This is a genomic window from Blautia sp. HCP3S3_C12 (genome assembly GCF_052064155.1).
In the GTDB taxonomy this organism is placed as follows: Bacteria; Bacillota; Clostridia; order Lachnospirales; family Lachnospiraceae; genus Blautia_A.
On record NZ_JBQHWC010000013.1, the window covers coordinates 57,672 to 104,340 of the forward strand.

The following is a 46,669-nucleotide window of genomic DNA, read 5'->3' on the forward strand; positions in this document are numbered from 1 at the left end:
TCTCTGGCTCCCTCAGGAGTACTCTTTCCAAGCATAGGAGTTTCAATTTCCATGAATCCCTCTTTTGCAAAAAACTGTCTGGTAAGCATCATTACTTTGCTCTTCAGCATAATATTTTTCTGAATATCAGGTCTTCTCAAATCCAGATAACGATATTTCAGTCTGATCTCATCTTTTGTCTTGCAGTTCTCTTCAATTGGAAATGGCGGAACTTCTGCTTCTGACAATATACGAAGAGAGTTTACACGAAGCTCAATCTCACCTGTTGCCAGATTTTTATTAACAGCACCGCCTCTTTCTTCTACAACACCGGTAACTGCAATTACAAATTCGCTACGAAGTTTTCCTGCTTTTGCAAATCCATCTGCATCAATGCTGCCATTCTCAAAAATCAACTGCATGATTCCTGAACGGTCTCTTAAATCCACAAAAATAATGCCGCCTTTATCACGGGCTTTCTGAACCCATCCCATAAGAACGATTTCTTTGCCCTTCATTTCTTTTGTCACTTCTGCACATCGGCATGTTCTGTGCAGTCCCTGCATACTTTCTGCCATGGTTTTTCCTCTTTTCCTGATTTTATAATTTATAAATAATTGTTCAGTAGGCTTACATTTTATCTCTGAAAAATTCTACAAATTCTGTATATCCTTCAGCATTCATCTGATCCTTCTGGAATTTTTTGTTTTTCTTCATAATCGAAATATTAACCTGTGTTCCGGCATTTCTTTCTTCTCTGGCCTGTTCCAGAATCTTCAGAAGCTTATCTGCAGGCATATTTTTCTCGATAAGATATGCTTTCTTTCCATTTTTTGTAGGAATCTGGTAATCTCTCTCCAGAAGCAGCATAACGATTCTCTCAAATCCGATAGAAAATCCACAGGCAGAAGTATTGTTGCCTGTAAATTTACCGATCATCTCATCATAACGTCCGCCGCCGCCAACGCTACCGCCAAACTCATCCATGGAAATTTCAAAAATCGGACCTGTATAATAAGACATTCCACGAACCAGTGTGGGATCAAATGCCATTTTAAAGTCTGCTGATTTTACAGATTCCACTGTAGTGATAATTGTTTCCAGATCCTCTGCAACCTTTGGATCCAGTACATCCTTTAATTTATCTTTGCAAAAACGCACGCCCTGAATATCTGAAGTAATTTCCTGGAACATGCCCAGATAAGTATCAATACAATCCTTTGCAAACCCTTCTTTTTCCAGTTCCTCTGCCACACCTTCCAGACCGATCTTGTCCATTTTGTCCAGAATGATAAATACTGTGTCAAAGCTCTCCTGTGGGAATCCACTGTACTGTGCCATTGCTTTCAGGATCTTTCTGTCATTGATACGAATTGTAAAATTATGAAAATCCAGTTTTCCCAGCAGCGTAGTGGTTGCAAGTACCAGTTCAATTTCTGCCAGATAAGTAGGCTCTCCCAGAATATCAATATCACACTGCATAAACTGACGGAAACGTCCTCTCTGAGGTCTGTCCGCCCTCCATACATTTCCCATCTGAAGTGCCTTAAAAGGAGCAGGAAGCTCATTGGCATTATTGGAATAATATCTGGAAAGCGGAACAGTTAAATCATAACGAAGACCTGAATCCACCAGATCCGCCTCTGATTCTGCCTTATCCAGCTTCAGCTTTTCTCCACGTTTTAATATCTTGAAAATAAGCTTTTCATTCTCGCCACCCTGTTTACTGCAAAGATTCTCAATATGCTCTACACATGGGGTCTCAATTGCAGAAAATCCAAATGTTCCATAAGTCTCACGAATCATGTTCATCACATAATTCCTGATTTCCATCTCTCTTGGTAAAATATCCTTCATACCGGTTACCGGTTTCTTCTTTAATGCCATTTTTTCCTCCTCTTATCCTGTCAGGCTTTCTCTTTATGAACAACTCTCTGGAATGCCAGAAAAACCTGCATATCAAAATTTTTCACTTCATCAATCATCAGTTCCATCACAGTCCCCATATCAAACCCTTTTCTGTAAGGCCTGTCAGAGGTCAAAGCTGCATATACATCACACACTCTGAGGATTCGGGCTCCTATAGGAATTTCCTTCCCAGCTTTATTGGAAGGGTAACCGCTGCCATCATAATTCTCATGATGATACAGGATACTTTGCAGAACAAAGTCCGAATACCCCTGTCCCTTTAGTTCCTCATATCCCAGTGTGGAATGCATCCGTACATATTTCAGTTCCTCAATAACCAGCGGATCGCTTTCCTGTCCATTAATGTACCCTGTAAGTTTCAGTTTGCCAATATCATGAAGCATTCCGGCAATGGCAAGCTGATAACACTGGTCATGGGGCAATCCCAATTCTTCTGCCACTGCATAAGCCAGATTGCTAACTACTACTCCATGATGCAGTTCTTCAGAAAGATCAAATTCAAGAATACGCTTTTCTGATCCAGATGTCGTCTTCAGTGCTGCATTCAAAACCTTACCTCCAAATACTTAAAGCCATTTATCAACTGCTGTCCGTTTTCTTTGGATCATCTCATCAATACGGGAAATATAATTGGAAACATCCTTTACATTTTCCACTCGTTCAATTCTTTTTCCATGATCAAAAACCAACTTTGAGGATCCTCCTGCTCCAAGAGCAATGATCGGCTGTTTTTCCTCCATAATCAGTATATTGTAAATTCCGGCTTTGTCAACCTTTGCATAGCCAACATTTTCGAAATTTCCCTTCATATTTTTCTGTCTGTACAGATAATATGGTCCCATTCCCATCTCGTATGCAGTTTTCATGGTCAGATCCATGATCTCCTGATTATTCTCAAAGGACATTTCCTGATATTTTTCTTTGAAAATATTCAGGCGGGCAGCACGTTTTACAGCCAGCGAATGAACCGTCATACTATCCGGTGCAAGCTCCTGTATCTGCTCAAGTGTACGCTCAACCATAGAAATATCTTCCCCCGGAAGTCCCACGATCAGATCCATATTGATATTATCATATCCCAGTTCCCTTGCCAGATAAAAAGCCTCCTTGGTCTGTTCTACTGTATGGCGTCTGCCTATGAGGTCCAGGGTTTCCTGATTCATTGTCTGGGGATTTACAGAAATCCTGGTTACCGGATACTCCCGGATTGCCTGAAGCTTCTCCCTGGTAATACTGTCCGGTCTTCCGGCCTCAATTGTAAATTCAGCAAGGCTCTCATATCCAAACGCCTCTCCTAACGTATCCAGAAGCTTACGCAGCTGATGGGGCAGAAGCGTTGTTGGAGTTCCCCCACCGATATAGATTGTGTCCAATTTTCTACCCTGCATTAAAAATGCTGTTTCCCTGATTTCTTTACAGAGTGCCTCTATATATTCGTCCGTTCTCTTTTCCCACACTTTCAAAGGATAGGAACTGAAAGAGCAATACAGACAAATACTTGGACAGAAAGGGATTCCTATATAGAGACTATAACCATTCTCATAATCAATATCCTTTAAAATCTCCCTCTCTCTGTTTGCAATTGTAACAGCAAGGGCAGTTTTTTCCGGACTGACTAAATATTTCTCCCGCATTTCCCGGGCAGCCTCGGTGTTCTTCATCCCGGACTCAATCATTCCCATTGCCAGCTTTGCCGGCCGGATTCCTGTAAGATTTCCCCAGGGAAGAATACGCCCGGTCAATTTAACCAGAAGCTGATACAACGCATATTTCAACGCATCCTTATTCTCTTTTCGCAAAGCATGAGGATCTTTTACAGTCAGTTTATCTTCTCCTATCACATCTGCCGAAGCAACACCTTTTCTTTCTGTAAAACCTGCTGTTACATTCTCCCTGCGATCATAGCTTATTTTATATGTTCCATTCTCCCGTTCCACACGGAAGCGGAGGTCATACTCTCCTGCTTCCGCTTCATCATATAGAGTATGTATCTCCGCTTCGGGATAAAATGCTTTTATCAGTTCATAAACATCATGCTCAAATTCTCTGTCCAGAAATAAAATATCTATTTTATACAAATGGATTATACCTCTTTTCATAACCAATAGTAGTAGATACATCATGTCCGGGATAAACCTCAGTCTCTTCCGGAAGTGAATCCAGAAGCTTATGCAGACTTCTCACAATATCCGAAGCACTGCCTCCCGGAAAATCAGTTCTCCCAACAGAGCCACAGAATAAGGTATCTCCGCTAAATAAGACACCTTCATCCTTCAGATAATAGCAGCAGCTTCCTTTAGTATGTCCGGGAGTATGAATTATCTGTATCGAAAAACCAGCTGTCCGGAATACATCCAGGTCATCCAAAAAAACATCCGGCACTATTGAACAACTTTTTTCGTAGTGACAGGTCATATTCATAACGGGTTCTCTCAGCATCTCTTCTTCCTGACGACAGGCATAGACCGGAATATGGTATTTTTCTTTTACTGCTTCCACAGCTGTAATATGGTCAAAATGTCCATGAGTCAGAAGAATTGCCACAGGCTTCCCGTCCATCTGCATAACCATCTGTTCAATCTTTTCCGGACAGTCTGCCGGATCAATAATGATCATCTCACCGGTTACTTTATTTTTCAGGAAATAACAGTTTGTATAAACCGGTCCCAGAATACACTTCTGTAATTCTAAATTGTTCATATACTTCCTTTCTCAGATAACACGATCAGTCTCACTACTCGTTCATAACCAAATCAACCGGTAGTTCTCTCTACATCAATAACACTTTCCACCTGACGGATTTTCTCAATAAGGGATCTCAGTTCCTCTTTGCTGGAAATTTCAAAGCTCATGGAAATCGTTGCCTTCTCCTGCTTATTGGTCCGGCTGTTAATACTGCGAAGGTCAATCTTGCGTTCTGTAAAGATCTTTGACAGATCCACCAACAGACCTGTTCGGTTATTTGCATAAACCTGGATTCCAGCCATATATTTCTCCACTGCTTTCACATCAGGCTGCTGCCATTCTGCCTCAATCAACCGTGTACGGTCAATCTCTGACATGTTCAATACATTTACACAATCTGTACGGTGAATAGTGATTCCGCGTCCTCTGGTAACAAATCCAACAATCTCATCTCCCGGAATAGGATTACAGCACTTGGAAAAACGAACTGCCACATCATGGATTCCCTTCACCACAATGCCGCTCTTGCTCTTGGCAATATGAAGCTTTTCCTGTCCTTCAGCAGCTTCAAGAACCTGCTCATCTGTAAGATTCTTCTTGTTCTCCTTATCATAAGCTTCTACCAGTTTATTGAAAACCTGGCCTTCCTTCAAGCCACCATGACCAATAGCCGCCAGCACAGAATCCCAGTCACGAAATCCATATTTACGCATCACTGCCTCAAGATATTGCGTTTTTGTATAAGAAGTAATTTTAAATCCCTTGGCTTTTGCATACTGGGTAAGCATCTCCTTACCCTTCAGGATATTATCTTCCTTCAGTTCCTTTTTGAACCACTGATTAATCTTGTTTTTCGCCTGAGTACTCTTGACCAGTTTCAGCCAGTCACGGCTGGGTCCCTGGGAATTCTGTGAAGTAATAATCTCAATACGGTCACCATTCTTGATCTGATATTCAATAGGAACCAGTTTACCATTCACCCTGGCACCTACCATTTTATTACCTACCGCACTATGAACACTGTAGGCAAAATCTACAGGTGTGGAACCACTTGGCAGAGTTTTCACATCTCCTAACGGAGTAAAGCAATATACATTGTCTGCAAAAAGATCCAGGTCATTCTTCAGAAGACTCATAAATTCCTTATTATCAGACATATCTCTCTGCCACTCCAGGATCTGTCTCAGCCAGTTCAGCTTTTCCTCCTCGCTCTTGCCGACAGGCGCTTTGCCATCAGAAGATTCTTTATATTTCCAGTGAGCTGCAATACCGTATTCTGCAGTCTTATGCATCTCAAAGGTACGGATCTGGATTTCAAAAGGCTGACCGTTGGGACCGATCAATGTAGTGTGTAAAGACTGATACATATTTGGCTTTGGCATTGCAATATAGTCTTTAAACCTGCCGGGGATCGGCTTATACATTTCATGAATCACACCTAAAGCCGCATAGCAGTCCTTAACTGTATCCACCAGAATACGGACTGCAAACAAATCATAAATCTGATCAATGGTTTTGTCCTGATTGACCATCTTTTTATATATACTGAAGAAATGCTTTACACGACCATCTACCTGAGCCTTAATGTTCGCATCTTCCATATGTTGTTTGACTTCTTTTACAATAGCACCAACAAACTTTTCCCTCTCACTCTTTCGCAGAGCAACCTTTTTTACCAGATCATAATAAACATCCGGCTTCAGATATTTGAGAGAAAGATCATCCAGTTCTACCTTGATCTTGGAAATACCAAGACGCATGGCAATGGGCGCATAAATATCCATCGTCTCTCTGGCTTTCTCCTGCTGCTTCTCCGGTCTCATATACTGAAGCGTACGCATATTATGGAGACGATCCGCAAGCTTGATAAGAATTACACGTATATCCTTAGCCATGGCCAGAAACATTTTACGAAGGTTCTCTGCCTGCACTTCTACCTTATCTGCAGAATAAGACAGCTGTCCCAGCTTGGTAACACCATCAACCAGAAGTGCCACCTCTGAGCCAAATTCCTTTTCAACCTCCTCATAAGTCATCCATGTATCCTCTACTGCATCATGGAGAAGACCTGCAACAATTGTTTCTTTATCCAACTCCAGATCCGCCAGGATAATCGCCACACATAACGGATGGATAATATAAGGTTCCCCAGACTTACGTTTCTGATCTTTGTGAGCCTCACTGGCAACCTTATAAGCTTTTTCTATCATAGAAATATCAGTGGAAGGATGATACTTCAGCACACTGTTTATCAGCTCTCTGTACAGTACTTCCGGACTTGTAAAATCATGCATGGATTTTACAGCAGCATCTGCCCTCTTTACAGATTCAAGCTTCTCCTGTTCTGTCTGTATACCATCTTTTTTTTCTTCTGTATTTTTTATTGTCTCTGCCATCTGTATCACCTGCCTGTCCCGCACAACCAGCTGTGCTTATTTGCCTTCATAACAAATCACGGATTCTACATCATATCCCTTAAGTCTTTCCCGTCCATGCAAACCGGCCAGCTCCATAAGGAATATCACTTTTACAACTTCGCCACCCAGCTCCTCTACAAGCTTTATGGCAGCTTCAATGGTTCCGCCTGTAGCAATCAGATCATCCACAATTGCCACTTTCTGTCCCGGTTTGATGGAATCCTTATGCATTTCAATGGTAGCGCTGCCGTATTCAAGATCATAACTTGCAGATACAGTCTCACGAGGAAGTTTGCCTTTTTTACGAATAGGTACAAATGGTTTATGAAGATTATACGCAATAGGCACACCAAAGATAAAACCTCTGGATTCTGCTCCTGCGATCACATCTACATCCACATCCTTCAGGAATTCCTGCATGGAATTAATTGCAAGCTGAAGCCCCTCTGCATCCTGCAGAACACTTGTGATATCTCTGAAAATAATTCCCGGTTCCGGGAAATCCGGTATACTTCTAACGTACTCTTCAATTTTCTTCATCTTAATTTTCCTCCAGAAATTTACAATGTAAACTCATAAATAATTTATAGTATAGCATCTTTTCATTACAGAATCAATCCTTTGAAAAAAACTGCACTAGCAATAATTCTGAATGACAATCTGAATATCTTCTCTTCCTCTGAACTGATTGATTTCCGGATAATAAGTAACAGAAACAGATGATCGGTCTTTGATAAAACGTACAAATTCATCTGCTTCCCCAAAATAGACTCCATCCATCACCGTCCCCTGAGGATCCATCAGTCTGACCTTCGCCACATTTCTGTTTCGTCCTACCACAACCGCGTCCAGAACCTTTAAGCCTTTCTGAGCAAATAATGGTTTTGTATTCCCTTTTCCAAAGGGTTCCAGAAGGGCAATCTGTCTGATCAGGTTTTTAGTGATGTAAGAAATTGGCATAGGCACATCAATTACAATTTTAGGTTGTAAGTCTTCTTCTGTAAGTGAACAGTTCTGATTCAGTCTTCTGCGGAATTTTTCTATATTTTTTTCTTCTATGGAAAGCCCCGCAGCCATAGGATGCCCCCCAAACTGGATCAGCAGATCTGCGCATCTGACAAGCTCCTCATACATGGAATAAGCTTCAATGGACCGTCCGCTTCCCTTGGCACTGTTTTCTCCCTTCGTCAGTACAAAAGTCGGTTTATGATATTTTTCTCTGATTCTACCGGCAATTATTCCGGCAATGCTTTCATGGCAATCCGGAAGATAGATTACCAGAACTCTGTCGTTTTTCAAATCTGTATTTTCCACCTGATGGATAGCCGCTTCTTTTCCTTCTTCCGTCAGAGATTTCCGGCTCTGATTCAGCGCAGTCAGGTCCCCGGCCAGTTTTGCGGCCTCGTCCTGGTTTTCAGCATTCAGTAGTGCCAGCGAACGGGCAGCTGTATCCATCCTTCCACTTGCATTAATACAGGGGCCCAGGACAAACCCCACATGATAGGCTGTAATTTTTGAATCCTCCAGACCATTGACTCTTATCAATTCCCGTAATCCTGGATTTCCGGTATTTTTTAGACGTTTCAGTCCTTCTTTGACTAGGATTCGGTTTTCTCCCTGAAGATCCATAACATCTCCCACTGTCGCGATAGCTGCCAGTTCATAAAAGTCCTCCAGTTCCTCACCGGGAACGCAAAATTCTTCATAAAGAGCAGAAATCAGCTTAAATGCAACTACTGCTCCGCACAGATTTTTGCCTGGATATGGGCAATCCTGCTGCTTAGGATTCAAAATAGCATCTGCAGGCGGAAGAATAATTTCCCGCCCATTTTCCGTCTCTTTATAAGGTATTTCATGATGATCTGTCACAATTACTGTCATGCCTTTTTCCTTTGCAAGCTGAATCTCAGAAACTGCTGCTATTCCATTGTCACAGGTCAGAATCGTATCAACTTTATCCTCTTCTGCCCTGTTTATCAGATGCTCATGAATACCATAGCCATCTGCCACTCTGTCCGGAATATATGTATCTACATCAGCGCCAATTCTTATCAGTCCTCTTAACAGGACATATGTGGACATCACACCATCAATGTCATAATCTCCAATAATCCTTATCTTTGCTTTCTCAGATACTTTCTCTTTAATAATTTTCACTGCCTTTTTCATATCTTTCATAAGCCAGGGAGAGGGAATATCCTTTATTGACCCTTTTAAATACATTCGGATATTATCTTGTCCTGTCACATCACGGTTTCTGATCAGTCTGGCTATTACCGGATCAATTTCAAATTCCTGTCCTATAGAATTAAAATCCGCCCTTTTCGCAGCCACCACCCATTTTTCCATTTTGCATCTCCTGTTTTCGTCATAATCTCATCCTATTCTACCGCACAAAAAAGATTCTGTCACGTGCATCTATTATTTTTCCATAATAAAAAAAGACTGTTGTCATAAGCAGCTTTTTATGACAGCTGCTCATGCTCAACAGTCTTCTTATTATTGATTCATTTTTTATTTCTCATCCTCAGTCTTATTCTGAGCTGCTTCCTGTGCAGCCAGACGCTCAGCTACTCTTTTTCTGTTTTTCTTTTTCGGCTGAGCAGGATCCTTCTGGGATACATCTCTTGTTTTCTTCTGAACAGAGGAGGTACCAGAAGTTTTTCCTGTAGCTGCCATTGTAACAGCCGGCTGACCTTTTCTTTTAACATTCTTCTTCATTACCAGCCACAGAGCTCCGGTTACACAAACAGAAGAATAAGCACCTACCAAAATACCAACCATTAACGGTGCAGCAAATTCACGGATAGAAGAAACACCCATGATATAAAGAACTGCTACCATAACAAAGGTAGTAAAGGAAGTGTAAATACTTCTGGTCAGTGTCTGGGTAATACTTGAATTAACAACCTCTTCAATGTTATCAATTCTACGGCTTCCATGCATATTCTCACGGATACGGTCAAAGATAACAATAGTCGCATTGATAGAATAACCTACAATCGTCAGCATGCAGGCAATAAACGTATTACCTACAGATATTCTGGCAATGGCATAGAACGCAAGTACCACCAGAACGTCATGGAGAAGGGCAAGAACTGCGCTGCTGGCAAAACGAATATCCTTAAATCTGAACCAAATATAAAGAAGCATGCAGATTGTTGCAACAACCACAGCTACGATTGCATCCTGACGCATCTCTTTACTTACTGTAGAGGAAATGCTCTCTGTGGAAATAGTATTCTCATCCACTCCAAATTTTTCAACCAGGGCATTCTGTAAAGCTTCACGTTCTTCCTGAGTCAGGGAACGTGTTTTGATCACCACCTGATTGGTTCCCACAACCTTAGTAGGCTGTACATTCTTATCACCGGTCACTTCTTCAACAACCGGAGTCACCTCTGAATCAATGGTTTTAATATCCATATCTTCATTAAATGTAACTGTTGTCGAAGTACCACCTGAAAACTCAAGGCTATAATTCAATGCTTTATTACCTGCCTGAGAGTTGATCAGCATTGCAGCAGGACCACTCAGAATCAGGATAATAGAAACAATAAAAAATACCTTTCTTTTTCCCACAAAATTAATTGCTTTACGCTCTTTGGTGCTTCCATAGAACTTAGGATCATGTATACCCACTGCATACAGTGCATTCACAATCAGTCTGGATACAACCAGTGATGTGAACATTGAAATAACAATACCAAGTGCCAGGGTATAAGCAAATCCCTTAACTGTACCTGAGCCCAGCCACATTAATACAAAAGCTGCGATCAATGTTGTAATATTTCCATCAAAGATAGCGGAAAAAGCTTTGCTGAAACCAGCTTTGATAGCGCTCCGCACAGAAACGCCTGCACCGATTTCCTCTCGGATTCGGGCATAAATAATAACGTTGGCGTCTACCGCCATACCAATACCCAGAATAATACCTGCAATACCCGGAAGCGTCAGGGTAATGTCAAAAGCATTCAGTGTGATCAGCATCAGGACTGTATAAAGAATCAATGCAATTCCTGCAACAATACCCGGAACACGATATGCAATAATCATAAACAGAATTACGATTATAAGTCCTATGGCACCTGCCATAACACTGGTAGAAATTGCTTCCTCACCAAGCTGTGCAGCTACTACGCTGGAACGGAGTTCCTCAAGTTCAAGGCTAAGAGAACCGATACGGATATAAGAAGCAAGATTCTGCGCTTCTTCCAGATCCTTCATACCACTGATCTGTGCTTTTCCACCGGAAATCTGCTCATTTACATTTGGAGCACTTACAACCTGATTATCATAAATAATGGCAATCTGTTTGCCTACGTTTTCTTTGGTTGCCTCAGAGAATTTTTCTTTTCCACTGTTCTTACCGTCAGAAGTAAGTGTCAGGCTGACTACATATTCCTTGGCACTAGTACTCTGATTCTGAATAGCTCCACCCTCTGCGTCAGCTACATCACTACCTTCCAGAACAACACAGCCGGACTCCTTGATCTCATCCATGCTTCTTGCAAGTACATAACCATTCTGTCCTGTGGTAAAGTTCTGATTGCCGTCTGCATCCTCCTGTGTGATGAAATATAATGATCCAGGTTTACCCAGGTCATTCAGAATTGCATCTGCATCTGTTACGCCAGGAATTTCAACAGTGATTCTGTCAGAGCCCTCCTGATATACCTGTGCTTCTGTACTGTACTGCTCTACACGCTTCTGCAGCTTATAGATAGTATCTGACATTTCCTCTTTGGTAGGGTTGCTCTTCTTGGTCTGATAGGTAATGCTGACACCACCGGAAAGATCCAGACCTGTGTTAATATGTTTTGCTGCGCCGGTTCCAGTAGGACCGATACCTACGGCTGCAGTAAAGCAAAAGAACACTGTCAGAATCACCGTAAGAAGCAGCACTACGATTCCTCTACTTTTTTTCATAGTTCTTTTCCCTTCTTGATTTATTTAGGCTGTCATCTGATCACTCACATGCCAGAGCAGCTTTTATCATGATAGCGCACTCCACACGCTTTCTCTGGAGCTCACATCCGATTGCATAATTACCTTTGATGTCTCCCTGGAAATGATAAGCATTGGCAGCACATCCGCCGCTACAGTAAAAACGTGCAAAGCAGTCTTTACAATCCTTTTTTGTATAAACATTACAGCCGCCAAATTCTTTCTGGATTTCCGGTTTTGTAATACCCTCATCCACATTTCCCATAAGATATTCTTCTTCTCCCACAAACTGATGACAGGGATAAAGATCTCCCCAAGGAGTTACTGCCAGATATTCAGTACCTGATCCGCAGCCTGAAAGTCTCTTATAAACGCAGGGACCACCGGTAAGATCAATCATAAAATGGAAAAAGTTAAAGCCTTTTCCTTCTTTTTCTCTCCTGATCATTTCTTTTGCCAATGCATCATATTCAGCCATGATCTGCGGAATATCCTCCTCACGGATTGCATATTCCTCTGTATCTGCCGCAACTACAGGTTCCACAGAAATCTGTTCAAACCCAAGATCTGCCAGATGAAGCACATCCTTTGAAAAATCCAGATTATGATGAGTAAAGGTACCTCTCACATAATACTTCTCCTGGTTACGGGACTCGGCAAATTTCTGAAATTTCGGGATAATGAGATCATAGCTTCCCGCGCCTTTACGGAAAGGACGCATATAATCATGAATCTCCTTACGTCCATCCACGCTAAGTACCACATTCGCCATCTCTTTATTGCAAAATTCCATAATTTCATCATTCAGTAATACACCATTGGTAGTAAGGGTAAAACGGAAATTCTTGTTATGGATTTTCTCCTGTTCACGGCCATATTTTACAAGGTCTTTTACAACCTGCCAGTTCATCAGCGGCTCTCCGCCAAAGAAATCCACTTCCAGATTTCTCCTGGAGCCTGAATTGGCAATAAGGAAGTCCAAAGCTTTCTTACCAATTTCAAAGGACATCAGTGCTCTTCTTCCGTGATATTCCCCTTCCTCGGCAAAACAATAACGACAGGCCAGGTTGCAGTCATGAGCAATGTGCAGGCACAATGCTTTTACAACGGTCTGCCGGTTATTGGAAAATTCTTCAATTGCATTTTCATAGACATCCCGGGTAAAAAGCATTCCATCTTCCTTCAGCTTATTACACTCTTTTACGGATGTCTCAATATCTTCTTTTTTATACTGGCCTCCCAGTTTCTCAACAATAGCATCTGATGAAAGTCCTTCCTCCAGATAAGGCAGCACTTCATATGTAACATCATCCACAAGATGAATGCATCCGCTATTTATATCCAGCACAATATTAAAGCCATTGCTTTTGTAACGATGAATCAGACTCATTTCTAACTAAATCCTTTCTAAGCGTAAGATAAGCAGCGAAGTAATCTACTCCGCTGCTTATCTCTTTTATGCCACAGCATATAAGAGAAGCTGCCGGTGGCAGGTTCTCTGTATCCACAGCTGATCTTATTTATGCTCGCAGCTCTGGTTTCCTACTGTACAGGAAGTTTTACATGCGGACTGGCAGGAAGTCTGACACTCACCGCATCCACCTTTTTTTACTGTGTTCTGTAAATTCTTTGTATTCAAGGTTTTGATATGTTCCATCACTCTATCCTCCTTATGTAATTATATTCTTGGCATAGTATACCATAATTTTATAAATTATGAAAGCTTTTTTTTACGACAGCATTCCTCCCAGAGTTCCACCACCAATACACATACAAAAAGTGGTCACGGCATGAACAACTCTCATATCCAAACGTCGTTTTACTGCAAAAGAAACAATGAGAAGCAAAAGAAAATATGCCAAACCTGTGAGCATTCCCCAGAAAGCTCTGTTTTCCCGCAAGAATCTTCCGGTCATAAGTCCGCCCATAAAGCAAACGAAAATGCAAATCAAAATAATACCCACATCTACAGCCGTCTCTCCCAGTTTAAAAACATATAGAAAAAAAGCTAACAGTAATAAACCCACACCTGTAAGCGCATATGCAAACAACAGTGAGCTCAAAATATTTCTCATCTTCATAAGCTTCCCCCAACTTTACGAATATATTTTACAGATTTCTTTTTTAAAGCTCTATAAAATATTATGAGGAGATTTCTTATGGTATTCTGCTTATTTCTTTTTCTTTTTCAGGAAAACAACTGCGCCAATAATAACCGCCGCTGCCACAATCAGCACAGCAAAGGGCATGATTGTTGTTGTATCACCTGTCTCTACCGCATGATCAGATTTGGAAGAGTTGCTATCTGCCTGTTTTTCATCAGATGTGGCATTGCCATTGGAATTCTCACTGACCGCTCCTGCATTATCAGAATTCTGCGCAGAAGTTTCTGTTTTCTGTGCAGATGGCATAACAGTTACTGTAGAATCAGCAACAGGCGCAGTCTCTGCATTGCCACTGTCATCAGGTCCAACCAGCTGCTTGCTTCCTGCAATGCCAAAGGGACTGAAAGAATGAGTACTGAATACCATAGTATCATTTTCCACAGTAGGAATAATTGATTCTGTAGCCCCATTGTCCAGCAAATGCTCAATGGTATACTCATATCCGGCTTTCACCGGTACCGTCACACTGATATACTCTCCATTAGGAATCTCATACTCAGTATTATTCTGCAAATCCCAAAGTTCAAACTCAAAGGATTGAAAAATCATTGCATCTGTTTCATTTGTAAACTGGTAGCTGTCCCCACTGGAAACTCTGAACTGCACATACCAGGGCAGATTAATACCACTTACCGTAATTCCGTCACAGGTGTGGTTTACCTGGGCACGCGCTTCTTTTTCCTCTTCAGTAAGATTATCCTCGGCCTCTGCAGGACGGTCGTCCTCCTGATCCGGTTTCACAGGATTATCAAAAATATTATCCTCTGTTTTTTCATCTTCTGCCGGAGTTTCCTCAGGCTCCAGTTCTCCCTCTATTTCTTCTGGTTTTTCTGTTTCCTCTTCAGTTTCTTCTCCCTCTTTTTCCGGAGCTTCTGGTTCTTCCGGTTCCGGAGTTACTGAAAGTTCTGTATCCGGCGTTTCTGCCGGTGGCACTTCATCCTTCTGGCCGTCTTTAAGTTCCTCTTTATCCTGTTTCTGATCTTCTTCTTTTTTGTTATTGTTTTTATTATCTTCTTTATCAGTCTCTGAATCCAGCTTCTGCGTTGGCTGAATATTTTCAGGTGTCACTGTGGGCTCCGTCTGATTGTCTGCACTGTTATCCTTCACATCGTCCCTATCTTCCTCCGGGTCATTGACAATCACATTAATATATCCTATAACTCCGCCGGCTTCTGAATCCCAGCCCTGTACCTGACTCAGATCACGTCCCTCTGCCGGCTTCAGAATCACCTTACAGGATTCTACACGATTGGAGGGAACATAGCTTCCATCCAGCCACTCCAGAGAACCATATTCATTTCCCGGAAGACTGATATCTGCCAGCTGAACCGGTTTGTCTATGGTAATATTATCTGGAATCATACTGGAAACAGAAGTCTCCTGTGCAGCACCGGCTGAAGCCGCACCTGCTGAAACCTGTCCTCCCACTAATACTGCAGACATAGCTGCAACAGCAAGAAATCCTGCTTTTTTTCCGGTTAACATGTAATTTTTTTTCATTTTTTTATTTCTATTAGACATTCTGCACCTCTGTATTCTTAAACAAATCTATTTGTATTTATCAATTTTATATAACACGATGATATCGTACGTTTTTATATTATCAAATCTTTATTCTTTTGTAAAGAATCTGTAACATTATTTTTCACTTTTTGTCGAATGCATTATAGCACAAATCCATCTTTTTAAACACCCCCTTTTCTATTTTTATTCTTGATTTTCCATAAAAAATACGGTATATTTTCTGTCAAACACATAATGTTTAATATAAGAAGGAGTGACACCACTTTGGATTCAAGTACTATTTTCCAATTAACTGCAGTTATTATCCTTATTTTACTTTCTGCATTCTTTTCTTCTGCAGAAACCGCCATGACTACTGTCAATAAAATAAGGGTACAATCTCTTGCCTCTCAAGGAGATAAACGAGCTATAATCCTGGAGAAAATCATTTCCAATTCTCCCAAAATGCTCAGCACAATCCTTATCGGCAACAATATTGTAAATATGTCCGTTTCTGCCTTGATGACCACACTCACTATTCAGCTTTTCGGAAATGCATATGTAGGTATTGCTACCGGAATCCTGACACTGCTAATTCTGATCTTCGGAGAGATCACCCCAAAGAATCTGGCCACAATTCATGCAGAGAAGCTGGCACTTTCCTACTCACGGATTATATATTTCCTGATTGTCCTTCTCACGCCAGCCGCATTTATTATTACAAAAATAACCTCCGGTGTGTTGGCTCTTCTTCACATTGATCCCAATACACGGGTAAATGTAATGACCGAGCATGAACTCCGTACCCTTGTCAACGTAGGTCAGGAGGAAGGTGTGATTGAAAATGAAGAAAAGAAGATGATTTATAATGTTTTTGATTTTGGAGATTCTGCAGCCAGAGATGTAATGATTCCACGTATAGATATGACTTTTGTCAATGTAGACTCTACTTATGAAGAACTTATGGAAATATTCCGGGAAGTCATGCATACTCGCTTTCCTGTTTATGAAGATAATACGGATAATGTAATCGGAATCATTAACATGAAAGACCTCCTTGTCTATCCAAAGGATCAGACATTTTCCATACGAAAGATTCTCCGCGAACCTTATTTTACTTACGAATATAAGGCAACTGCCGATCTTATGATTGAAATGCGGAAAGCATCCGTAAATCTTGCTATTGTCCTGGATGAATACGGTGCCACTACCGGTCTGGTCACACTGGAAGACCTTCTGGAAGAAATCGTAGGCGAAATCCGTGATGAATACGATGAAGATGAGGTTGAAGATATCAAAGAAATTCAGCCTGGCAGGGAATATGTAGTTCAGGGCTCCGCAAAGCTTGATGATATTAATGAGGCTTTGGGAACACAGCTGGAATCCGAAGATTATGATTCCATCGGTGGATATATCATTGAACAGCTGGACAGTCTCCCCTCTGAGGGTCAATCCGTCACTCTGGAAAACGGAACCCGTCTGGTTGTTGATCTTCTTGACAAAAACAGAATTGAACTTGTTCATATCTGGCTTCCCGAAAAGTCAGAGAATACAAACAGTGAACATGACTAAACATCTGTTTTTCTGAATATTTTAGGCTCTGGCATTTGCCAGAGCCCTTTTTATGCAAGCATCAATGAAAACTGTTTCATAATTCTGTTTATTTCTCCTGTAACAGCCTCTATCCCTTCCTCTGTTTTTCTCCAGTTTTCCCTTGTAATCCCATCTGCGTCCACAGGTACTACAAAGAATTCAGTATCCGGAAATAACAGTTGATAATACATCAGTGACCTTCTGCTATGATAAGATTTACAACACAAAATTGCTTTTTTTATCTTAAGTCCCACCTTATCTGCAACCTGTCTGGAAAAAATAGCATTTTCATAAGTAAAGGTAGCCATATCTTCTTTCAAAATACATTCTGACGGCACACCATTTTTAATCAGAACCTGTTGAAGAAACTCCCATTCCGTTTCATAATTCCCATTATAAACATCCTGTTTTGCCATAACACCTGAAAATTTCTGATTCACCACACTATATCGGCCACTGGGCAAAACAAAATCTGCCAGTCCCTGTTTATAAAGCTGTGCTGCCCTTTCTGCCATCTGAGGATACCCGTTTCCAGGTACAAAAATAATATCTGCTTTCTGTGGTATATTTTCAGCAAAAATAAATTCTTCCACATCAGCCAGAAATTGTGGGTATGTATCTTTTATCATAATTATTCTATTCTTCTTTCATAGTTTAATTTGTCTATACCAGGATAAAAAGATATTTTTGTCTTTCTAACCTGGTATAGATTCTATCATATTATCAAAGTCTTGTCTTTAGCTTTTTATGTTTCCGCACACTTACTTTATCTCGTCACGATCACTGTATGATACCCGTCTTCCCGCAATCTCTGTTCCATACGGACTGCATTTCCCAACTGACGATAAGCACCGGTCTGCACCTTAAATAGCCCGTTTTCATGAAGCAGGAATGACGGATATCCCTTTTCCAGCAATTGATATAACATACGGTCTGCATTTTTTCTGTTCCGGAAGGCACCAGTCTGTACCCGATAATATAAAGGTTCTTCTATTATTTCTTTATCTAAGGTTCCCAAAATTGCATCTGCAATACTTTGTGCGATTTCGTCAAACTTATTATCAAACAACTGATTATCTTTTTCAGAATTGATAAATCCTGTTTCAATAAGAAGAGCCGGCATCCTGGTTTTTCTAAGCACAACAAGTCCCGGTCGCTCTTTTACTCCGATTTCCCTGAAACCAATTTCCCCCAGAGCCCCCAGAATGTTTTCTGCCATCTGATATTTGATTCCACTTTTATCATAAACCAGGACCTCCACACCTGTGTACTTATCCTCACCTGAACTGCTGTTACGATGAAATGAAATAAAATAATCCACCTTCGCCTGATTTGCCAGCTGGGCCTTTTCAAAAGGAGTCTGATAAACATCTGTGGTTCTGGTATATAACACATTAATTCCATTATTTTCCAGAATTTTTCCTACAGCAAGTGCAAGTTTCAGATTGTCATCCTTTTCCTGTCTTCCTTTATATACCGCTCCCGGATCCTGGCCTCCATGGCCTGCATCCAGCATGATTGAATATGCCATAGCCAATAACCTTTCTGACTTTTATCATAATAACTTTTCACTTTAATATATGACACAAAATCCCTCCTGTGAAATTATTTATAAATCATCTTGACTTTTTTGCTTTAAAGCGTTATACTTCAAAAATCAACTACTTTTAATTGATTATTATTTAGGAGGTTATAATATATGAAAAGAAAAGCATTAACAATTACGCTTGCTGCTGTTATGGCAATGGGAACCTGCGCAGTTACAGCCAGTGCTGCAGATGGGGACAAATATACAATCGGTATCTGTCAGCTTGTACAGCATGAAGCACTGGATGCAGCAACTCAGGGATTTAAGGATGAAATTGTAAAAGAACTGGGTGAAGATGCAGTTACCTTTGATGAGCAGAATGCTCAGGGTGATTCCAATACCTGTTCTACTATCATCAACAGTTTTGTATCCAATAACGAGGATCTGATCCTCGCAAACGCTACCGCATCTCTTCAGGCAGCAGCTGCAGGAACCAGTGATATCCCTATTCTTGGTACAGCAGTTACAGAATATGGTGTTGCTTTGGATTTAAAGGACTTTGACGGTACAGTAGGCGGAAATATTTCCGGTACTTCTGACCTTGCTCCGCTGGATGAACAGGCAGCCATGCTCCAGGAGCTTTTCCCTGATGCAAAGAAAGTGGGGCTTCTCTACTGTTCAGCAGAAGCAAATTCCCAGTATCAGGTTGATACTGTAAAAGCTGCATTGGAGGAACTTGGATATACATGTGAATACTATGCTTTCTCCGATTCAAATGACCTGTCTTCTGTTACAACAACAGCAGCTAATGACAGCGATGTTATTTACGTTCCTACAGATAATACCGTTGCTTCCAACACAGAAATCATTAACAATATCTGTCTTCCTGCAAAAGTTCCTGTAATCACAGGAGAAGAGGGAATTTGTGCCGGATGCGGTGTTGCTACTCTTTCTATTAACTATTATGACCTTGGTGTTACAACCGGTAAAATGGCTGTAAAAATCCTGAAAGACGGAGAAGATATCTCTCAGATGCCAATTGAATATGCACCAAACTTCACCAAGGAATATAACAAAGATATCTGTGAAGAGCTTGGAGTTGAAATCCCGGACGATTATGTAGCAATCGGCGAAGCATCTGACGATAGCACTTCTGAGGAAACTTCTGACGACACTGATGATACAGAAGCAGCAGAATAAAGAAGCAACTCACAAATTAATTAAAAATTGATCAGCGAGAAAGGCTACGTGCCTCTCTCGCTTTTCGCGTTCAACAGGAGGAATAAGTATAATGCAAATAATGACATTAATCGCAGCGCTCCCCGGTGCTGTTGCTCAGGGTCTGATCTGGGGAATCATGGCAATCGGAGTTTATCTGACATTCCGTATTCTTGATATTGCCGATCTTACAGTAGACGGTACTATGTGTACCGGAGGCGCTGTCTGTATCATGATGATGCTGTCAGGACACAATGTCTGGACTGCAATGCTGGCAGCAACAATTGCCGGAATGCTCGCAGGACTTGTAACCGGCATTTTTCACACTTTCATGGGAATACCCGCAATCCTGGCCGGAATCCTGACTCAGTTATCCCTGTATTCCATCAACCTAAAAATCATGGGAAAAGCTAACCAAGCAATTAACGTAGATAAATATAATCTTCTGGTTTCCCTGCGCCATATTAAAAACTCCGATCTGACCAAAAACGCTATCTTTATTGTAGCAGTGATATGTATTGTTCTTATTGCTGTTCTCTACTGGTTCTTTGGTACAGAACTCGGCTGCTCCCTGCGCGCTACGGGATGTAACCCCAACATGTCCCGGGCACAGGGCATAAATACAGATCTGTGCAAAGTTCTCGGTCTTATGATCTCCAATGGTCTTGTAGGACTTTCCAGTGCGCTGCTTGCACAGTATCAGGGATTTGCCGATGTAAATATGGGACGTGGTTCCATCGTTATCGGTCTTGCTGCTGTTATCATCGGTGAGGCAATTTTCGGACGTATTTTCCACAACTTTGCCCTGCGCATGGTAGCTGTAATCCTTGGTTCCATTCTCTATTACCTGGTTCTTCAGGCAGTAATCTGGATGGGCATTGATACAGATCTTCTGAAGATGCTCTCCGCTATCGTAGTTGCCCTCTTCCTTGCATTCCCATACTGGAAGGGCAAATATTTCAACAAACCAGTCAAAAGGGGAGGTAAATAAAAATGCTTGAACTGAAAAATATCTATAAAACCTTTAACCCCGGAACCATTAATGAAAAACGGGCTTTAAACGGGCTGAATCTGAAACTAAACGAAGGAGACTTTGTAACAGTCATCGGTGGAAATGGTGCAGGTAAATCTACTATGCTGAATGCAGTAGCCGGCACTTGGCTGGTAGACGAAGGCCAGATCCTAATCGATAATATTGATGTCACAAAGCTTTCTGAGCACAAACGTGCTGCATATCTTGGCCGTGTATTCCAGGATCCTATGACCGGAACAGCAGCTACCATGGGCATTGAAGAAAATCTGGCCCTTGCCAAGCGTCGCGGCAAATCTCGCCTGCTCCGTCCCGGTATCACCAAAGCCGAACGTACAGAATATAAGGAATTGCTTAAAATCCTAGGACTTGGCCTGGAAGACAGATTAACCTCCAAGGTAGGACTTCTCTCCGGTGGACAGCGTCAGGCATTAACTTTGTTAATGGCAACCCTCCAGAAACCAAAGCTTCTTCTTCTGGACGAGCATACTGCAGCGCTTGATCCCAAGACAGCTTCTAAGGTTCTGGAAATCACAGATATGATTGTTAACCGCGATCATCTCACAACCCTGATGATCACCCATAACATGAAAGATGCAATTGCTCATGGCAACCGCCTGATCATGATGATGGAAGGAAAAATTATCCTGGATATTCAGGGTGAAGAAAAGAAAAAACTGACAGTGAAAGATCTTCTGGATCAGTTCGAACAAGCAAGTGGAAAAGAATTCAGTAATGATTCCGCTTTATTAGGATGATAATCTTAATCATTATGCCGTTTCGGCCAGAAACTTCTAAAGTCTCTGGCCGAAACGGCTTTTCTTTTTAGTCTTCTGACACACAGGTAAACTTATGTGTTGCCCTGCTGTAATGATAGATTCTGGAAGTAAGGTAGTCTTCTTTAGGAGTTGCAGATTTTATGGTTTCCTGCAATACCTCTTTCAGATCCTCTGGTTCTACATTCCTGTCATTATGGATCATCACTTCGTGAATACTGGTAAATACCATATAGAAGTCCGACTCCAGAAGTGCCGCCAATCTTTCTGCCACTCCCGGTAAAAATACAGCCACTGCACCATTTGTCTTTTTTGAAGTACTTAAACAGTTTCCCATGGCATCCTTTTTTAATTCATGAATCCCCGTCAGATCCATAAAATTCTCTCCTTCATATTCCGGATCAAAAATCATCTGTTCCCATCTGTAAATTCTGGGAGGACTCATAAGGTAAGTATTCACCAGTGCTTCTTTTATTACTGTATCGCAGTCTCTATTCCATTTTTTCACTATACTCTGGCGAATTTTAGTACTGGTAATGCAGTCATCCTGCTCAGAAACTTTCATATAGAGTACCAGTGCCACATCTCCCAGAGTTCTGTAAACTGCGTCTTTTAATTCATCTTCATATTTTTCTGCATTTAATAATCTGATAAAAAGTCTCTTTTTCGTTTTCTCATAATCCAAAATATCCCTGGTTTTTTCATAAATATCAGCTTTTCTGATTCCTGATATATCTCTGACAATTTCTTCCACAATGTCCTCTATGGTTCTGCCTTCCTGAAACGCTCGAAAAAGCTCCTGGGTATACACTCCGCACATCTCCCAGGCATCCTCATGTTCTGCAAATTTTACTAAAAGCCTGTCACCGCCAATAGCATATTTGCCGCCCTCCCTTTCAAACTTCATATTCTCCCGCGGGATTTCTCCCTTCTGATAAATTTTTTCCTGGAGATCCTCAATAAAGATTTCATAATCCTTCTGCATATAATTTTTCCTTTCTATTATTTTTTTAACTGAATAAAAATTGGAAACATATTCGGGCAGGACGCCCTGATTGAAATTCCCCGACAATTATGTTCAGGGTAAAAAAGAAGGGAGCAGATAGCTCCCTTAAGAGTTGCTGTAGACCAAGTATAAAATACTCTCTGTCATTTGTAAAGTAAAACTCATCGACAAAACCTTACCGAAACAGCTGTCCTTGCAAGGTATTATTCCCTCTTATCTATGGATTTCTCCTTTTTCATATAAATATTCCAAAAAGCCCTCACAGCCTTCCAGTACATCATCATACGTCTTATCAAAATCACCGGTATACCATGGATCTGCTATATCTCTTCCTGACCCGGCAAATGACAGAAGCTTATAAATCTTCCCCTCTGGATCTCCCTTTAACATCCTGTTAAGGTTTCGTATATTGGCGGTATCCATGCCAATAATATAATCCGCCTTATCATAATCTGCTAAAGTAATCTGCTTAGCTCTATGAGGCACTAAAGGGATTCCTACCTCCCTTAATTTGTTTACTGTTCCCCTGTGCGGAGGATTACCAATCTCCTCACGACTTGTTGCAAAACTATCAATTATAAATTGATCGGCTAAGCCCATGGACTTTACCTTGTAGGTAAAGACACTCTCACTTAAAGTTGATCGGCAGATATTGCCGTGGCACAAAAAAAGTACCTTAATCATGCATTTTTACCTCTTTATAAGTGTTTATAAGTCTATTTTTTGTATAACTTGCACAATAAAATCAAGCCATTGGCGACGTAAAACTACGTCACTCTACATAGGTTTTTAAGCAATTGGCGTACTAAATGGGGTACACCCGCATGGATTTTTGCCCCATTTGTACTGCCTGTATATGCTTTTACCCGAATCTTCTCAAGTTTTCCTGCTTTGTCTGTCCACCGCTGAAAGCTACAATCTGTGCCATGGATTCTTCGGCTTTCTCATAGCTGTTATGGGTGTAAACATTCAAAGTGACGCTGGCATCGGAATGCCCCATCAGATACTGCAGGCTTTTCAGATCCATGCCTGCGTTTGCCATGTTTGTACAAAATGTGTGTCGGAATACATGAGGTGTGATACGTGGAAGTGGAATGATATTTTCTTCATTGTACTTCTCGCACAGCCTCTGCACTACTTTCTGGACGTGCATGGCTACCTTTGGATTGCCATTCTTGTCCAGTAAAATAAATCCGGCGTATCCGTCTATCATGACTTCTCTTTTCTGTTTTTTTCGGTTGGAAAGAATGTTGTAGAAGCTCTCATAGACTTCATCGCTCATTGGTATGTAGCGACAGCCACATTCCGTTTTTGTTTTCTCAATATAGCGTTTTCCATCCTGTGTTCTGACCAGCTGATGGTCCACACGGATTCTTCTTCGGTCAAAATCCAAATCTGAAATTGTCAGTCCGCAAAGCTCACTGATTCGCATTCCTGTTCCAAGCAGTATCTTGATTTCATCCAGATATCTGCAGAAGTGTTTGTCATTCTTGGTAAACTCAAGAAACTGCTCCTGCTGCTTTGGGGACAGTGCAACTCGTTTCTGTGTATTGTTTGGGATAATATCCAGACGGAACTCAAAAGGATTTCTGCGGATAATATCCTCGGTATAAGCCATCTGAAAGGCCGGTTTTACCACACCACGGATACTTGCAATGGTGCTGTAGGAATAACCGTCATCATAAAGCTTGATAAACCACAGCTTTGCATCTGACATTTTTATGTCACGAATAATTCTCTGACCGAAAGCTTCTTTCTTTACAACACTCATCACAAACTTGTAGCCTGTGGTTGTGTTGTAGCGGACACCACGCTTCAGGCTGATATAACGCTCCAGCAACTGAATAACCGTGATCTCGCCTCCGGCATAGTCAATTCCTTCGTGACGCATCAGTTTGATCTCATCTTCTTTCTGACGAAGCTTCATCAAATCCATGTCGTAAATGGAACGACGCTTTTTATTGGCATCTGTATAACGGAATTCATACATTCCGTTTTTTCTTTGGCTCTCTCCTGTACGTAAAATACGTCCTTTGTTATCTCTTCTTTTTTCAGACATATTCAATCTCCTTTCTGATATGAAAAGAGCCCTGATATGACGTACATGCAACGAACGAACCAACTTCGCCGCACTCCTATTTTATCACATCAAGGCTCTCTTTTCTATGGGAATCTTCACATGTTAATGGCAATTAAATGGAGTAGCACTGCTCCGTGAATTTATCCAGCTGTTTTCTTTTAATCAGTCGCTTTGTTCCAACCCACAGCACAAAGTCGCATCTGTCATTGTTTGTGATTTCCCTTAATTTATTGATACCAATACCGGAATAAGCAGCAGCTTCTTCCAATGTGAGATTAGTCTTTTCCCAAATAGGAACTTCTTTCATATTCTAAAACCTCCTGTATTTAAACGATGAACTGGCAAAGTGGCAAACATTTTTATCTATAGGCTGTTTGCCGCTTCATTTTGCCTTTTCAGCCATATCCACCAGTCTTTGCCTCGTCTTTCGCTTTCCAGCTTTTCTTTCATAGAATTTCTTACCATGCGTACCGTTCTTTCGGATATTCCTCGTTCAATGGCTTCTTTATTGATTTCTGCTACTGAAGCTTCTCTACCGTCAGAGAGAAACTCATATATCAGTTTCATGGCCTGTTCCTGTTTCAGCTCTGTTCTCGTTCCTTCGCCACCGGCAAGCAAATCTTCTGCAGAAATGTCATAAGCACCAATCCAGCGGAAACCTTTCTGGTCGCCCAGAGAAAAGGCCAACGCCTGTCCCGGCGGAGTAAGGGAACTCTTTTCATGAACAATCACTCGAGTGGTTGGGTCATCTTTAACCTTGCCAACAAATAAAATGCTTCGTACAACCGCAGCAATATCAATGGAACCAAGTCCACGGTAGGTGCTTTGTGTGCCGGATGCTTTATTCAAGTGACCAATCATTACGATGGCACAGCCAGTAGATTGGGCAATATCAGCCAATTTACGGAAGACTGGTCTTACTTCATTGGCTCTGTTCATATCTACATTTGCCCCAAGAAATGCCTGCAGAGGGTCGATTACCATGAGCCTTGCATTGTTCTCTCTGATGGCCTTTTCAATACGGTCATCTGCCAAAGTCAACGGATTGTCTGAATCATCAATCACCAGCACTCGCTGCAAATCTGCTCCCGATGAAACCAATCTTGGTTTCACTGTATCGCCCAACCCATCCTCTGCCGTCTGAAAAATCATATTGAATGGTTCAAAAGGTTCCATGTCCGGCAGAAACTTTTGATTGGTGCAAGCCGCCGCAAGCTGCATGGCAAAGAATGTTTTGCCCTCGCCTGGATTGCCCTGCACTATTGTCAGCTTTCCAAACGGAATATACGGATACCAGAGCCAATCCACCTCTGTCTGCTCCACATCGTTCATGCAAATCATAGGAACGGATTTTGGAATCTCCTTCGGTTTTCTGACGCCTATCGTCACATAATCATCAGTTGGTAAGCCGTTTCGTTCGTTGATTAAATCTTCATTCCAGTCTTTTGCCTGTGGCAGAAATCGGTATACCGATATCTCCTGTGGAATCAGTTCTGCCAATTTCTCTGCGGCATTGTTACCGGCTTCGTCATTGTCTGTGGCAATATAAATGCTTTCAATATTCTTGCGTTCAGAAAAAAAACGCTCCAAGGCTTTAGACGATACACCACCGAGAGAAAGATAACTACGTTCTCTCCACCCAGCCGGATATAATGCAATGTGGGACAGCATATCAATCGATGCTTCAAACACATACAGCTCCGTTCCTTTTCCTCTGTAACAAAATCCGTAGGATTTATCAGAACCTGCTACATCCATGCGGAACTTGTCCGATGTTCCCCTGCAATGTGCGTATCTTGGAATACCATTGGTATCTTTTCCAATGAACACAACATTGTGATGTTTGGCATCTTCATAAATCAGCCCACTTGCGATAAATTCTTCAACTAACTCTTTCGGTAGTTTTCTTTCTTCTGTCAGATACTTGATAATTCTATCGTTGGATTCACAGCGAGGTGGAAGTCTGAACTCTGTCTTTTGTTTAGGCTCTGCTACAATTTCTACCTCATTCACTCCAATCAGCATCTGCATTGCCTCCGGAAAAGTTTTGTTGTAAAACTCCATTACAAAATCTATTGGATAGCCGCCTTTGCTTTGACTGTGGCGGAACCACTTGTTGCCTTTTACAGTAAGGCTGTCGTGGTTCTTCCATCGGTATTCTCTCCCGCTTTGAATAAGTTCTTCGCCCTGTGAACATAGAAACTTCTCCAGGTTCACCTGATTTGCTCTGTCAATTTGCTCTTGTGTATAACTCATTGTTCCACCTCCTGATTACAATGTGGTTTCTTTTGTTTTATCGGTGCGCAGCATTTCGGGATGAGTTTCTCTCATCACTTTATCTACATCACCCTTAATCTGATATAACAATGTCAGATCCTTTTGCATAAGTTTGTAATTTTGATATTCATTTTCTCGCTGTGCCGACAGTTCAGAAAATTCTTTCTGCCATGCGACCAGAGGAAAAGGCTCTTTTTCAAAACCTTTCTCTTTCAGTTTTCGTTTTGCCATGTAAAACCTGCGAAGCTCACCTTCGTGTTCGGCCTTGTACTTTTCCTTAGCTTTGGTAAAACGATATTTTTCTTTTTTTAGTTCATCAACAACCGGCTTCAATTCAGAAAAAGTTTTGGCATCTTCCATTAGCTGCTGGAGTTCTTTCAGTCTTGTCTGTTTCTGATTCATGGAAGATTTGCTGGCTTCCACTTTTTCGTCTACAAAGGAAAGATACTTTTCAAAATCGCTGAGAGTAAGTACACCTCGCTGTTTCAAATAATTGCATTCATCCATAAAACGCTTCAGGTTGTTTTTCTTCGCTTTGTTTTTCCCTCTGGTATAGGTCATTGCAGTCTGATTACGCATGGTGTGAGCCTCACTTAGCAACTGCGCCAGATAAATTTCCTGTGGTTCTTTCAGAATTTCTTTTGCTTCCTGAATCCATTCTTTCAGCGCCGCAATGGTGGCTCGCATACTGCGAATCATACGATTGGTGGCTTTAATCCAGCGGTTCAGTTCTCCCTTTTCGGTACGGATGCCTTTCTTCTCCATTTTGCGAATATGCGGGCCTTCGTGAACTGTTGGAATCAAATCCAGTCCCTGATCTACATAAGAGCGATGGTCAATACGGCAATCCAGACCTTTTTCTTTAAATTTATCATTGACCATATCTGCCCAGGCTTGTCTCCACATATCCAACGTTTCCGGTCTGCCCCAATTTGTGGTCGGAACTGCATCGAACTTCCACCCGCCATTTTCCTTTTTGATACGATTGCCGTTTTCATCCAGATGATATTCTCGGCGTTGCTTGGCTCCCCACGTTCCGTCTGCGTTCAGAGGACGAATAGGAACCAAAACATGAAAGTGTGGATTTGGAATACCACCTTCATCTCTGTCCGGCTTGTGAATTGCAAGGTCAGCAATCATACCATTAGAGACAAAGTATTTCTGAACAAATTCTCTTGCCAGCTCGATGTTTTCTTCCAAGGAAAATTCATTTTGCAAAGCCATGTCAAAGCTGTAAGCAAGCTGTGCATTGTAATTCTTTTCTACCTGTTCCACCTCATTCCATAATGTAGACCTGTCAGATAAGCTTTTTGGTGCGTGTTCCGGCAGAATAATCTCTGTCAGAATGACACCGACTTTCTTGGTGTAATCGTGAGTTTCACCATCCCAGAGATTGTGTAGTTTTTCCCCTGCACGATATGCAGCACTGGCAACAGCAGTTCGTCCTTCGCTGCGCTTGATTTGTGTTACATGGAAATGATATAAAGCCATCAGTTATCACCCCCCTACTTCATGCCTCTGCATAGCCTCTGCCACCAGTTCCTGCACTGCTGGTAAAGCAAAGACCTGTTCCATCAATGAGTAGAACTCTACTCTCGTTAGGGAATCTGCTTCTTTTGAAATACTTTGGATAGTACCACCCATATTGCAAAGATGGTGAGTGCGCTGTCGGTCAGCTTTCTTCTCAAGAAGCTTCTTACGATTTTCCAAAAGCTGAATTTTGTGTTGATACTGCTGAACCTTTAATTCAGCTTCTTCTTTTTGCTTTAAAATGGATTCTCTTTTACTTTCCATTTTTCTTATCCTCCTGTGAGTATTCATCCTTGCCATAAGCAAGGTATGTAAAATGAGATAGGCATCAGCCGCAAGAGTTACCTCTTGACCGGAATGCAATTCCGCAATATGTGAATGTGTTCAGTCACAGGAGCATCGACCTTCGGAGAACGCACATACCGTAATGAAATAACCGGTATAGAAGTGCGCCCTTAGTTCCTAAGGGAAATTTGACTTGTTTCAGCTTTTGAGAAAATTGTATCTTGTTCCCAGCTCGTTTTTTATTGCCTTGCATTGATATTTACTATCAATGTCATTGAAAGTTTTGTAGAAGCTGTTCACTACACTTTAAATTTTAATCTGAGAAACAAAAAAATCTATGGACTGGTGGGCCCTGCAAACATGCCCTATGAGTCCATAGACTTATAAAAAAACACCGAAGTATTTTGCTACTCCGGCGTTTTAAAATCTACTATTCTAATTCACTTTTCATTTTCAGAAGTTCTTCTCTTTTTATTAAGAGCTTTTCTATTGTACTGTCGATTTGCGTGATTGCTTCATCTATTTTCTCATTTAAAGAGCCTCCCATATCCTCTGGATGAATACCTAAAACAAGATAATTGGTAGATACTCCGAAAAAGTCTGAAAGTTCAAGCAGAAAATCAATTGACGGTCTGCGCAGTCCAGATTCAATCTTGGCGATTGTATTTTGACTTACATTTAATTTTTCAGCAAGTTGTTCCTGCGTAAGTCCTCGTTCTTTTCGAAACTGCTGTATACGCTTTCCGCATTCTTTTAAATCGTGTCTCATATATAATCTCCCGCTAAATCGATTTCTTCTTTAAACGCATTAAAGCTTTATGAATATTTTTTCGTTTTAACTTTTTAAAGTTAAAATGTAATTTTTTAAGTTAAATTGCTTATGTGTACCCTGTTGAAATATTATGTTCTAAAGCACGCACAAATTCGGTCGTAAATTTTTACGATTGCTTAAATTTCAATCGTAAAAATGGGCGCACTTATCCTTACAACACTCCCAAGGTCGTCTATTCGTCACACTATATCCATTCCCTATTTTTGTGCAAGTGTACATTTTTAGGGAATAGCCAATATAAATCGAACTGACAACATCCACTTAGGAGTAGACCCGATTAGTCATCGGGAAGTGACACCTGATGCTAAAAAATGCTTGGAAATACTGGGTTTTTCACCATTTCCAATCCCATCTGATACTATGCTGTGATAGCTAATTCAGAGGGATTTCACGTCGTCCGATTGGCTCGATTTTAGCAAGCCGTTCGATTTTTGGCGGACGTTGCAAGTACAATCTAATGTCACTATGTATCTGCTCGTTATGCGGAATGACAGGAAATACAGTTCATTCCCTTGTGGAGCCGCTGGTGTCACACGACACCAATTTAAGTCTGTTTAATATATCATTTCAAACCGAATTTTTCAACCAGAATTATCAGAAATTCCATAGAATTTTTCGGAACGAATGATTGTATGTAACCTGTACCTGCCGAAGCAGGTACAGTATTTATCGAAGCATAGTTTCTCGATCTTCAGCTCCCAGCATATATGCGCCCTTCGCAAATTCATCTCTTGCCAGAAGTTCTGTTACATATACCCTGTCGAACAACAACCAAAGTTCTTTTTCTTTTGGTGTAAGTTTGCGGTTTCCGCTAAATAAATGTGATAACCCCAATCCCTCAAGCAGAGCCTGATTTGCAGCTTTGTAATCATCGGCTCTATCGGAATAATCCTCATTCCTCTGGCTTGATAATTCCTCAATATCATCAGCTCGCATTTTATCATAATACTCGTCCATAAATGCTCTATCCATTTTTCACCCCCAAAAACAAAAATAAGGGCAGACCCCTTTACAAGCTATGAAAGCTATGTAAAAGGATCTGCCATTTTAATTCTATAAGGTCTTTGCCAGCGACTTCAAGAGTGCTGCCATTTCGGGGTTTTGCAGGAGCTTCAGGAGCAACTCTTTGTCATCGGTGGAGCTTTCCTGTGCAGCTGTCTGTACGGGTTCCGGTGTAGCCTGTCTGCCAGAGTAAAATGCAGCTTCCAGTCTTTCGGCGTTTAATCTGCGGTCATCGTCGATGATGTGAGAGTAAACATCCGCTACCATCTTGACCTGTGCGTGACCAGAGTCACCCTGAACGGATTTCATATCACCGCCGTTCAGCTTCAGCTTATAGGTGATACTGGAGTGTCGGAGACTGTGAAAAACCACCTTCGGCAGGCCGTTCTCCTCGATCAGCTTATTGAATGCACGATTGATAACCTGCCCCTCAATCGGCTTTCCGTTGGAAGAACAGAACACCAGATTGAAGTCAATGAACTCGTCACCGAAAAGGTCTTTCAGTTCTTCGATTTCTGCCTTGCGCTGAACCAGCATTTCTGCCACAGTTCTCGGCAGAAAGACCTTGCGGACACTGGTTTTCGTTTTCGGGGTCTTGAGAACTAACGCCGTGTGAGTGCTTGCAAAGGTTGGCGGGAACTTGAACATGATGTCCTTACCGTTCAGATCAGCCATCGCTTCACGGTTCACTCTCTGCAACTCCTTTTCTACGAAGATGCTCGCCTGACCAAGTTCTATGCTTGCAGGAGAGATGTCTACGCAGTCCCATGTAAGCCCCAGAAGTTCGCCCATTCGCAGAGAACAGGAGAAAGCAAGGTTGATTGCCAGTCTCAGAATATCGTCATCACAGGCTTCCAGAGCCTTCAGGAGAACCTCTGCTGTCCAGATGTCTCTGGTCTTGTGTTCTTCTTTCGGCAGAGTAGCGTGTTCCACGGGGTTTCTGGTCATCAATTCCCATTTAACTGCCTGATTGAACGCATTACGCAAAACTTTGTGAATCTCTCTGACCGTATGCGGCGTCAGATATTCGTTGCGGGGCTTTACATTCTTCACCACCACGGACTTCACAGAAAGCAGGTCTCTGTAATACTTATCCATGATCCTGGGGGAAATATCCTCCAATTTCATATCACCGATGAGTGGACGAATATAGTTCGCAATCAGGCTCTTTCTGCTTTCGTAGGTAGACATTGCCCAGGTATTCACACCATAGATGGACATATATTCTTCCAGAAGATCGTTTACGGTCTTAGCAGATGGAGGAATAAAGGTTCCTGCTTCCTGCTCGTATTCGACCTGCAGCTTTCTTTTCTTTGCTTCGGCATTGGTGTCAAAGGTTTCCCACTTTTGACGCTTGTTGCCGTTCTCATCGGTGTATGTATAAACTACGGAATACTTCTTTTTTCTCTTAACGATGGATGCCATACGATCATCTCCTTTCTTCTCCATCCTCCGCTACCAGTCTGTAGCGGTTCTGATTCTGATACCATTTTTCAAAACTCTCCTTGGTGGCTCGGTTGTATCTGCCGACCTTGATAAGCTCGAAATTGCCACTTGCGACAATATAGTAGATTGTCTGGCGATGCACCCCAAGCATCCTTGCGATTTCCGGAAGACCATAGGTCGATGCCATGATGTCAGCGTCCAATTCCTGATCTTCCACAGTGCGGTAATCACTCTGGGAAGCGTACCATTTTTCAAAGCTCTCTTTAGTAACTCTGCGTTTACCCAGGGCTTCTACAATCTCGAAATGCCCTTTGGCAACCAGTTCGTAGGCAGTAGCTTCTTTCAATCCAAGACGCTGACCAAGCTCCTCTACTGAATATGTAGTTTTCTTTAGTGCCTCGCCGGGAGGAGTACCATCAACCTTCTGATATTTGAACTGGTTGGCATACCATTCTTCAAAGCTGTCGATCATCACTCTCATGGTGCCGCCGACGGTGATTGTTTTGAAGTAATTCTTCTTGATGAGCCAGTATGACTCTGTTTTTCCGAGACCAAGTAACCTACCCATTTCAGGTACAGACATACTCGTGCGTTTTCTCGCATTTTCCATCTCATAACCTCCTATGTAAAAATGTAGCCATGTGTTTGCTTGTCATGGCTACATTTTATCGAACTCTTGATTTATTTTGAAGTTTGTCGCCGGGTAGCACGACATCCTTGACAAATATCAGATTTGCTGATCCAGCCACTCGTCGAAACTCTTTTTTGAGATTCGGATGCTGCCGCCGATGCGCACACTATGAAAGGCTTTCTTCTTCACGAGGTTATATGCACTTGTTCTGCTGATACCCAGGATGTCCTGAATCTCATCAACGGTATATGTTCTCTTATCGAACTGGCCTGCGGAGGCTACAATGGATTCTTCGGTACGCTGATTCATAGCAGCGATTCTTTCTTCAAACATCTATGTTCACTCCTTTTCTTTCTTCGGTATATGTTTTGTGGAACGCTTTTTCAGCTGTTCCATTGCCAAGCTGATGGATAAGGCTTTCTCAATCGCTACCATTTCACGGGACGTAACCTTACCTAAGTAATTATCAATTCTGCGCTTATCAATGGTACGAATCTGTTCCAGCTGCACCACAGATGCTTCTCTGAACGCAGGATTGTCTTTAATTAAAAGATGGGTCGGCATATTCTCCTTCTTGCGGATTTTTGTTGTAACAGTTGCCACGATCAGCGTAGGAGAGTGCTTATTACCGGTATCGTTCTGGATCACAATCACCGGTCTGACACCACCTTGTTCAGACCCAACTACCGGGTCCAGATCAGCGCAATAAATATCGCCACGGCGATATACCCAATTTTCTTTCATCATGTGCCATGACCTCCTTTCGTTGGGTATGTAACAAACGACTGCCCGAAATGAATCAGGCAGTCATTCCAAAGTCTATGTGTCCCATATTTGCCACGCACCCCTGGGAAAGAGAACAGTCGTCCTCAGGGAATCATCAAACGGCTGATTGCGAATCAGCTCCATAGGAGTCTAACCTCTGCCGGGTTCTCCGCCAGCTCCGTAGAGAAGTATCATTAACCCTGACTGTTTTCATTGCCGTATTGGTAGCAACCCAATATTTACGAGCCGGTATTGATCGCTGGCACCGGATGAGAGACAACTGCGTCTATATAAGAAAAAGTCGTTTTGTTTCTCTTTCCGATACGTCACGGCGTACCGCTGATGTGGCTGATGCTCTCGCACCGACAGCAGGAACGTATTTGATGATTGTCTATTCAGTTTTCAAGGAACAATCAGCCGTTTTTCTTTGGCTGTGTCTAAATTGTACTGGTTTTGGTTGCAGTTTTTTATGACCTCTCACGGTGGATACCCACCGCCATACGGCGGATTTTATAATTTCATCTTCAAAGCAACCAACTGATTTATAACGGAATCCAATTCCTTTGCAGCTTCATAATTGCGAATCTCGCAGCCAATAAGTATGTAGTCAGTTGAAATACCAAAGAAGATACCAATTTCAATCAGCAGATCAATGGAGAATCCCTGAATACCTCTTTCGATTTTTCCAAGGGTACTTGTACTGATGTTTAATTTCTCTGCAAGCTGTTCCTGTGTCAGCCCTTTTTCTTTTCTAAGTGCGGCAATTCTTTTTCCGCTTTCTTTCTGGTCGTAATACATATCGTTTCCTCCGGTTTCTTGAAATTTTGAAAATGAAAATTCCAAGAAGCCGGGAGGAGAATGGTTGCGGGGAATATCCCCTGAAACAAAAGAAGCGCACCCAATCTCACAATTTCTTGCAAGAACAGGTGCGCCATTGCGCTGATTCTGATTCAAAAAAAATACCCCCGCCAGTTACATTTTCTAAGGCAATTTTGCTCTTGCCCTGAAAACATAACTGGCGAGGGTGTTATGACCGGTGTTGCGCCGGTTCGTATCGGTGTTTTGACGGTGTTATGATGGTGTTATGAAAAAAATCGAGTGTTATGATGGTTTTTATTGGTGTTATGCCGGTGTTATGCCATAACACGCACAAAAACCGCTGGCTTTCAGTCTCTCCGAAAGTTCAATACATTCTTCTGCCAGGAGATTTCTTTGCGCCATTCGCAGTTCTCCACGAGCCATTTCTGGATGGTCTAATTTGCACAACGCCAGAATCATCCAGTAGTACGCATCAATGCTATGCGGAGCAATATGAAGTGCCTTCGCCGCATAGTGCTGAACAGAAACGTAGTCGTGTATCTGGTCGAGCATTTTCAGCAGTTCACTCACAGCACCGAGATAACGGTACTCGAAAGCAACCGATGCAGACATAATCCAATGTTCATATCGTGCGGAGGTAAACAACGGCCCCTGATACAGATCAATGGCTTTTTTCAACACTTCAACTTTTTCCTTTGTATCGGTGGACTTCATTGCAACCGCCCACTTTGTTTCAAACAGCTGACAATCAGTAAATACATTGAGCTTTGGGTTGATCTGATACCCACTGGCTGTCGATTCAATCAGGCGGTAATCTGACAATAATTCAAAAGCCTGACGAAAACGATATACAAGACCTTTTATATTTTTAACGGATAACTCAACATCTTCTTCTGGCCATATTGCTGTGGCGATCTCTCGTGGTGAGGAAGCCGTCTTGCGCTTCAGGAGCAAATAGACCAGAAGTCTTGCGATCTTCGGGGACTTCAATTCGTGTTCAGTCAAAACCCCCTTGTTTGTCGTAATCTTTATTTCCCCGAACAGGTTGATATAAACATCAAGGTCGTTTGCGATTCTCGGTGAAATAATCGTCAGTTTTCTTGTTTCCAACAGGTAGTGTTCATTCAGCGACGAAATAACCGCATAATTCAGCATACGCAAAAAGCTGGCATGGGCTCTGTATCTTTTCGCATTGCGCAGAACAAGGAACCCAGTCGGACCTTTCCAAAAAGGAACAGCGATCACCGACTTTGCATCCAGTCTCTGGTACAGCACATATTCCTCTGGATATTCTTCTTTAATTTCCTCAATATCCGGAATAATAACCGGTTCATGATTCTCTAAACAATATATCCAGCGCTTGTATTTTTCTGAGTATTCAAACTCGTTGAACTTTGTTTGCCCCATTTCTCCAAATTCCGTATCATACCACCAAATAGGCGTAAATACACCCACCTCTGTATCAATATCAAGAATCCCGCACCAATCTGCATTGTAGAACTCCGTGGCAACACGCATAATGTGCAATGCTACTTTCTTCGGTTCCAAGCAGTTGGAGATTTCTTTCTGCATTTTATGTAAGGTACGCTCAATTTCAATCGCAAACTGAACATACTCCTTGGTATCTCCAATGTTATACAGGTCAAATTCGATGTTTTCATTCGTTCCGGATTGTGGCATAACAAGTACCTCCTTGCGCTATATATGAAAAAAGCCGCAAAGCACCACTGACCCATTAAGGATCATGACAGCTCTGCGGCTTGCTTAATCTGTTTTGGGGTTTTGGCTGTCATATCAGTTTGATACCGGCAGTCAAGACAACTTGCTACATGAAATGCAATCTGTATTCAGTTATTCCTGATATACTCAATGGGCATTCACAGGAGTTGACCTGTTTGCACAGGTTAGCTGGTGTGTCTTGCTCAGAAGCAGTAATTCCAAGATGCCTTTGTTATTAAGGTGCATAGGTGACTTTTCGATTCTTGCGAATCACAGTCTTTGTTGTATGTATAATCTCCAGCATCGCTTGCAGCTCTGCGGCATCACAGTCTGCCAGTTCCTCTGCAATTTTCTTGTCGTAGACAGGTTTCACCTGTTCCAGACTATCACACAACAATTCATCGACAGAAACAGACAATGTATTAGCAATCTTTACGATAGTCGGTAGAGCCACTTTGGTTTGTCCCGTTTCGATATGGCTCATATGAGAAGTAGTCAGTCCTGCACGAAAAGCAACTTCTGCCTGCTGCCAGCCCAATTTCAATCGAGCTGCTCTGATACGCTGCCCAATCTTGATATAATCCACTTCATTTACGTCCATCGCTCCGATCACCTCCCATCCGAATCTGTGGTTTTTATTCTATGGGCTAATTGCCTAAATGTCGATTTTGTATAAGGCGATAATGCCCATACAGACAAATTCCGGCAGAATAAATTTAATTGTATGGTCACTGATTGTCTCAAAAAAAGAAGTCCACTCACCGATATATCAGACCGGTTTTGTGGACTTCCTTATTAACTGCTTCTCTTCCTATATCATATTTCCATCTAACTGATTGAATAAGTCTCCTTCGATACCAATTATTTCGTCGATTGAGATGTGTGTGCCACTCCGCATAATGACGGTACGTTCATAATAGTCAATTTTTTTGATGATTCCTGTTTCCGTACAATATGCGCCGCCAGACTTTCTTTCATCCGGGACAAAATATGTAATTGAGATTACCGGAGTATCCGACAGCCTTTCCTGCACGATCTGAAGCCGGTCATTAAGAGCCGATTTCTCATACTCATCCAACTCAATTCGATTCTCGGTAAGTCTGGCGGTCTCCTTTACAGCAGCATCGTATCCAGTCAGAGCCGCAAACGGTGAGAATTGAGCCGCACGATCAATCATCGTCATACGTGGCCTTGTGGGCGAAGTATGGTGCGGCAGATTTATTATGTCATCGTATTTGTGTCTGTTGTTTGAATTGCTCATACCGCACCTCCTTATGCTTGGCAACTTCTTTTTTGATCTCAAAAAACTGGAATTTCTATTTTTCATCAGGAGCCTGTCCATCATGTGTCAACCACTTACATTCTGTTAATTCCATATTTGTAAATGTAGCCTTAAATGATGAATTTTCTGGGCTACAAGCATAAATTCCAAACCGTATTTCATCATTAGCTTTATACACATGGCAAATTCTCATCTGCTTGTACTTAATTCCATCTTCAGAACACTCAATACAATAATCATCCTCTCGTCTACTAAATCTATACCACATAGACTTGATTCCTGCATCTATTTCGGTTGTTGCCCAATCTGAATATCCATTATTAGTCACTACACTTCCTAAATGCTGAAATTCTTCGTTCTCATACTCAATTGAACCCTTAAGCCAGTTCTCACTATCAAGGTACATTACAATACCACACTGGTCAAAACGCACCTTGCTCTCAAATTCAGTTTTAACTACGAAGGAAAAGAATTTCTCAGAAGTTTTCATCTGAAGCACAGGAGCATTATCGTTCCTGAAATGATAATAAGTACGCTGCCACAAATCAGTATGCGGATTAGTAATTATCTCAATCTTATCCTCTGATATTGAATACTGTTTAGGTTCTCTTGTCCATTTCCATTGTTCTTTATTTATCTTCATTTTCATTTCCTTTCAATGTAAAAACTGGAATTGTCTAAAATAGTAAGGCCGTACCGCTTACTATTTTTTCTTTTACTGCTGAAACAGTATCTTTGATCGAATGCGTAGTTGTATCTATAACATTTAATTCATAGATTCCTAAATTGGAAAATTGATTCCACATTGTTTCAACTAATTCAATATTTGTTTCTCTGTCTAACTTTGATCGTTCGATAGCTCGCTTCATAGTTTCTTCTTTACTTGCCCTTAAAACGATATAGTGTACTTCATAATGCTCTTGAACAATGTTGAGCCACGGCTCTAAAAACCACGGTCCTACAATGCCATCTACAATTACGTCATATCCACCACGAGCATATCGCTTCGCAGCTTCTAAAAACGCTTCAATGACAATCAAATTTTGCTCATTTGATTCTGGCAAATGCGGTGGTATTGCCCCTTTACTCAAATAATGATAAAAGTCATCTGTGTGCATATGCACAGACTTTTCCAAATCTGATTCTTTTGCAACAACAGATGCCGTTGTAGTTTTTCCTGTCCCCGGCGCACCTGTGATTACAATAATTCTACCTTGATTCATCTATATTTTACCTCCACAAATTCCGATTTGTTTAACTGTTACGAATTTATCTATTATACTTCGTTGTTATAATACTTGGTTATCAATTCAGCAATGTCTTTTGCAACCTCACGAATTTCAAACAGTTCGTGTTCCCAAATGTAGATTGCCGATGCGTCTGTTTCTCCGTTCGCAAGAACACGATAGCAGTAATAATCACCACAACCATTTGTTGCAAAGAAAACAAACCGATTTACCTTTTCTTCATATTCTTCTGCTTCAAGAAATTCGGGAAAAATCTCTCTGTTGTTCTTTGTGTTACTGATGATTTCTTCTGCTGAAAGCAGAAAATTACGGTCTCCATTTGTTTCTCGCAACAAGGCTTTCAATTCTTCTGGAAATGAAAAACCTACAAATTTTTCTGCCTTTGTAATATCCTTTTCGGAGCAAGGAGCTTGTAACTTCGCCCAACTATGTCCTTCTATCAATTTTTCAATCAATTCTCTATACACGATAACACCTCAACTAATTGGAATTGGCTTACTTCTTTTTGTAAAGCCAAAAGAAAATACCACTAACTAACAGAGGGAAAACAAACGCACCAATGTTGACAGGCTTGATACCCCCAACAAAAGACACTAATCCAATTATGGATACTACCAATGCAATGATTGCAATGGTTTTATAGGTTTTCTTATTCATAGTTTTCTCTCATTTCACACTCGCAATGTATGCTGTAGCAAATGGGGTTCCGGTTTTCTGAACCATGTTATAGGCATTATTACCACGCTCACAACCCAAATCTACCGTAGTGAAGCCAATGATAGGCATATAGTTTTTATCGTCCAGATTGATAAAGCCCATCATGTTTTCGTTAGTTACATTCGACTTGAAAGTAACTTTCTGACGAATCCATTCCGCACATTCTTTTGCAATAGCTTTCTGCGTCAGTTCATTTCTAAGTTTAACTTCAAACTCTGTTCCATATAAACTGCGCTCTCTATTGAGACGAGGGATGTAAAACTCTCGTCTTTCCTTTTTCGTCTTTTCTGTTGTAAAGGTGGGCGACGTGAAAATAAATCTCAGCTCATCTATGCCCTGAAGTTCTTTCTTTAATTCTTGAAAAGCGTAAATTGAGAAACAAGCCGCTGCGATAGAAAGTTTACTTCCTTGCTTGATCTCAGCAGCCAAATCATCTCGAAGTGTTTTTGTTGTATTGTTAATTAGCTCCATTCCCAATTCTCCCTATGTTCTCTCAGTATGCAGTATATCAAGAGCGCTGTCCCATAAAACGGACATCATTTTTCGTCTGGAACCATTTCCATAATATCGTCAAATGTACAACCGAGGACGGTGCAAATTTTCACAAGTGTGTCCGTAGTCACATTATCTCCACGATTCATTTTGTTGATTGTATAATTGCTGAGATTTGCTTTCTCAGCCAAATCCTTTTTCTTCATATCTCGATCAATCAACAATTTCCAAAGTCTTTTATAGCTGACAGCCATCACTTCACCAATCCTTTCATACAAACTTCCCGTCTGCGAGGTAACTCTATCTAAATTATATCATTTTCTTCGACAAATTCAATGCAGAAGTGAGTTATAACTACATTTTTATTTTCTACTTCAAAGTTATTTTTGTATTTTTTGAATGCAACGGCATATTTGGCCTAAATTGAGCAGGAGAAAGAGTTTTTTGAAGTCTCACAAATTGGCAAGCAGTGTAAACCTGTACAGGTTCACTTATTTTCTCGATTTTCCCTCCGGTGCAATCTTCGCAAATTTGCTTGTTGGAGAAGCATCCCCAATCCCCTTTGAACGGTATCTGCGATACCGGCTACTCGTTCATTCTGAACGCTTTCTGGAGAAAGAAAAAACCTGGACTACCATTTGCTGGGGTTAGATAGCGATACTTTTTACATCTACCATGTTGCGGCGGTCATGGTTGACAACTTGCGTCGGCTCCTGCTCGGTATCAACCTGTCCGACAAAGCTATAATGGATTTCGATTTTCCGGGTGTTGGTTTCCCGGTCTAATTCATGTATCAAAATACGGTCGATAAACTCATGGACGTTTTCATAGGTCAATTCCTGTATGTCGCTGTATTTCCCGACAATCTGAATAAACCTTGATATATCCCTTTTTCGCTCGGTAACGGTTGCGATCTGCTGTTGTAACTCGTCTATCCTTGCGGCAAGGGATTTCTTTTCGTCCTCATAGCCGGAAGTTAGAAACACAAACCGTTCATCTGTCAGTCTGCCTAATGCGTTGTCCTCATACAGCTTGCGGAAAAGCGTGTCAAGTTCGGTCATACGCGCCTGTGCTTTGAAAAGTTCCTTTTGCTGCTGCGCTAATGCCTTTCTCGCTTCCATGTCGCCGTACTCGGTAGCTTTACAGATAAAGTCCTGTTCGTGTTCCTTAACATACCGCAAAACCCGCCGCATATCTTCCAGCACTAAATCAAGAAGTACGTTTTTGCGGATATAATGAGAGGTACACTCGCTGCCTGTCCTTGCCCTGTTGCGCCATGCGCCGCAAGAATAGGAAAACTTGCGCGGCTCGATATTTACGCCCTGTTGGTAATACATCTTATGTCTGCAACCAGCGCAAAACAGCAAGCCGGAAAAAATATCAATCTCCGCTGCTTTTGTCGGGCGGTGGCGGGTAGCAATCCGCTTTTGCGCAAGTTCAAAGGTTTCCTCGTCAACAAGCGGCTCATGGGTGTTTGGGAAGAAATAGCGTTGTTCTTCTTCGTTCTTCCGGGTCTTTTTCGACTTGTAGGATACCTTGTGAGTTTTCGCGGTTATGGTATGCCCTAAATATTCCTGCCTTGCTAATATGTCATAGAGCGTTTTGTCCGGCCAAGTATAGGGGGCGATCATTGCCCGCTGATACCGCGCCTGTCCTGTACGCTGATAGCGCAACGCTCCAATCGTCAAGACTTTGTTTTCCGCAAGCCATTTTTGGATTTCGCACATACGCACGCCGCTAACAAACATAGCGAAAACCTGTTTGACAATCGGCGCGGTTTCCGGGTCGGGTATAAGGTGGTGGCGGTTGTTCGGGTCTGGGATATAGCCGTATGGATATTCCCCGTTGACGCGCTCGCCTTTTTGCGCCTGTGCCTGTTTAACTGCGCGGATTTTCTTGCTTGTGTCGCGGGCGTAAAACTCGTTAAACCAGTTCCGCAAGGGGGTAAACTCGTTATCCTCCCGCGCTGTGTCAACTCCGTCGTTGATCGCGATATAGCGTACTCCGTTTTCGGGAAATACAATCTCTATGAGTTCGCCCGTTTTCAGATAGTTTCTGCCAAGACGGGAAAGGTCTTTGGTAATGACCGTCGCCACTCGTCCGGCTTCCACTTCCTGCAACATCGCTTGCAGCCCCTCGCGCTCAAAACTCACGCCGGAAAATCCGTCGTCCACAAAAAACTTTGTGTTCAAAAAATGGTGTTCGTCCGCATAGCGTTGAAGTATCATTTTTTGGTGCTGTATGCTTCCGCTTTCTCCGGCTTGCATATCCTCTTGACTTAAACGGCAGTAAAGGGCGGTGATTTTATTCGACTGTAACATTAGTCCTCCTTTCCGACAGCCGAATAAACAGGTATAATGTGTTGCTATCATTATACCATATCCCGCCGCCTAATGCACTACTCGGACGCTAAAAATCCCGGATTTCCGGGCTTTTTCTGCAAATCCTTTACAATGAGTTTCTCAATCTTTTTATGGATTGTATCGGTTGCCTTTTCACTCGGCAACGCTTGAACAAGATAGGTGATTTTCCCTATTTTGCGTTCGGTTGTAATTGTCTGTTTTTTATCCATTAGAAAAACCTCCTTTTCCTGTATGGATAAACTATATTCGTCAAAAGGCAAAAACGGGCGGTTGTTAGCTGCAACCTCACGGGAGTTTCACCCCGGCCCATGCTTATGGGTGCGCCGCGCAATACTTTGAGGGTGTTCAACGCGGGAGTATCATTGTGCCGCCTTGTATGTCGTCGCCCACAAGCTGCTAAACCTGTTTTACGGCGCGGTAGTTCTCGCTCGGCTTTTCCCCTATGGGGAAAAGCTGTCATGGCGTACCCGCCGACTGGCTCGGTACAGACGGAATGTACCCGTTTGCCTGTTATGCTGCGCACCAAAGGCCGCTTTCTTTGTCAAAGAACAATAGGCTTTGTCGGCCTGCAAAAGCACATCAACAGCGGATATGCTTTTGCGGAACGACAAATAGCCCATAACGGGAAGCGTGGAAAGGGGACACGCTCCCCGCATGGGCTAAAAGATTATCCTACATGAAAAGCAAGGGTGCGGGTAATAAGGCGCACTTGCAGCCTGTTACGCATTTCCTCGTCCACATAGGAATAGGTATTGCCCGCGTCGTCTTTCAGCGTGCGGGTACAAAGTTTCGCTATGTAACCCTCGTAGTGCTTCAAGATCGCGCACATGGCGGTTGTGTCGCCGTTTGCCGCTGCGGAAATGACAGGGAACGGCAACAGATTTTCAGACTTCCTAACGGTATTCATCATCTGCTTTTCCCTCCAAATACTGTTTGATTTTCGCAAGCGCGGATTTCCTGTGCCGGAAAACCGTCGTGCGTACAACATTCAGCAGTTCGCCAATTTCCGCGTCGCTCATATCCAAGAAGTAGGACAAAAGGATAATGTCGCGTTTCCTTTCGGGCAAAGCGTTAAGGGCTTCGGCAAGCAGTTCATTTTTGACGAGTACATCAAAGCCGGACACTTGAAAACGGAAATAATCGCTTTCGTATTCGTCCGTTGTGAAAAGCTGCGCGAGTTCGCTTTCGCTCAAATCCGAAAAAGTAACTTCGCGTGCTGCGCGTTTCGCAAGAGTGCGGCGGTGGCTTTTCGCTTCGCCGACCAAAGTTTTCTTTGCTAATGCGTCGTACTGATGTTGTATTCTTTCCTTGTCGGAAGAAGATAGCTCCATAGAGTTCACCTCCTTCCCGCGTGGAGTAGAGGACGGGAGTTAAGGGCTTGTCCTCTCTGCCCCTTTCGCTCCGTACCCGTTCGGGAGATGGCTCTTGAGTGCGCTTTTCAGAAAAAAGTTGAAAAAAGCAAAATGCGCCCGTCCGCAAGACGCGGACGGGCGCAAAGGAAATGTAAGCAGTAGCTAAATGTATTGACAGTTCACATTCATAGCCGGAATATCCCGCTTGCGGAGCATAGCTTTTTTTGACCGCAAAGCATTAGGCGGGTTACAGTAAATAAAAATGGACACGGCGATACCTCCCCGATACCGCCGTATCCTTAAAAAAGGGCGACTTTAATACACTACCCGCAATCCATTCTATAATAGGGAACAGCGGCTTTTGCGCAATATTAAATAAAAAAGCCGATAACACATAGGTTTTTTGACCTAATGCGTTATCGGCTCTGCGTCTATGCGTCTGGCACTTTTAATCATTTTTTTTGAATTTATTATATGTGTTAGCTAACTGTCCACAAGCCGCGTTAATCTCTCTGCCATGAGAAACTCTCATAGTAACTTCAAGTCCTGCTTGCTCTAATTGATGTTTGAATGCAACTATTTCCCGTTTCTGTGGTGCTTTAATTCTTGAATTGCTTGTTGGGTTGTATTGTAACACGTTAATCATAACTTTTTTGCCCCGAAACCATTTTGCAAGTTGTCTTACATCTGAGGGCCGGTCATTTATACCCGGTAAAAGCAAATACGCAAAGACAATTTTGCGATTATGCCTTTCAGAATAGGATAAGGCTTGCTTAACAACATCTTCAATAGCATATATGCGCATGTGAGGAATAATACGATTTCTTGCAGATTGTGTTGCTGCGTGTAAAGATATTGTCAACTGAATTTTAAGATGTTCCTCGCGCAATTTTTTTAATTGATCGACCGGACCAACTGTTGATATGGTAATGCCGTCGGTTGGAAAGTTGAGCCCATATCTATCTCGGAGAATATGGATTGCTTTTATCAAGTTGTCATAATTGAATAAAGGCTCTCCCATACCCATAAAAACGATACGGTTTACTTTTCGACGCAACAATATAATCTGTTGTACGATTTCTGACGATGTTAGATTACGAACAAAGCCATTTCGCCCGGACTCACAAAAAATACAACCAACAGGACAACCGACTTGTGTGCTCACGCAAACAGTTCCACCATCTCGCCGCTTGATAAAAACCGTTTCAATGTATTTGTTGTCTTTCAGTTCGTAAACATACTTTTCAGTATCACTGCTTTTGCAAATATTTTTTACCAACATTGATAGATTTTTTTTGCGTGGTAATTGCTTATATAATTCTTCATATAAGGCTTTTGCTTCATTCTCGCCAATAACTTCCGACATTTCTTTGTAAGTAAATCCGTATGGATCATTCCGTACTTCCGCAGGCGTATATTTAGGTAAACGTTTCATTTTTATATCCTTTCTTCTAAATAATAAAAGTTTGTTTTTCTGTATTTTTGATTACAATCTCTAATTTTTCTACATCAATGATATGCGTCAATTTGCATTTAGGGCAGAAAAGAGGAAAATCTTTTAATACAGTATTATGAAATACTTGAACTCTCGTCTTTCCGTTACAAATCGGACATTTTATCCAATATTTTGGCTCTACTCCAAAAGTAGTGGATAAGTACCTTTTGTGATATACTTGTCACGGGGTGATGAAACAGGTGGAAAAAAACTTCACAGCGATGATTGCAGGTTCTCTCAATCTAAGTGAACCGTGGTACGTGGAGGGAGCTGAGTTCCGTCCGGAAGAGCAAGAAGTGCATATCTACGTCAATGTCAGAAAGACTGCAGCCCTCGTCTGTCCATGCTGTGGCGGGCCTACTTTACGTAACGGCTATGAGCCAACAGAGCGTGTTTGGCGGCACGGAGACTGCATGTTCTATCCGACCTACGTCCATTGCAGGCGTCCACGGGTGAAGTGTCCAAGGTGCGGCACGAAGCAGGTGAACGCCCCATTTGAGCGGAAGAACAGCCGCTTCACTCTGTTGTTTGAGGGCTATGCCATGCTGATTCTTGCCGACATGCCAAGGGCTCGCGCAGCAGCAGTGCTTCGGTGCGATGAGAAATCTCTTGCCTCTATACTCAACTATTGGGTAGACGATGCGGTGAGTAATCGCTCACTGAGCGGCGTGAAGCGGCTCGCCATCGACGAGACCTCTCGCCTTCGGGGACATGACTATGTGACAGTCGTGATCGATGCCGACCAACGCTGTGTAATCGACGTAGAGGCAGGCAGAGATAAAGCCACGGTGTCCACCTTCGCTGAGAAACTGGAGATGCGTGGTGGCAATGCGGCGGCCATCTGTGCGGTAACAAGCGATATGTCGAAGTCTTACCTGCCAGCCATTGAGGAAAACTTCCCTAACGCCCTGAGCATCATCGACAAATTCCACGTCAAGAAGGTGCTGATGGACGCCCTTGACGATGTTCGCAAGGAGGAGCAGCGAACCGCTGCGTCCAAGAAAGAGCTCTTTCTTGGAAGGCGTCTATTCATGATCCCCAAAGCCAGGATGACCAGCGAACAGGCGGAAAAACTGGGATCTCTGTCCAAGCTGTATCCCAAGACTGGTAAGGCTTACAGCATTGTAGCAACCCTTGATGACTTCTATACCTGCCAAACGGTGGAGGAAGCTGAACAGGCTTTCGACCGCCTCTACTCATGGATGCGTCGTTGCCGTTTGAAGCCAATGAAAGAGGCCGCCAAGACACTCCGGAACCACAAGACGAAGATACTGGCTTACTTCTACCACCGCATAACGAATGCTGTCTGTGAGGGGATTAACTCCATGATACAGGCGGCAAAACGGAAGGCTCGTGGCTTTAATACATTCAGAGGATTTGCCTCGATGATATACCTTGTTGCTGGCAAGTTACAGCTGGCTGTGCCACGCCCCTTTTGACCCTTATCCACTAAAATTGGAGTTGAACCATTATTGCGTATTGTCAATCTCTCTCAAACCGGGTAGTAAAAATACGGCAAGCGCAACGATGATAATGCCAATTCCGCAAATGACAAACCA

General features: G+C 42.2%; 49 protein-coding genes (1 of these 49 running past the window's edge). 5 read left to right on the forward strand and 44 right to left on the reverse strand.

The genetic code is table 11. The annotated features are described in order from the left end of the window. From aspS to ACTNDS_RS11095, 13 genes are all read right to left on the reverse strand, one after another. Nucleotides 1–557 carry the beginning of an aspartate--tRNA ligase gene (gene aspS / locus ACTNDS_RS11035; RefSeq protein ID WP_441035723.1) on the reverse strand. Its footprint begins 1,240 nt before the window's first position, so 557 of the gene's 1,797 nt are visible here — the first part of the coding sequence; its start codon is at nt 555–557; its stop codon lies off the left edge, out of view. A 52-nt stretch (nt 558–609) separates the two neighbouring features. After that, nucleotides 610–1,866 carry a histidine--tRNA ligase gene (gene hisS, locus ACTNDS_RS11040; RefSeq protein ID WP_019162128.1) on the reverse strand — a complete coding sequence of 419 codons (1,257 nt, stop codon included), beginning with the start codon at nt 1,864–1,866 and terminating at the stop codon, nt 610–612. A 20-nt stretch (nt 1,867–1,886) separates the two neighbouring features. Continuing rightward, the gene (locus ACTNDS_RS11045; protein WP_441035725.1) at nt 1,887–2,456 is read right to left on the reverse strand and encodes an HD-GYP domain-containing protein; all 570 of its coding nucleotides are present in this window, start codon (nt 2,454–2,456) and stop codon (nt 1,887–1,889) included. A gap of 18 nt (nt 2,457–2,474) precedes the next feature. Beyond that, complete coding sequence (gene hemZ / locus ACTNDS_RS11050) at nt 2,475–4,007, reverse strand: coproporphyrinogen dehydrogenase HemZ (protein ID WP_441035727.1); 1,533 nt, start codon at nt 4,005–4,007, stop codon at nt 2,475–2,477. Continuing rightward, on the reverse strand, nt 3,979–4,608 hold the full coding sequence (locus ACTNDS_RS11055) for an MBL fold metallo-hydrolase (RefSeq protein ID WP_441035729.1): 630 nt from the start codon (nt 4,606–4,608) through the stop codon (nt 3,979–3,981). Before ACTNDS_RS11055 ends, hemZ begins: the two co-directional genes overlap by 29 nt. Nucleotides 4,609–4,661: 53 nt before the next feature. Continuing rightward, entirely contained in the window at nt 4,662–6,989 is a 2,328-nt protein-coding gene (locus ACTNDS_RS11060) for a RelA/SpoT family protein (protein WP_441035731.1), read from the reverse strand. Between the two features lie 36 nt (nt 6,990–7,025). Then, on the reverse strand, nt 7,026–7,550 hold the full coding sequence (locus tag ACTNDS_RS11065) for an adenine phosphoribosyltransferase (RefSeq protein WP_441035733.1): 525 nt from the start codon (nt 7,548–7,550) through the stop codon (nt 7,026–7,028). A gap of 96 nt (nt 7,551–7,646) precedes the next feature. Continuing rightward, nucleotides 7,647–9,359: a single-stranded-DNA-specific exonuclease RecJ gene (recJ, locus tag ACTNDS_RS11070; RefSeq protein ID WP_441035735.1), complete on the reverse strand. Its 1,713-nt coding sequence runs from the start codon at nt 9,357–9,359 to the stop codon at nt 7,647–7,649. Between the two features lie 165 nt (nt 9,360–9,524). Next, nucleotides 9,525–11,939: a protein translocase subunit SecD gene (gene secD / locus ACTNDS_RS11075; protein WP_441035736.1), complete on the reverse strand. Its 2,415-nt coding sequence runs from the start codon at nt 11,937–11,939 to the stop codon at nt 9,525–9,527. Between the two features lie 40 nt (nt 11,940–11,979). Next, nucleotides 11,980–13,347 (reverse strand): thioether cross-link-forming SCIFF peptide maturase, encoded by a 1,368-nt coding sequence (gene scfB, locus ACTNDS_RS11080; RefSeq protein WP_441035738.1) that lies wholly within the window; start codon nt 13,345–13,347, stop codon nt 11,980–11,982. A 126-nt stretch (nt 13,348–13,473) separates the two neighbouring features. Next, nucleotides 13,474–13,614 carry a six-cysteine ranthipeptide SCIFF gene (gene scfA, locus ACTNDS_RS11085; protein WP_015524633.1) on the reverse strand — a complete coding sequence of 47 codons (141 nt, stop codon included), beginning with the start codon at nt 13,612–13,614 and terminating at the stop codon, nt 13,474–13,476. Between the two features lie 73 nt (nt 13,615–13,687). Beyond that, nucleotides 13,688–14,038 (reverse strand): TIGR04086 family membrane protein, encoded by a 351-nt coding sequence (locus ACTNDS_RS11090; protein ID WP_173742461.1) that lies wholly within the window; start codon nt 14,036–14,038, stop codon nt 13,688–13,690. 90 nt (nt 14,039–14,128) lie between these two features. Beyond that, complete coding sequence (locus tag ACTNDS_RS11095; RefSeq protein ID WP_441035741.1) at nt 14,129–15,643, reverse strand: hypothetical protein; 1,515 nt, start codon at nt 15,641–15,643, stop codon at nt 14,129–14,131. Between the two features lie 267 nt (nt 15,644–15,910). On the opposite strand from ACTNDS_RS11095, the gene ACTNDS_RS11100 reads away from it, so the two are divergent. Further along, a complete protein-coding gene (locus ACTNDS_RS11100; RefSeq protein ID WP_441035742.1) occupies nt 15,911–17,197 on the forward strand; it encodes an HlyC/CorC family transporter in 1,287 nt (428 codons plus the stop codon). Nucleotides 17,198–17,247: 50 nt separating this feature from the next. Here ACTNDS_RS11100 and ACTNDS_RS11105 read toward each other — a convergent pair whose 3' ends face one another. Beyond that, nucleotides 17,248–17,847, reverse strand: a complete 600-nt coding sequence (locus tag ACTNDS_RS11105; RefSeq protein WP_173742458.1) for a YdcF family protein — start codon at nt 17,845–17,847, stop codon at nt 17,248–17,250. Nucleotides 17,848–17,984: 137 nt separating this feature from the next. Then, nucleotides 17,985–18,749 carry an N-acetylmuramoyl-L-alanine amidase gene (locus tag ACTNDS_RS11110; RefSeq protein WP_441035744.1) on the reverse strand — a complete coding sequence of 255 codons (765 nt, stop codon included), beginning with the start codon at nt 18,747–18,749 and terminating at the stop codon, nt 17,985–17,987. Nucleotides 18,750–18,917: 168 nt separating this feature from the next. Here ACTNDS_RS11110 and ACTNDS_RS11115 point away from each other — a divergent pair, with 168 nt between their 5' ends. The 3 genes from ACTNDS_RS11115 (at nt 18,918) to ACTNDS_RS11125 (ending at nt 21,752) form a co-directional block, all read left to right on the forward strand. Beyond that, nucleotides 18,918–19,946: an ABC transporter substrate-binding protein gene (locus ACTNDS_RS11115; protein ID WP_441035746.1), complete on the forward strand. Its 1,029-nt coding sequence runs from the start codon at nt 18,918–18,920 to the stop codon at nt 19,944–19,946. A gap of 91 nt (nt 19,947–20,037) precedes the next feature. Beyond that, a complete protein-coding gene (locus ACTNDS_RS11120) occupies nt 20,038–20,955 on the forward strand; it encodes an ABC transporter permease (RefSeq protein WP_019162144.1) in 918 nt (305 codons plus the stop codon). 2 nt (nt 20,956–20,957) lie between these two features. Continuing rightward, nucleotides 20,958–21,752, forward strand: coding sequence for an ABC transporter ATP-binding protein (locus ACTNDS_RS11125; RefSeq protein WP_303243077.1), 795 nt, complete (start codon nt 20,958–20,960; stop codon nt 21,750–21,752). A gap of 67 nt (nt 21,753–21,819) precedes the next feature. Here ACTNDS_RS11125 and ACTNDS_RS11130 read toward each other — a convergent pair whose 3' ends face one another. The 29 genes from ACTNDS_RS11130 to ACTNDS_RS11270 form a co-directional block, all read right to left on the reverse strand. After that, nucleotides 21,820–22,755, reverse strand: a complete 936-nt coding sequence (locus tag ACTNDS_RS11130; RefSeq protein WP_019162146.1) for a DUF5688 family protein — start codon at nt 22,753–22,755, stop codon at nt 21,820–21,822. Nucleotides 22,756–22,989: 234 nt separating this feature from the next. Beyond that, nucleotides 22,990–23,460: a low molecular weight protein-tyrosine-phosphatase gene (locus ACTNDS_RS11135; protein ID WP_441035749.1), complete on the reverse strand. Its 471-nt coding sequence runs from the start codon at nt 23,458–23,460 to the stop codon at nt 22,990–22,992. 178 nt (nt 23,461–23,638) lie between these two features. Beyond that, nucleotides 23,639–24,835: a tyrosine-type recombinase/integrase gene (locus ACTNDS_RS11140; protein ID WP_441035751.1), complete on the reverse strand. Its 1,197-nt coding sequence runs from the start codon at nt 24,833–24,835 to the stop codon at nt 23,639–23,641. A 133-nt stretch (nt 24,836–24,968) separates the two neighbouring features. After that, nucleotides 24,969–25,163 carry an excisionase gene (locus ACTNDS_RS11145; RefSeq protein ID WP_441035752.1) on the reverse strand — a complete coding sequence of 65 codons (195 nt, stop codon included), beginning with the start codon at nt 25,161–25,163 and terminating at the stop codon, nt 24,969–24,971. Nucleotides 25,164–25,219: 56 nt separating this feature from the next. Further along, nucleotides 25,220–27,112 (reverse strand): AAA family ATPase, encoded by a 1,893-nt coding sequence (locus ACTNDS_RS11150; protein ID WP_441035754.1) that lies wholly within the window; start codon nt 27,110–27,112, stop codon nt 25,220–25,222. A 15-nt stretch (nt 27,113–27,127) separates the two neighbouring features. After that, nucleotides 27,128–28,624 (reverse strand): MobQ family relaxase, encoded by a 1,497-nt coding sequence (gene mobQ, locus ACTNDS_RS11155; RefSeq protein WP_441035756.1) that lies wholly within the window; start codon nt 28,622–28,624, stop codon nt 27,128–27,130. 6 nt (nt 28,625–28,630) lie between these two features. Beyond that, nucleotides 28,631–28,927, reverse strand: a complete 297-nt coding sequence (locus tag ACTNDS_RS11160; protein WP_441035758.1) for a DUF3847 domain-containing protein — start codon at nt 28,925–28,927, stop codon at nt 28,631–28,633. 451 nt (nt 28,928–29,378) lie between these two features. Continuing rightward, on the reverse strand, nt 29,379–29,717 hold the full coding sequence (locus ACTNDS_RS11165; protein WP_441035760.1) for a helix-turn-helix domain-containing protein: 339 nt from the start codon (nt 29,715–29,717) through the stop codon (nt 29,379–29,381). Nucleotides 29,718–30,446: 729 nt separating this feature from the next. Next, nucleotides 30,447–30,752, reverse strand: coding sequence for a hypothetical protein (locus ACTNDS_RS11170; protein ID WP_441035762.1), 306 nt, complete (start codon nt 30,750–30,752; stop codon nt 30,447–30,449). Between the two features lie 81 nt (nt 30,753–30,833). Beyond that, the gene (locus ACTNDS_RS11175) at nt 30,834–32,207 is read right to left on the reverse strand and encodes a site-specific integrase (protein ID WP_287935032.1); all 1,374 of its coding nucleotides are present in this window, start codon (nt 32,205–32,207) and stop codon (nt 30,834–30,836) included. A gap of 4 nt (nt 32,208–32,211) precedes the next feature. Further along, the gene (locus ACTNDS_RS11180) at nt 32,212–32,838 is read right to left on the reverse strand and encodes a helix-turn-helix domain-containing protein (protein ID WP_287935031.1); all 627 of its coding nucleotides are present in this window, start codon (nt 32,836–32,838) and stop codon (nt 32,212–32,214) included. 117 nt (nt 32,839–32,955) lie between these two features. After that, nucleotides 32,956–33,192, reverse strand: a complete 237-nt coding sequence (locus ACTNDS_RS11185) for a helix-turn-helix domain-containing protein (protein WP_287935030.1) — start codon at nt 33,190–33,192, stop codon at nt 32,956–32,958. Nucleotides 33,193–33,198: 6 nt separating this feature from the next. Further along, on the reverse strand, nt 33,199–33,606 hold the full coding sequence (locus tag ACTNDS_RS11190; protein ID WP_287935029.1) for a type II toxin-antitoxin system PemK/MazF family toxin: 408 nt from the start codon (nt 33,604–33,606) through the stop codon (nt 33,199–33,201). Nucleotides 33,607–34,134: 528 nt separating this feature from the next. Next, complete coding sequence (locus tag ACTNDS_RS11195) at nt 34,135–34,422, reverse strand: helix-turn-helix domain-containing protein (protein WP_173904716.1); 288 nt, start codon at nt 34,420–34,422, stop codon at nt 34,135–34,137. A gap of 324 nt (nt 34,423–34,746) precedes the next feature. Further along, nucleotides 34,747–36,123, reverse strand: coding sequence for a BTAD domain-containing putative transcriptional regulator (locus tag ACTNDS_RS11200; protein ID WP_164811726.1), 1,377 nt, complete (start codon nt 36,121–36,123; stop codon nt 34,747–34,749). A gap of 274 nt (nt 36,124–36,397) precedes the next feature. Beyond that, nucleotides 36,398–36,763, reverse strand: coding sequence for a helix-turn-helix domain-containing protein (locus ACTNDS_RS11205; RefSeq protein WP_118751781.1), 366 nt, complete (start codon nt 36,761–36,763; stop codon nt 36,398–36,400). A gap of 210 nt (nt 36,764–36,973) precedes the next feature. Continuing rightward, complete coding sequence (locus ACTNDS_RS11210; RefSeq protein WP_164811725.1) at nt 36,974–37,423, reverse strand: YolD-like family protein; 450 nt, start codon at nt 37,421–37,423, stop codon at nt 36,974–36,976. A 55-nt stretch (nt 37,424–37,478) separates the two neighbouring features. Further along, nucleotides 37,479–38,087, reverse strand: coding sequence for a DUF1349 domain-containing protein (locus tag ACTNDS_RS11215; protein WP_164811724.1), 609 nt, complete (start codon nt 38,085–38,087; stop codon nt 37,479–37,481). A gap of 34 nt (nt 38,088–38,121) precedes the next feature. Next, nucleotides 38,122–38,667, reverse strand: a complete 546-nt coding sequence (locus tag ACTNDS_RS11220; RefSeq protein WP_164811723.1) for an AAA family ATPase — start codon at nt 38,665–38,667, stop codon at nt 38,122–38,124. 53 nt (nt 38,668–38,720) lie between these two features. Further along, entirely contained in the window at nt 38,721–39,158 is a 438-nt protein-coding gene (locus ACTNDS_RS11225; protein ID WP_164811722.1) for an SMI1/KNR4 family protein, read from the reverse strand. A gap of 28 nt (nt 39,159–39,186) precedes the next feature. Next, nucleotides 39,187–39,348, reverse strand: coding sequence for a hypothetical protein (locus tag ACTNDS_RS11230; RefSeq protein ID WP_320855157.1), 162 nt, complete (start codon nt 39,346–39,348; stop codon nt 39,187–39,189). Between the two features lie 9 nt (nt 39,349–39,357). Beyond that, nucleotides 39,358–39,879, reverse strand: coding sequence for a hypothetical protein (locus ACTNDS_RS11235; protein WP_331674170.1), 522 nt, complete (start codon nt 39,877–39,879; stop codon nt 39,358–39,360). Nucleotides 39,880–39,944: 65 nt separating this feature from the next. Next, nucleotides 39,945–40,154 (reverse strand): helix-turn-helix domain-containing protein, encoded by a 210-nt coding sequence (locus tag ACTNDS_RS11240; RefSeq protein WP_164811748.1) that lies wholly within the window; start codon nt 40,152–40,154, stop codon nt 39,945–39,947. A 393-nt stretch (nt 40,155–40,547) separates the two neighbouring features. Beyond that, nucleotides 40,548–42,221, reverse strand: coding sequence for a recombinase family protein (locus tag ACTNDS_RS11245; RefSeq protein WP_002604471.1), 1,674 nt, complete (start codon nt 42,219–42,221; stop codon nt 40,548–40,550). A 77-nt stretch (nt 42,222–42,298) separates the two neighbouring features. Continuing rightward, nucleotides 42,299–42,472 carry a transposon-encoded TnpW family protein gene (locus tag ACTNDS_RS11250; protein WP_002604472.1) on the reverse strand — a complete coding sequence of 58 codons (174 nt, stop codon included), beginning with the start codon at nt 42,470–42,472 and terminating at the stop codon, nt 42,299–42,301. Between the two features lie 458 nt (nt 42,473–42,930). After that, nucleotides 42,931–43,173 (reverse strand): helix-turn-helix domain-containing protein, encoded by a 243-nt coding sequence (locus ACTNDS_RS11255; protein WP_002604473.1) that lies wholly within the window; start codon nt 43,171–43,173, stop codon nt 42,931–42,933. Continuing rightward, entirely contained in the window at nt 43,157–43,594 is a 438-nt protein-coding gene (locus ACTNDS_RS11260) for a sigma-70 family RNA polymerase sigma factor (RefSeq protein WP_002604474.1), read from the reverse strand. Before ACTNDS_RS11260 ends, ACTNDS_RS11255 begins: the two co-directional genes overlap by 17 nt. 469 nt (nt 43,595–44,063) lie before the next feature. Then, entirely contained in the window at nt 44,064–45,050 is a 987-nt protein-coding gene (rlmN, locus tag ACTNDS_RS11265; protein ID WP_006774449.1) for a 23S rRNA (adenine(2503)-C(2))-methyltransferase RlmN, read from the reverse strand. 16 nt (nt 45,051–45,066) lie between these two features. Next, nucleotides 45,067–45,234 (reverse strand): cysteine-rich KTR domain-containing protein, encoded by a 168-nt coding sequence (locus ACTNDS_RS11270; RefSeq protein ID WP_412588271.1) that lies wholly within the window; start codon nt 45,232–45,234, stop codon nt 45,067–45,069. A 67-nt stretch (nt 45,235–45,301) separates the two neighbouring features. Here ACTNDS_RS11270 and ACTNDS_RS11275 point away from each other — a divergent pair, with 67 nt between their 5' ends. Beyond that, entirely contained in the window at nt 45,302–46,549 is a 1,248-nt protein-coding gene (locus tag ACTNDS_RS11275; RefSeq protein ID WP_287935020.1) for an ISL3 family transposase, read from the forward strand. The last annotated feature ends 120 nt before the right edge of the window (nt 46,550–46,669 follow it).

Coding starts and splice junctions, on each gene's coding strand:
- ACTNDS_RS11190 (WP_287935029.1), bottom strand. CDS start 33,606: ATGATGAAAGAAAATTGGGTATATCGCCGTGGCGATATTTATTGCGCT.
- ACTNDS_RS11245 (WP_002604471.1), bottom strand. CDS start 42,221: ATGTTACAGTCGAATAAAATCACCGCCCTTTACTGCCGTTTAAGTCAA.
- ACTNDS_RS11200 (WP_164811726.1), bottom strand. CDS start 36,123: ATGCCACAATCCGGAACGAATGAAAACATCGAATTTGACCTGTATAAC.
- hemZ (WP_441035727.1), bottom strand. CDS start 4,007: ATGAAAAGAGGTATAATCCATTTGTATAAAATAGATATTTTATTTCTG.
- rlmN (WP_006774449.1), bottom strand. CDS start 45,050: ATGAAACGTTTACCTAAATATACGCCTGCGGAAGTACGGAATGATCCA.
- ACTNDS_RS11095 (WP_441035741.1), bottom strand. CDS start 15,643: ATGTCTAATAGAAATAAAAAAATGAAAAAAAATTACATGTTAACCGGA.
- ACTNDS_RS11145 (WP_441035752.1), bottom strand. CDS start 25,163: ATGAAAGAAGTTCCTATTTGGGAAAAGACTAATCTCACATTGGAAGAA.
- ACTNDS_RS11250 (WP_002604472.1), bottom strand. CDS start 42,472: ATGGATAAAAAACAGACAATTACAACCGAACGCAAAATAGGGAAAATC.
- ACTNDS_RS11180 (WP_287935031.1), bottom strand. CDS start 32,838: ATGGAAAATGCGAGAAAACGCACGAGTATGTCTGTACCTGAAATGGGT.
- ACTNDS_RS11105 (WP_173742458.1), bottom strand. CDS start 17,847: ATGATAAAAGATACATACCCACAATTTCTGGCTGATGTGGAAGAATTT.
- ACTNDS_RS11090 (WP_173742461.1), bottom strand. CDS start 14,038: ATGAAGATGAGAAATATTTTGAGCTCACTGTTGTTTGCATATGCGCTT.
- scfB (WP_441035738.1), bottom strand. CDS start 13,347: ATGAGTCTGATTCATCGTTACAAAAGCAATGGCTTTAATATTGTGCTG.
- ACTNDS_RS11165 (WP_441035760.1), bottom strand. CDS start 29,717: ATGAGACACGATTTAAAAGAATGCGGAAAGCGTATACAGCAGTTTCGA.
- ACTNDS_RS11170 (WP_441035762.1), bottom strand. CDS start 30,752: ATGGATAGAGCATTTATGGACGAGTATTATGATAAAATGCGAGCTGAT.
- ACTNDS_RS11235 (WP_331674170.1), bottom strand. CDS start 39,879: ATGGAGCTAATTAACAATACAACAAAAACACTTCGAGATGATTTGGCT.
- ACTNDS_RS11205 (WP_118751781.1), bottom strand. CDS start 36,763: ATGGACGTAAATGAAGTGGATTATATCAAGATTGGGCAGCGTATCAGA.
- ACTNDS_RS11055 (WP_441035729.1), bottom strand. CDS start 4,608: ATGAACAATTTAGAATTACAGAAGTGTATTCTGGGACCGGTTTATACA.
- secD (WP_441035736.1), bottom strand. CDS start 11,939: ATGAAAAAAAGTAGAGGAATCGTAGTGCTGCTTCTTACGGTGATTCTG.
- ACTNDS_RS11215 (WP_164811724.1), bottom strand. CDS start 38,087: ATGAAGATAAATAAAGAACAATGGAAATGGACAAGAGAACCTAAACAG.
- ACTNDS_RS11185 (WP_287935030.1), bottom strand. CDS start 33,192: ATGTTTGAAGAAAGAATCGCTGCTATGAATCAGCGTACCGAAGAATCC.
- ACTNDS_RS11175 (WP_287935032.1), bottom strand. CDS start 32,207: ATGGCATCCATCGTTAAGAGAAAAAAGAAGTATTCCGTAGTTTATACA.
- ACTNDS_RS11115 (WP_441035746.1), top strand. CDS start 18,918: ATGAAAAGAAAAGCATTAACAATTACGCTTGCTGCTGTTATGGCAATG.
- ACTNDS_RS11210 (WP_164811725.1), bottom strand. CDS start 37,423: ATGAGCAATTCAAACAACAGACACAAATACGATGACATAATAAATCTG.
- mobQ (WP_441035756.1), bottom strand. CDS start 28,624: ATGGCTTTATATCATTTCCATGTAACACAAATCAAGCGCAGCGAAGGA.
- ACTNDS_RS11260 (WP_002604474.1), bottom strand. CDS start 43,594: ATGGAGCTATCTTCTTCCGACAAGGAAAGAATACAACATCAGTACGAC.
- ACTNDS_RS11255 (WP_002604473.1), bottom strand. CDS start 43,173: ATGATGAATACCGTTAGGAAGTCTGAAAATCTGTTGCCGTTCCCTGTC.
- ACTNDS_RS11150 (WP_441035754.1), bottom strand. CDS start 27,112: ATGAGTTATACACAAGAGCAAATTGACAGAGCAAATCAGGTGAACCTG.
- ACTNDS_RS11160 (WP_441035758.1), bottom strand. CDS start 28,927: ATGGAAAGTAAAAGAGAATCCATTTTAAAGCAAAAAGAAGAAGCTGAA.
- ACTNDS_RS11125 (WP_303243077.1), top strand. CDS start 20,958: ATGCTTGAACTGAAAAATATCTATAAAACCTTTAACCCCGGAACCATT.
- ACTNDS_RS11065 (WP_441035733.1), bottom strand. CDS start 7,550: ATGAAGAAAATTGAAGAGTACGTTAGAAGTATACCGGATTTCCCGGAA.
- hisS (WP_019162128.1), bottom strand. CDS start 1,866: ATGGCATTAAAGAAGAAACCGGTAACCGGTATGAAGGATATTTTACCA.
- ACTNDS_RS11120 (WP_019162144.1), top strand. CDS start 20,038: ATGCAAATAATGACATTAATCGCAGCGCTCCCCGGTGCTGTTGCTCAG.
- ACTNDS_RS11060 (WP_441035731.1), bottom strand. CDS start 6,989: ATGGCAGAGACAATAAAAAATACAGAAGAAAAAAAAGATGGTATACAG.
- ACTNDS_RS11275 (WP_287935020.1), top strand. CDS start 45,302: ATGAAACAGGTGGAAAAAAACTTCACAGCGATGATTGCAGGTTCTCTC.
- recJ (WP_441035735.1), bottom strand. CDS start 9,359: ATGGAAAAATGGGTGGTGGCTGCGAAAAGGGCGGATTTTAATTCTATA.
- ACTNDS_RS11135 (WP_441035749.1), bottom strand. CDS start 23,460: ATGATTAAGGTACTTTTTTTGTGCCACGGCAATATCTGCCGATCAACT.
- ACTNDS_RS11110 (WP_441035744.1), bottom strand. CDS start 18,749: ATGGCATATTCAATCATGCTGGATGCAGGCCATGGAGGCCAGGATCCG.
- ACTNDS_RS11140 (WP_441035751.1), bottom strand. CDS start 24,835: ATGTCTGAAAAAAGAAGAGATAACAAAGGACGTATTTTACGTACAGGA.
- ACTNDS_RS11220 (WP_164811723.1), bottom strand. CDS start 38,667: ATGAATCAAGGTAGAATTATTGTAATCACAGGTGCGCCGGGGACAGGA.
- ACTNDS_RS11130 (WP_019162146.1), bottom strand. CDS start 22,755: ATGCAGAAGGATTATGAAATCTTTATTGAGGATCTCCAGGAAAAAATT.
- ACTNDS_RS11195 (WP_173904716.1), bottom strand. CDS start 34,422: ATGTATTACGACCAGAAAGAAAGCGGAAAAAGAATTGCCGCACTTAGA.
- ACTNDS_RS11230 (WP_320855157.1), bottom strand. CDS start 39,348: ATGAATAAGAAAACCTATAAAACCATTGCAATCATTGCATTGGTAGTA.
- ACTNDS_RS11240 (WP_164811748.1), bottom strand. CDS start 40,154: ATGGCTGTCAGCTATAAAAGACTTTGGAAATTGTTGATTGATCGAGAT.
- scfA (WP_015524633.1), bottom strand. CDS start 13,614: ATGGAACATATCAAAACCTTGAATACAAAGAATTTACAGAACACAGTA.